Genomic DNA, 57,671 nt, shown 5'->3' on the forward strand with positions numbered 1-57,671 from the left:
CACCGACTCCACCACGTTGTTGAGCTCCCGGGCGGACTGCAGATCGTGGCCGAAGGGCTTTTCGATGACAACCCGTCGCCATTTGCCTTCGGAGGTCTCGGCGAGGCCGTGGCGGGACAGCTGCTGGCAAACCTGCTCGAAGGACTTTGGCGGCACTGACAGGTAGAAGGCATGGTTGCCGCGGGTCCCGCGCTCGGAGTCGAGGGCCTCGAGCGTGGCCTTCAGGTTGGCGAAGGCCTCGTCGCTGTCGAAGCCGCCCTCGACAAAACGGATGCCCTGGGCGAGCTGCTTCCACACATTCTCGTCAAAGTCGGTGCGGGCATGCGCCCGGACGGATTCCAGAACCTGGGCGGCGAAATCCTCATTGCTCCACGGCCGCCGGCCGAAGCCGACCAGCGAGAAACTGGGCGGCAGCAGACCGCGGTTGGCCAGGTCGTACACGGCCGGGATGAGTTTCTTCCGGGCCAGGTCTCCGGTGACACCGAAGATTACCAGCGATGACGGGCCCGCGATCCGGCTGAGCCGCCGGTCTCGGGGATCCCGCAGCGGGTTGCCGGATCCCTGTTTTTCCTCCGCCGCCATTTAGCTGATGCCGCCTTCGGCGCTCAGCTGACGGACGGCGTCTTCGAGTTCGCGGACGCCCTGTTCACGGTCGGTCAGGTGCAGGCGCAGCACCGGGCGGCCCTGGCCGGTAAGGACGGCGGCGTCTCCTGCGGCCTGGGCGCTGATCAGTTCCCCGAAGGTGAACGGCCGGTCCGGAATCGAAAGGTCTTCCCGCGGTGTTCCGGTGATCTGCAGGTAGACGCCCTGGGGCTGGCCGCCCTTGTGGAACTGCCCGGTGGAGTGCAGGAACCTCGGCCCCCAGCCAGAGGTCACCGGGCGGCCGGTGGCCGCAGCAAGTACGGGCCGGATGCCGGCGAGCTCAGCCTGGCCAAAGCGGTCCAGGTAGGCCTGGATGCTCAGGTAGCCGTCGGCGCCCAGCTGCGCTGTCAGCGCCTTGAGGGCCCCGGCGAGGGTGCCGGCACCGCCCAGCAGGCCGGCCGGTCCGCGGACCTCCACGGCGCCGTCGGTGAAGGCCGGGCCGGTGGGGGCCGGACGGTCGTCCAGCAGGCCGCGGGCCGCCTTCTTGGCGGCTTCGACGTCGGGCTGGTCGAAGGGGTTGATGCCCAGCAGTCGGCCGGCGACGGCCGTGGCCACCTCCCAGAGCATCATGGAGCCGCCAAGGGTGCCTGCCACGACCGCCTGGTCGCCCTCCGGGGCGGCGTCGGAGTCAACGGCCGTCAGGCGGACGGTCAGGACATCGGCGGCACCGGACGTGATTTCCGGGGCGCCGGGCTCCACGACGACCGGCAGCAGGCCGGTGCCGAGCTTGCCGGTGGACTCGGCAATGAGCTGCTCGGCCCAGTCTGGGAATCCGGCCAGTCCTGACCCCTCATCGACGATGACCACTTTGTTGCGCAGCGGATCGGTGCCGCCGAGGGCTGCACCGAGCTGCAGTCCGATGTTGCCGCCGTCGTTGTCACTAAGAATTTCGAGCGCGTCTTCCGCGTCGTCCAGGAGCGCCTCAATGTCGGCGCCGGCAAGGCCGGACGGGACCAGGCCGAAGGCAGTCAGCGCGGAATAACGGCCGCCGACGTTGGGATCGGCGTTGAAGACCGCACGGTATCCCGCCTCGCGTGCAGCACCGTCCAGCGGCGAGCCGGGGTCGGTGACCACCACGATGCGGGACTTGGCGTCGATCCCGGCGTCGGTGAAGGCCTGTTCAAAGGTGCGGCGCTGGGAGTCGGTTTCCACCGTGGAACCGGACTTGGAGGAGACCACAATGAGGGTATTCTCCAGCCCGGCTTCCAGGGCGGCCCGGACGGCATCCGGGTCGGTGGAGTCAAGCACAGTGAGATCAACTCCGGCAGTGCGGGTGATGACCTCCGGGGCGAGGGAAGAACCGCCCATGCCGGCGAGGACCACACGGGTCACACCCTCGGCGGCCAGTTCTTCCCGAAGCCCGCGGATCTGTCCGACGAGCGGCCGGGAGGCTTCCGCCGGGTTCAGCCATCCGAGCCGGATGGATGCCTCGGCTTCCGCGTCGGGACCCCACAGGGTGGGGTCCTGCGCCAGGAGACGGGCGGCGACCTCGTCACGAACCAGTGCAGGTACGTTGTTTTCGACGGCGGCCAGCGCCGCTCCGGCTGCTTCGAAGGACAGTGTGGTCATTTTTTCCTAGGCCTCTTTCGCGGTATCCAGTGCGGTCTGAACAGTCTCCAGGAGCTCTCCCCAGCTGACCACGAACTTGTCCAGGCCTTCGGTTTCGAGCTGCTCGACGACATCGTTGTAGGAAATGCCGAGCCCGTCCAACGCATCCAGGACGGCGCCGGACTCCGCGTACGTGCCGGTGACGGTATCGCCGGTGACTTCGCCGTGGTCCGCCGTGGCGTTCAGGGTCTTCTCCGGCATGGTGTTGACCGTGTGCGGTGCAACGAGGCCGGTGACGTACAGGGTGTCCGGCAGCGCCGGGTCCTTGACGCCGGTGGAGGCCCAGAGGGACGCTGCGCGTTTGCCCCGGCCGCGGCGAGGACGGACCAGCGCTCGGTGGCGAACTGTTCCTCGAACACCTGGTAGGCCAGGCGGGCGTTGGCCAGACCGGCCTTGCCCTTGAGTGCCTGCGCTTCGCCGGTGCCGATGCCGTCCAGGCGCTTATCGATTTCAGCGTCGACGCGGGAGACGAAGAACGAGGCCACGGAGTGGATCTTGGACAGGTCGTGGCCGTTTTCCTTAGCCTGTTCGATGCCCGCCATGTACGCGTTGATGACCTCGCGGTAGCGCTCCAGCGAGAAGATCAGCGTGACGTTGACGCTGATGCCCGCGGCCAGGGTCGCGGTGATGGCCGGCAGGCCTTCCCTGGTGGCCGGGATCTTGATCAGCACGTTGTAGCGGCCAACCTTGTCGAACAGCTCGCGGGCTTCCTTGATGGTGCCCTCGGTGTCGCGGGACAGGCGGGGGTCGACCTCGATGGACACGCGGCCGTCCACGCCGTGCGTGGCCTCGGCCACTGGGGCGAAGACGTCGCAGGCCTGGAGGACGTCGTCGGTGGTGATCTCGAAAACGGCTTTGTCCACGTCCGCGCCTGAGCGGGCAAGCTGCTGCACCTGCGCGGCGTAGGACTCGCCGTTGGCCAAAGCGGCGGCGAAGATGCTCGGGTTGGTGGTGACGCCAACGACGTTCTTGGTGTCAATGAGGTCCTTGAGGGAACCCGAGACGATGCGTTCGCGGGACAGGTCGTCCAGCCAAATGGATACGCCGGCTTCGGAAAGCTCAGCCGTAGGGGTGGAAGTCATGAGTTGTCTCCTTATTGCTGGAATTACTTCTGGTCGCCGGTTTCGGTGGAGTCTTCACCCGACGGAGCGGCAGTGGTGCCGGACGGCGGGGCGTCGGATCCGTTGACCGCGGCCAGGGAATCCCGGGCTGCTTCGGCAACGGCTTCGGCGGTGATGCCGAACTCGCGGTACAGGGTCTTGTAATCGGCGGAGGCGCCGAAGTGCTCCAGGGAAATGCTGCGGCCGGCGTCGCCGACCATCTCGCGCCAGCCCTGGGCGATTCCGGCCTCCACCGATACGCGGGCCAGGATGCCCTTGGGGAGGACGGCTTCGCGGTACTGCGGATCCTGCTTGTTGAACCACTCGACGCTGGGCATCGAGACGACGCGGGCGGCAATTCCCTCGGCGGCGAGGGCTTCGCGGGCCTCAACGGCCAGCTGCACTTCCGAGCCGGTGCCGATGAGGATGACGTCGGGGGTCACCACGGCACCGTCGCGGACGGCTTCAGCCAGGACGTACCCGCCGCGGGCAACGCTGTCGGCCGACGCGAAGGCCCCGGCCGTGGCGGCACCGTCACCGCGCTCATAGGTGGGAATGTTCTGGCGGGTCAGCACGATGCCCGCGGGGTTCTCCGTGTTTTCCAGGATCGTCTTCCAGGCGACGGACACTTCGTTTGCGTCACCGGGGCGGACGACGTCGAGCCCCGGGATGGCGCGCAGCGACGCGAGCTGTTCCACCGGCTGGTGGGTGGGTCCGTCCTCGCCGAGGCCGATGGAGTCGTGCGTCCAGACATAGATGGACGGAACGCCCATCAGGGCGCCGAGGCGCACGGCGGGACGCTGGTAGTCGCTGAAGATCAGGAACGTGCCGGAGAACGCACGGGTGCCGCTGTGCATGGTGATGCCGTTGACGATCGCCGCGGCAGCGTGTTCGCGGATGCCGAAGTGCAGCACCCGGCCGTACGGGTTGCCGGACCAGGCGTTGGTCTGCTTGCCGGCCGGAATGAAGGACGGGGAGCCCTCAATGGTCGTGTTGTTGGACTCGGCCAGGTCGGCGGAGCCGCCCCACAGCTCGGGAAGTACCGGGCCGATGGCGGAGAGGACCTTGCCGGACGCGGCGCGGGTGGACATGTCCTTGCCAGCGTCGAACTCGGGCAGGCTCTTTTCCCAACCCGCAGGCAGCGTGCCGGTGCTGATGCGCTCCAGGAGGGCGGCGCCGTCGGGGTTCGAAGCCTTCCAGGCCTCAAAGCGTTCGTTCCATTCGCGGTGTGCCCCGGAGCCGCGCGACACAACCTGGCGGGCATGCTCGAGAACGGCGGGGTCGACGTCGAAGGACTTCTCCGGGTCAAAGCCCAGGGCTTCCTTCAGCGCGGCAACTTCGTCCTTGCCCAGGGCCGAGCCGTGGATCTTGCCGGTGTTCTGCTTGTTCGGCGACGGCCAGCCGATGATGGTCCGCAGCGAGATGATGGACGGCTTGGTCGTTTCCGCCTTGGCGGCGAGCAGCGCGTTGTAGAGTTCGGCCACGTCTTCGACATACTCACCGGTCTTGGTCCAGTCCACCCGCTGGGTGTGCCAGCCGTACGCTTCGTAGCGCTTCAGCACGTCTTCGGTGAAGGAGATGTCGGTGTCGTCTTCGATGGAGATATGGTTCTCGTCGTAAATGACGACGAGGTTGCCGAGCTCCTGGTGGCCGGCCAGCGAGGAGGCTTCGGCGGTTACGCCCTCCTGCATGTCGCCGTCGGACGCGATGACCCAGGTGGTGTGGTCGAACGGGCTCTCACCCTGCGGGGCGTCGGCGTCGAGCAGGCCGCGGAGCCGGCGCTGGGCGAACGCGAAGCCCACGGAGGAGGCCAGGCCCTGGCCAAGGGGGCCGGTGGTGATTTCGACGCCGGCGGTGTGGCGGTACTCGGGGTGGCCGGGGGTCTTGGAGCCCCAGGTGCGCAGTGCCTCGAGGTCTCCGACCTCCAGGCCGTAGCCCGACAGGAAGAGCTGGATATACAGGGTCAGCGACGTGTGCCCGGGGGAGAGGATGAAACGGTCGCGGCCGGTCCACTGGGGATCCGACGGGTCGTGCCGCATCAGCTTCTGGAACAGCAGGTATGCCGCCGGTGCCAGGCTCATGGCTGTTCCCGGGTGGCCGTTGCCGACCTTCTCGACGGCGTCGGCGGCCAGCACGCGGGCAGTGTCCACGGCTTTCCGGTCCAGGTCTGTCCAGATCAGTTCTTGCTCTTCCATATGTGGCACGTTTACCGGGCCCCTCTCTACTACAGATGACCGGCGCGTCAAACGCCGGAGCGTCCTGAACACACTGGTTCCTTCCAGTGCATCCGGTTCCTTAATCACTCCAACAGCCGGAGCGGGAGAATCCATACCGGAGTACGGGATGTTTTCGGTCCTGCCTGGGGCTGCCCAGCGGCAATTTACCCGCCGCGGGAAAGGTCCGCTCCAACCTTATCCCGTGGGCGGGGCCAATGGGCGTATCGTTTCCTGACGGGACTGCCGTGCCGCGACGGCGTCAGGAGCGCGTCATATGTGCGTCATGAGGGCGCCGGCATGCGTCATACGGGAGGCCCGGCAGGCACCGCAATTCAGGGCTTCGTTTTCTACAGCCGATAGAGGCTATGATGATTGTGGACTTTTCGGCCCAGATTGGATGATGTGATCGCCCCGTGACAACCCAGCAAGCCCCCGCCGAACTTCCGGTGTATACCGGCAAGATGACGGCAGGCCGTAAGCTCCGGGCTTATGTGGCTCTCACCAAGCCGCGCGTCATCGAACTGTTGCTGGTGACAACCCTGCCAACCATGATCTTCGCCGAGCGCGGACTTCCGGGCCTGTGGCTCATTGTCGTCACCATGGTGGGCGGCGCCCTCGCAGCAGGCAGCGCCGGGGCGTTCAACTGCTACATCGACCGCGACATGGACAAACTGATGAAGCGGACCAAGAGCCGGCCGCTGGTGACCGGTGAGGTGTCTCCGCGGGAAGCCCTGGTGTTTGCCTGGGCCCTGGGCATCGTGTCAATTGCGCTGCTGTGGTTCGGGGCCAACCCGCTCACCGGTGTTCTCGGCCTCGGCGCGATCCTGCTGTACGTAGTCTTCTACACCCTGATCCTCAAGCGCCGCACCACCCAGAACATCGTGTGGGGCGGCATTGCCGGGTGCATGCCGGTGCTCATCGCATGGGCAGCCGTCACCAACAAGGTGGAATGGCCGGCGATCATCCTGTTCCTGATCATCTTCCTGTGGACGCCGCCGCACTACTGGCCGTTGTCCATGAAGTACGGCGAAGACTACCGCAATGCTTCGGTGCCGATGCTGGGAGCGGTTGCCGGTGCCAAGCTGGTTTCGGTCCAGGTTGTTCTGTACGCCTACGCGACAGTGGCCTGCTCCTCCTGCTGGTTCCTGTGGGCGGGGCCGGCTGGGTCTACACTGGCGCCGCCGTCCTGAGCGGCGCCTGGTTCCTTTCCGAAACCCACCGCCTGCACAGCCGGGCGCAGCACGAAAACGTCACCGACAAGACCGCCATGAAGGTCTTCCACGGTTCCATCAGCTACCTCACCATCCTGTTCCTGGCGCTGGCCATCGACCCGTTCGTGGGCGGGCCGCTGCTGTAACTACAGTTCTGGTTGAGGTGCTGAGTGTTGAGGTGCTGACCTGTTAAGGTACTGAGTTCCTGAGTGCTGAGGTGTTCAGGTGCTGAGCTGCTGACTGCGGAGAAGGGCCGGAGAAATCTCTGGCCCTTCTCCGCGTCCGGCGTCCGCGTATCTCCGGTTCCCTCCCCGCCGAGTGTCGGGATGATGCCCTTCCGCGGCGGTCATTCCGGCATGACCCCGACTCTCGAAGGGGGATTCAGGCGTGACCTCTACAATCGATTTCCGTGGGCAACGTTCCCGCCGGGCGGCGTCCTTATGGCCCGCGGCGGATCAGGACCCACTACGTCCGTCGGCTGTCGGGATGATGACGTTCCGCTGCGCCGAGTGTCGGGATGATGCCCTTCCGCCGCGCCGAGTGTCGGGATGATGCCCTTCCGCCGCGCCGAGTGTCGGGATGATGCCCTTCCGCCGCGCCGAGTGTCGGGATGATGCCCTTCCGCCGCGGTCATTCCGGCATGATCCCGACTCTCGATGGGGGGGTCGGGCATGACGTCTACACTCGATGCCAGGCTCGATCCAAGAATCGCCGGTCTCGCTGCCGCGCCGGTCTCGCGGCCTCGCTGGCCTCGCTGTCACGCCGCCCCACCGCCCGACGGCCCCGCCCACCCGCGACAGACGGACACAAAATGGGCCGGACCCCCGAAAGGATCCGGCCCGCGTTATGCAGAACGAAGGACTAGCGGCGTGCAGCCGTCCCGGACGCGGCAGCCTTCGGCCTTACCCGGCCGGCGGCAGCGGGACCGGCGGCCGGATCGGCACCGGGTACCCGGCGGGAGAAACCGGTGAACACCACGTGGGCGGCTGCAGCGGTCAGCAGCGAAGCGCCAAGCATGTGCAGTCCCACCAGGACGATCGGCAGGTGCAGGAAGTGCTGTACGTAGCCAATGGCTCCCTGCGCCAGGACAATGGCGGTCAGCAGCAGCAGCGATGAGCGCAGGCGGCCGTCCGTTGCGTGTCGGTACACCAGGTAGAGCGCCACGGCCAGGGCGAAGACCAGCAGGTAGACGGGGACCACGTGGACGCGCGTCATCAGATCCGGGTCAAGGCCGTTACGGGCGGCACCGTGATCGCCTGCGTGCGGACCGGAGCCGGTCACGATGACGCCGAGCACCACGGACAGGGCGGAAAGGACGCCGAGCGCACCCAGCAGCGGGCGCAGCGTGCGGGAGGCCAGCGGGCCGTTGGTGCCCGCCAGCTGGCCGGGGGTCAGCCAGGCCCGGTTGACCAGCACCGTCGCCAGCACAATGAGGATCATGGACAGGATGAAATGGCCGCCCACAATCCAGGGGTTCAGGCCGGTCCAGACGGTGATCCCGCCCAGCAGCGCCTGCGCGGGTATGCCGGCCAGCAGGACCACCGAGAGGCTGAACAGGTCGCGCCGCTCTGCGCGGGCCTTCCACACGCTGAAGACCATGCCGAAGGCAATCGCGGCCAGCACGAAGGTGAGCAGCCGGTTACCGAATTCGATGATCCCGTGGACGCCCATTTCCGGCGTTGTGGTCAGCGAATCAGGAGTGCACATGGGCCACTCGGGGCAGCCGAGGCCGGACGCCGTCAGCCGGACGGCACCTCCGGTGACGACGATGCCGATATTGGCGGCCAGCGACGCTATCGCCAGCCCGCGCACAGTCTTTCGTGCGGCCGGTGCGGCAGGTGCGGCCTGAGCGGCCGGGGACGCGGGAGCGGGGGAGGAAGGTGCCGGCTTGCCGGCGGATGTTGGGGACACTGAATCTAACTCCATTTGAACCATCGGACGGCAGCGAGGCCGCCCAGGACTGTCCACGCCAGCAGAATCAGCATGGCGGGGATATTGAAAGCTGCATCAATCAGTGCCGAGCGCATGGCTTCTCCCAGTGCGGCAGAGGGCAGGATCTCCACAAAAGGTTGCATGATGTCGGGCAGATTGCCGGCCGGGATGATGATGCCGCCCACCGCTGCCAACAGTATCCACAGCAGGTTGGTCACGGCCAGTGTCGCTTCCGGACGGGCGGTCCCTGCCACGAGAAGGCCCAGGGCAGTGAAGGCGGCCGCCCCGAGCAGCAGCGAGACCAGGGCCACCGGAATGCCGGTCCAGGCCGGCTGCCAGCCGAAGAACGCGGCAACAATGCTCACCACGGCCACCTGGATGGCGAGGACGGCGACGACGGCGATTCCCTTTCCTGCGATCAGCCCGGCCTTGCCCAGCGGGGTGGTGGACAGGAAGCGCAGGACGCCGTAGCGGCGGTCGAAGCCGGTTGCGATGCCCTGGCCGGTGAAGGCGGTGGACATGGCGCACAGGGCAAGGATGCCCGGGGTCGCCATGTTCACCCGGGAGGTGCCGTAGCCGTCCAGGATGGGTGTCACGCACAGGGCGACCAGCGCCATCAGCGGCAGGAACACGGCGAGGATCAGCTGTTCGCCGTTGCGCAGCATGGTGACCGCCTCGTAGCGGCCCTGATTCAGGATGCGGACGGGCAGGAGGCGGGTGCGCTCATCGGATTTCCCTTCCGGACAGGTCAAGGAAGACGTCCTCCAGGGACCGCGAGGCCATGTGGACCGCCGTGGGCAGCAGGTCCATCCGGGCCCACCAGGCGGCCAGCTCGGCAAGGTCGGCGGGGGTGATGGCGCCGCGCAGGGTGTAATGGCCGGACACGGGCTCGGCGGTGGCCAGGTGGGGAAGCCCGACGGCGGCCAGCTCGAGTCCCGGGACGGCGTCGAAGGTCAGCAGCCGCTGGTCGGCAAGCTCACCGGTCTGCCTGGTCAGTTCCGCGACCGTGCCCTGCGCCACCGTCTTGCCGGCGTCGATGATGTAGACGTAATCCGCGAGTTTCTGTGCGTCGTCCATGAGATGGGTGGTCAGGATGATGCCCAGGCCTTCGTTGCGCAGTTCCGCGATCAGGTCAAAGACGATCTGCCGGGACTGCGGATCCAGCCCGGCGCTCGGCTCGTCCAGGAACAGCACCTCCGGGCGCCCGATCAGCGCGGCCGCCATGGCCAGCCGCTGCTTCTGCCCGCCGGAGAGTCTGCGGATGTTGGAGTTCGCGAAGCTGCCGATGCCCAGCCGGGCCACCAGTTCCTCAACAGGGCGGGGATGCGCGTACATGGTGGCGATGTGATGCAGCAGGGGGACCGGGCGGGCGGACGGGGGAAGGCCGCCGTCCTGGAGCATCACTCCCACCCGGCTGCGCAGGTCGGCGCCGGCCCCGTAGGGATCCTGCCCCAGCAGCCGCACTTCGCCGCCGTTGATGGGCTGCAGTCCCTGCGCGCATTCCAGTGTCGTGGTCTTGCCGGCACCGTTGGCGCCGAGCAGGGCGGTCACCGAGCCGCGGTGCGCGGTGAAGTCCACGCCCGCCAGGACGCGGATCATTTTGCCGTCGAGACCGGTTACCGGACCGCAGTCCTTAATCAGGCCCTTTATGGTCAGGCAGGGTTCATCGTTAGGCACCGTCATATTCTACGTTAGGTAGTACAGATGGATGCACCCCGCCGGCCGGAGCCGAAATACCGCAGGGAGCGCGAACTGTCGGTGGGAAGCCTGTCCTTAGTGGCATGCGGGAACAGATTAGGTCATGCTTGTGTTGTGTATTCTATGAGCAACTCTGAGCCGGAGGCAGTGGCCAAGCCGGCAGCAGCCCGCGAAGCGGAGGAACGCACCCGGGACCGTGTCCTGGGCGCGGTGCTGGAGCATGGTCCGGTCAGCGCGGCGGAACTCGGTGAACGGCTGGGCTTTACCCCCGCGGCCGTCCGCCGGCACCTCGATGCGCTGTCCGGCCAGGGGCTGATCGAAATTAAGCGCGTCAGCAGTCCGTCCTCGGGTGCCGGACGCCCGGCGCGCCGCTATGTGCTGAGCGCGCAGGGTCAGGCGTACCTGGGGAACGACTACCTGGACATCGCCACCGAGGCGCTGCGCCAGCTCGGCGTGGCGGCCGGGCCGGAGGCCATCGAGAAGTTCGCCGCGGACCGCTTTGCGCGGATGGAGGAACGCTACCGTCCGGTGGTTGAAGCAGCCGGACCGGAGGTCTCCGACAAGGCGCAGGCGCTGGCGGCGGAACTGACGAAGGACGGATTCGTAGGATCCACCACCATGATCGGCACAGCCAAAAAGCCCAGCACGCTGCTGAGTGTGCAGCTGTGCCAGGGGCATTGTCCGATTCAGGGCCTCGCCAGTGCCTATACGGTCTTCTGCGACAAGGAAACCGAAGTTTTCGCCCGCCTGCTGGACGTCGATGTTCGTCGGTTGTCCACGCTTTCCCGCGGGGGGCACGTATGTACGACCCACATCCCCGTGGGTCGAACCGGGTCAGCGGCACACGTCCCCGTGCATGCCGCAGCCAACCAGTCCACATCCATTCATCAGCAAGAAAGGCCGTGATGACGGATCAAGTAACGCAGAAGTCAACGGCGCCCTCATCGGTGCCGGAGTCTGTGATTTCAGACATCCTGGAAAAAAACCCCGAACTTGAGGGCATTGGAACCTACGAGTACGGATGGGCAGACTCCGACGTCGCCGGCTCCAATGCGCGCCGCGGACTCAGCGAGGAAGTCGTCCGGGACATCTCGGCGAAGAAGAACGAACCCCAGTGGATGCTGGACCTTCGCCTGAAGGGCCTGAAGTACTTCGACCGCAAGCCGATGCCTACCTGGGGTGCAGACCTCTCCGGCATCGACTTCGACAACATCAAGTACTTTGTGCGCTCCACGGAGAAGCAGGCCAACACCTGGGAGGACCTGCCCGAGGACATCCGCAACACGTACGAGAAGCTCGGCATCCCCGAGGCTGAGCGCGGCCGCCTGGTTTCCGGCGTCGCCGCACAGTACGAGTCCGAGGTTGTTTACCACCAGCTCCGCGAGGACCTGGAACGCCAGGGCGTCATCTTCCTGGACACCGACACCGCGCTGAAGGAACACCCGGAAATTTTCCAGGAATACTTCGGCACCGTCATTCCGGTGGGTGACAACAAGTTCGGGTCACTGAACACCGCAGTGTGGTCCGGCGGCTCCTTCGTGTATGTCCCCAAGGGCGTCCACGTGGAGATCCCGCTGCAGGCCTACTTCCGCATCAACACGGAAAACATGGGCCAGTTCGAGCGCACGCTGATCATCGCGGACGAGGATTCCTACGTCCACTACATCGAAGGCTGCACCGCACCGATCTACACCTCGGACTCGCTGCACTCCGCCGTCGTCGAAATCATCGTGAAGAAGGGCGCCCGCGTCCGCTACACGACCATCCAGAACTGGTCCAACAACGTGTACAACCTGGTCACCAAGCGGGCCATTGCACACGAGGGCGCCACCATGGAGTGGATCGACGGCAACATCGGGTCCAAGGTCACCATGAAGTACCCGGCCGTCTACCTGGTGGGCGAGCACGCCAAGGGTGAAACCCTGTCCATCGCGTTCGCCGGCGAAGGCCAGCACCAGGACACCGGATCCAAGATGGTCCACATTGCCCCGAACACCAAGAGCTCCATTATCTCCAAGTCCGTGGCCCGCGGCGGCGGCCGTGCTGCCTACCGCGGCCTGGTCCAGGTCCGTGAAGGCGCCAAGCACTCGGCCAACACCGTGCGCTGCGACGCCCTGCTGGTGGACACCATCTCCCGCTCGGACACGTACCCGTACGTGGACATCCGCGAAGATGACGTCACCATGGGCCACGAAGCCACCGTTTCCCGCGTCAGCGAGGAGCAGCTGTTCTACCTCATGTCCCGCGGCCTTCCCGAGGACGAGGCAATGGCAATGATCGTGCGCGGCTTCATTGAGCCGATCGCGCGTGAGCTGCCGATGGAATACGCCCTTGAACTCAACCGCCTCATCGAACTCCAGATGGAAGGAGCCGTCGGTTAATGTCGAAGCTCAACGACGTCGTCGAAACCGTGACCGAGAAGGTCAGCAACGCAGTAGGGGAAGTCAAGGCCAGGATCGGCGCGCCCTCAGGGGACAGCCGGATCCGGATTGACGGATTCACCGAAGAGGGCGAGAACCTCTCGCCGCTGAATGAGTCCTCCGCGGTGCTCGGCGGCGACAGCAGCAAGTCCCACAGCCACGGGGCAGGTGCAGGCATTCCGGACAGCTCACGCGCCGGACGACTGACCTCATACCGCCGCGGCGACTTCGGCAAACTGACCGGACGTGAAGAAGACTGGCGGTTCACCCCGCTGAAGCGCCTTCGCGGCCTGCACACGGCTGAACTCACCGGCACCGCACCCGAGGTGGCCGTTGTGGCTCCCGACGGCGTGCTCGTGGAGAACGCGGCCCGCACCGATGCCCGGATTGGCTCCGCCGGCATCCCGGAGGACCTGGTTGCAGCCGCCGCCTGGGAAGCCTTCACCGAAGCCACCGCCGTCACCATTCCGGCCGAAACCGTTGTGGACGGCAGCGTCACCCTGACCATGACCGGTGCCGGCAAGGACCCGGCGGCCCAGCACATCGTCATTACCGCGGAGAAGTTCTCCAAGGCAGTGGTGGTCCTGGACCACAAGGGCTCGGCAACGCTGTCCCAGAACGTGGAGATCGTCGTCGGCGACGGCGCGGAACTCACCGTGGTTTCGGTCCAGGACTGGGACGACGACGCCGTGCACGCCTCGGCGCAGTACGCGAAGATCGGCCGCGACGCGAAGTTCAAGCATGTGGTCGTAAGCCTCGGCGGCGACCTGGTGCGTGTTACCCCGTCCTCCCGCTTCACCGCGGTGGGCGGCGACGTGGAAATGTTCGGCCTGTACTACGCCGATGCCGGCCAGCACCTGGAGCAGCGGCTGTTCGTGGACCACGCGGTTCCGAACTGCAAGTCCCGCGTCATGTACAAGGGTGCCCTGCAGGGCCGCGACGCCCACACCGTCTGGGTGGGCGACGTCCTGATCCGCAAGGAAGCAGAAGGCACCGACACATACGAGGTCAACCGCAACCTGCTGCTGACCGACGGCGGCCGCGCCGACTCCGTGCCCAACCTGGAAATCGAAACCGGACTGATCGAGGGTGCCGGCCACGCCAGCGCCACCGGCCGGTTCGACGACGAGCACCTGTTCTACCTGATGGCCCGCGGCATCCCCGAGGATGTCGCCCGCCGCCTGGTGGTCCGCGGGTTCCTCAACGAGATCATCCAGCAGATCAAGGTCCCGGCACTGGAAGAGCGGCTCACCGAAGCCGTCGAGCGCGAGCTCGCACAAGTCGAGAGCTAGCCGGGGTTTCCCGGGAGCCGCGCGGCTCCCGGGGGATCGTTCCCACACTTTTTGAAGCTTAAATACGCACCAGAGCGTGCAAAGGAGAAAGCGTAACTCGTATGTCTACTCTTGAGATCAAGGATCTTCACGTCAGCATTGAGACCGAACAGGGTGTCAAGAAGCAGATCCTGAAGGGCGTCAGCCTGACCATCAACACCGGTGAGACCCACGCCATCATGGGCCCCAACGGCTCCGGCAAGTCGACCCTGGCCTCCACGATCGCCGGCCACCCGCGCTACACCGTCGACAGCGGCTCCATCACGCTGGACGGCGCCGATGTCCTGGACATGAGCGTGGACGAGCGTGCCCGCGCCGGCCTGTTCCTGGCCATGCAGTACCCGGTGGAGGTTCCCGGCGTCACGATGACCAACTTCCTGCGCACCGCCAAGACCGCGCTGGACGGCGAAGCCCCTCGCTGCGCCACTGGACCAAGGACGTCAAGTCCGCCATGAGCCAGCTGCGCATCGACGCCGACTTCGCTTCGCGCAACGTCAACGAAGGCTTCTCCGGCGGCGAGAAGAAGCGCGTGGAGATCCTGCAGCTCGAACTCTTCCACCCGAAGTTCGCCATCCTCGATGAGACGGACTCCGGTCTCGACGTCGACGCGCTGAAGGTTGTTTCCGAAGGCGTGAACCGCGAGCACGCCAAGGGCGAAATGGGTACGCTGCTGATCACCCACTACACCCGCATCCTGCGCTACATTAAGCCGGACTTCGTTCACGTGTTCGTTGACGGCCGCATTGCCGAGCAGGGCGGCCCCGAGCTGGCCGACCGCCTGGAAGAAGAAGGCTACGACCGCTTCACGGGTGCCAACGCGACGGCCGCCGGCGCGCTGAACCAGGCGTAAGAACTTTCCGCAACAACTGCCAAGGAGCAGATGATGAGTGAGCCGAATCTGGCCCAGACCTCCCTTGAGGATGTCGAAGAGGCACTGAAGGACGTTATCGACCCCGAACTGGGTGTCAACGTTGTTGACCTTGGTCTGCTCTACGGACTGCGGTACGCCGAGGACGGCGCCCTGCTGATCGACATGACGCTGACCACCGCCGCCTGCCCGCTGACCGATGTGCTCGAGGAGCAGGTTGGCCAGGCGCTGGACGGCGTCGTGGATGACTGGCGCCTGAGCTGGGTCTGGATGCCGCCGTGGGGTCCGGAAAAGATCACCGACGACGGCCGCGACCAGATGCGCGCGCTGGGATTTAATATCTAACGCAGCAGGCTGACAAGGGCAGGGCCGCTTCCCCGGTTACGGGGAGCGGCCCTGCCCTTTTTGCCGAAAAGAAGGCCGCCGGAGGTGCACGCACAGTGCGGACCGCAGGGAAACGGCGCCGGGGCTTAGGGGTTAACCTGTCCAGGTCCAGGTCCAGGTCCGGGGCTGCCCGCGGCCTCACCGATCCCGCGCGCCGCCAGGGCGTCGCCGGTCTGCTGGGCGTAGGCCACGGCCCGGATCACGACCGGAACCGTCAGCGCCCGCGGATTCCGTTCCAGGCCGCGGGCCATCGCCGAGTGGCGCACCTCCTGCGCAGAGTCGAGCAGGAACGGAATGCTGCGCATCATCAGGGCCAGAGTCAGCCCAAACCGCTCGGGGTCGGCACCGAGGAACCGGAGCGGCCGGGCCAGGGCCACCAGTCCGTCCAGCAGCTCCTGCGGGGGTGTGGTCAGTATCAGCAGCCGGGCAGCGGCCACGCAGGCCACGATGTTCCCGACCACCAGGAGTGCGGCGGCCGGGCCGTTGGACCAGGCCTGAAACGCTCCCAGCAGCAGCAGGACCGGCCACATCACCTTCAGGGGCCGCCAGGATTCCTGAAGCAGCCGCGCCGCGGCATACATTCCAAGGATGAGGATCAGTGCTGTGCCCAGCAGCGGGAGCGAACGCAGAATAAGCAGCGTCAGGGACAGCACGACGACGGTGGCGGCCTTGACGCCCAGCGGTACCCGGTGGATGGGGGAACCACCTGGGCGGTAGGCGCCCAGCAGGTCCGCGGAACCCCTCATGACCGGTCCCTCATGACCGGCCTTTCACAGCCTGTGTGCCTGCCGGCGCCAGGGCCAGCGCCCGGTAAGCTGCCAGCGCGGCATCCGGTGCGCCGTCGAACACGATGCCCTCGTCCTCCACGACCAGGACCCGGCCGGCGTCCCCGGCGAAATCCAAGTCGTGCGTGGTGTAGATGATCTGCTGCGGGAGCTCCCGAAAGATGCTCCGCAGCCGTGCGGTGTTGCGCAGGTCCAGCAGGGTGCTGGGTTCATCGGCCACCAGGACGTCCGGCTGGACGGCCAGCACGGAGGCCAGCGCCATCAGCTGGCGCTCCCCGCCGGAAAGGTCGTAAATGCTGCGGTCGGCCAGGTGCAACAGGCCAAGGTCCGCCAGCCGCGCCTCCGCGGAGGCGCGGCGCTCCGGGCGGCTGCGGATGGTCGCGCGGAGGGAGAGCTCGACGTCGTCCCGGCCGGTGGGCATGACCAGCTGGGAAAGCGGATCGGTAAAGACGAAGCCCACGCGGCGCCGCACCCGGCTGCCGCGGGACACGGTGTCCAGCCCGTCCACGGTCACGGTTCCGGTATCCGGTGCCAGCAGTCCGTTGAGCAGCTTCAGGAGGGTGGATTTGCCCGACCCGTTGGCGCCGATCACCGCAATCCGCGCTTCATTGAGTTCCAGGGTTAACGGACGCAGGATCGGCTCAGCGGCGGCGGGGGACGACGGGCCGGGGAGCGGAGCACCGACACATCCTGCAGGCATATTCGGACCATCAGCGGCCCTTCGCGGCGAGGCGGGGGAACGCGGTGAAAACGCTGACACCCACCACGGCCGCCAGGAAGTTCTTCAGTACGTCACCGGGCCAGAACGCCATGTCGGCTGCCAGTGCCGCCGGAAAGTCCAGCTTCGCGTTGATCATGAGCCCCGTGATGCCCAGCGGATGCACGGTGATGAAACTCGCTCCCATGGCGGCGGCGAACAGCAGGGGCAGCCGGGCACGGCGGGTACGGCGCAGGACCAGCCGGGACAGCAGCCCCACTGCGAAGGCGGCCGGAACAAAGGCGAGGAGATACCCGGCGGACGGGCCGGCAAGGACCCCCAGGCCGCCGGTGAACCCGCTAAACACCGGGATGCCGGCCAGGCCGGCCAGCAGGAACAAGCCCACGGCCGCAGCGCCGCGGCCCGGGCCCAGGATGATCCCGGCCAGCATGACGGCGAGTGTCTGCAGCGTGATCGGAACGCCGGCACCCAGCGGAATGCCCGGCAGCAGTGAATACGCGGCAACCAGGGCGGCAAACACGGCAATCAGGGACAGATCCGCAGCCGTCCAGCGCCCTCGTGCGGTCCGCGGATGCCGGGGGAGAGCCCGGGGGCGGCGGGGAGAGTGTTCATCGGGTCTCATTTCGTAGAAGTTCCACAAGGAGTACGGCAGCCCCGTCCCGGCGGTCCAAGGATGCAAGCCGCGCCGCTGCTGCGCAATGCCGCGGGTATCCCTGTCGACACTAGCGCCGCCCGCCGGGAATTCCTTTGGAGGTTTTATACAAGACGGCGATGAACGGTAGACTTGAAAGGCTGCCATCGCAGTTCACGCACTATCCCCAACCCCTCGAAAGGTCCACTGAGTGATTTCCGTATCTAATCTCGAGCTCCGTGCCGGCGCACGTTTGCTCATGGAAGCGGTCTCATTCCGTGTTGACAAAGGCGACAAAATCGGACTGGTGGGACGCAACGGTGCGGGTAAGACCACTCTGACCAAGGTCCTGGCAGGAGGCGCTGCCGGCCGGCGGGCACGTCAAGCGCACCGGCGAAATCGGCTACCTTCCGCAGGACCCGCGGACTCCCGACATGGAGCAGCTGGGGCGCGACCGGATCCTCTCGGCCCGCGGACTGGATAAAGTCTCGGCCCAGCTCAAGAAATGCCAGGATGAGATGGCCAGCGACGACCCCAAGGTTTCGCAAAAGGCCATGAACCGGTATGACCGGCTGGAGGCGGAGTTCCTGTCCGCCGGCGGGTACGCGGCGGAATCCGAGGCGGCCGCCATCACCGCCAACCTGGCCCTGCCTGACCGGCTGCTGAACCAGCCCCTGAGCACCCTCTCCGGCGGTCAGCGCCGCCGCGTGGAGCTGGCCCGCATCCTCTATTCCGACGCCGAAACCATGCTCCTCGATGAGCCCACCAACCACCTCGACGCCGACTCGATAGCGTGGCTGCGGGAATTTTTGAAGAACCACTCCGGCGGCCTGATCGTGATCAGCCACGACACCGAACTGCTGGAGGCAACGGTCAACAAGGTCTTCTCACTGGACGCCAACCGCGCCACCATTGATATCTACAACATGGACTGGAAGCGCTATAAGGTCCAGCGCGAGACGGACGAGCGCGCACGGAAGCGTGAGCGCGCCAACACGGAAAAGAAGGCCGGAATCCTGCTGGCCCAGGCCAACAAGATGAAGGCCCGTGCCTCCGGCGCCTCGGCCGCACAGAGCATGCTCAAGCGCGTGGACCGCCTCATGGGCGGCCTCGACGCCGTCCGCGCCACGGACCGGGTGGCCGCTCTGCGGTTCCCGGATCCGGCGCCCTGCGGGAAGACGCCGCTGATGGCCGAGGGGCTTAGTAAGAGCTACGGCTCGCTGGAGATCTTTACTGACGTGGACCTGGCCATCGACCGCGGCTCCAAGGTGGTCATCCTGGGTCTGAACGGCGCCGGCAAGACCACGCTGCTGCGGATGCTGGCAGGAGTGGACACCCCCGACACCGGAAAGCTCATCCCGGGCCACGGATTGAAGGTGGGCTACTACGCCCAGGAGCACGAGACCCTGGATACGGAACGGACCGTGCTGGAAAACATGCGCTCCTCCGCGCCGGACATGGACGATGCCGAAGTGCGCAGCGTCCTTGGGTCCTTTATGTTCAGCGGCGACGACGTCGAGAAGAAGGCCGGGGTCCTTTCCGGCGGTGAGAAAACCCGGCTTGCCCTGGCCACCATCGTGGCGTCCTCGGCCAACGTCCTGCTGCTGGACGAGCCCACCAACAACCTGGACCCGGCTTCCCGCGCGGAAATCCTGGGCGCCCTGAGCAGCTACTCGGGTGCCGTGGTGATGGTGAGCCACGATGAGGGTGCCGTGGCGGCGCTGAATCCGGAGCGTGTGGTGCTGCTGCCCGACGGCGACGAGGACCACTGGAACGAGGACTACCTGGACTTGGTGACGCTGGCGTAGGACAGCAGCTCCAGATTTACAGCAAAGGCCCCATGCACTGCATGGGGCCTTTGCTTTTGCGCTGACGGGCCGGTTCCTGCCCGGGCGGGGAGTGCAGGCCGCATTCGGCTGCCTTTCACCAGAGGGGCATGTGCGGGTACGGGCTTTCCACTTGGCCGAAGGCAAGCGTTACTCTCTGCCCGGGTGGGCAGGGAGGTTCCAGGCACAGGGCCGGCTTCATATCCCTCATTGTGTGCAGCTTTCTCTTTCTATCCAGTTCTATACTGTTATATAAAAACTTCTGGATATAAGGCTACAATGGGTGCTATGCACAGTGCCTCAAACCCCTACTCACCCGGTGCCGGACGCCGGCCATTCGAACTGGCCGGCAGAACAGCCTTGATCAATGATTTTGACCTCCTGATTTCCCGGGCGGCCGCCGGGCGTACGGACCGGGGGATCGTGCTGCATGGACTGCACGGAGTGGGCAAAACCGTCCTGCTCACCGAATTCCGGCGCCGGGCGGAAGAGGCCGGTTTCCTCGTGGTGTCGCTGGAGGGCCGGGATGCGGAGGGCGGGCCGAAGGCGGTCCGGGCCAAGCTCGCCAGGGGACTGCTGCAGGCGGGCAGGAAGGCCAGCTCCCGCGCGAAGACGCCGGCCCTCGCCGCGGCGCTGGGCACCATCGCTTCCTTGCCGCCGGCCTGCAGGTGAGCGGGATCGATGTGGGGGTGGGAGCGCGGCACGGCCGCGGCGACTCGGGTGCCTTTGCCGTGGACCTGGAAGAAACGGTGGAGGACACGGCCGTTGCCCTGGGCGAACGTAAATCGGCGCTGATGCTGGTGGTGGACGAGCTGCAGAACCTGGATCCGGGGCTGTTGTCGGCGCTGCTGGCGGTCCAGCACCAGGCCGGGCAGCGGGACTGGCCCTTCTATGTGGTTGCCGCCGGGCTGCCGAACCTGCCGGCTGCCTTGAACGCATCCCAACGCTATGCCGAGGGGCTGTTCACCTATCGGAGCGTGGGCGCGCTGGACCGGGAGGACTCCGCTGCGGCGTTGACTGCCCCGGCCGCGGCGGCGGGGTCTCCTATGATCCCGAGGCGCTGGACCTGCTGCTCAATGCCGCCGGAGGCTACCCCTACTTCCTTCAGGAGTACGGATCCGCTGCCTGGGAATCCGCCCCGCGTCAGCACATCACCGCACAGGACGCCCGGGTCGCCGTCGAAATCGGCCGTGCACAGCTGGACCAGGGGTTCTTTCCCATGCGGTGGCGCCGCGCCACGAAGGCTGAACGGGAGTTCCTCCGGCTCATGGCGGTGGACGGTGCAGCGGGATCCGGGACCGCCACGCTGGCCGCCAGGGCAGGCAAGAAGATGACGTCCATGACCATGACCCGCGGGTCCCTGATCCGCAAGGGCATCATTTATGCCCCCTCGCTGGGACAGGTGTCCTTCACCGTTCCGGGCATGGCCGACTACGTGCGGCGGGTCACCGCCTAATCCGGCGCCGGAAGCCGTATGCCGATCTACTTCCGCCCGGCGTCGAACCGGACGTCTTCGGCGGCTTTTCCTGTATCCGGACGGGGTCGGGGCAGTGTTCTGCCGTTCCCGGGTGGTACGGGACCGGTGAAGCCAATGGCAGCAATGAGCCGGCTGCGCACTTTTGAACCCCGCATGCCGTCTCGGTAGGCTTGATATTCTGGTCCGGTCCGGACCGGTCCGGGCCCGCGTAGGCTATCAATCCAAGGACGGCACCGTTATTCCTGCCTCATCTTCCCTTTCTTTTCGCCGCTGCCTGGCCGCAGGCGCCCTGTCGCTGGGACTGGTCCTGTCAGGATGTGCAGGGCAGACCGGGGCCGCCGAGGGGACCGGCTCTCCGGACACTCCGGCCGTCTCGCTGGCCCAGGCCCGGGAAATAACGGGTGTCTTTGACGGAGGCGCGGGCGCGGCGGCGCTGGCTGCCAGCGCCGCGTTCTTTACCTCCAGCCCCGCAGCAGTGATCCTAGCCGCGCCACCGTCAGATCCCGCCGCCGCTTCCGCGGAACCCTCAGCCCCGGAGGCGGCGGCTTTCGGCCAGGCATCGGCGGCCGCCGCCGGGCTGGGCGTTCCCCTGCTGGTGGCCGAACCCGGGCTTGAGGATCAGATAAGCGCCGAACTGGACCGGCTGGGCACCGGTGCCGTGATCCTTTACGGCGATCCCAACGGCGGCTGGCCGGCGTCAGTGGGGAAGCGGACCCGGGTGCCCGGGCCGGAAGACGCCGAGAGTTTCCGTGACGCGCTGGGACTGGACGCGCTGCCCGCCGCAGCTGAACCGCTGGTAACCCAGATTGCGGCGATGAACCGCGGAACCGGCCTCGCCGTTCCCGGGCTGGACGTCCCCGCGCCGCAAGGCAGTGAACCTGCCACAGAGCCCGCCCCTGAGCCGGCCGGCTCCGAGCCAGCCGCCCAGCCGGCCAGCCCGGACAAAACCCCGGTGGGGCGCGATGCCGCGGAGGAGCTCCCGGAGTTCAGCGCCGCGGAGGAAGAGAGCGGCGCCGTCGTACTGGCGACGGAGGATCCGGCGTCGGCCGCGGCGGTGGCCACCGCACGTGCTGCCGGCGCGGAAGTCCGCATGGTCGACACCGCGGATCCCCGTGCCGACGCAGAGGTCATTGAGGTGCTGCGCAACCACCGGGAGGGCGGCATCTACGCAGCCGGGGACGCCTTCGGCGGCGAGGAGAATTTCACGGCGCAAAGCGACGTTGCCCTCAATGCGTCGGAATTGCCCGGCGGCGGCCAGACAGTTTTCCCTGGACGGCGGATGGTTGCGCTCTACGGGCACCCCAGCGGCGGGAGCCTCGGCGTGCTCGGCGAACAGGGCATGGCTGAAACCCTTCAGCGGGCCAAGGAGACAGCCGCCCAGTATCAGCCCCACAGCGAGGAGCCGGTGATCCCGGCCCTGGAAATCATTACGACCGTTGCCAGCTCCGAAGCCGGGGGCGACGGCGACTTCTCCGATGAAACAGCGGTGGCGGACCTGCTGCCCTGGATCGAGGCGGCCGAAGCCGCCGGGGTCTACGTGGTCCTGGATTTGCAGCCCGGATACAGCACTTTCCTGGAGCAGGCCATCCGTTACGAGGAGCTGCTTAAGTACCCCCATGTGGGGCTGGCCCTGGATGCGGAGTGGCGGCTGGCGCCCGGGCAGCGTCATTTGGAGCAGATCGGATCCGTGGACGCTGCCGAAGTCAACGAGACTGCGGCGTGGCTCGCGGGCCTGACCCGGGAGAACGTCCTGCCGCAGAAGCTCTTCATGCTGCACCAGTTCAGTCTCTCGATGATCCACAACCGGGACCAGCTGGACGTTAGCCATGGCGAACTCGCAGTAAGCCTGCATGCCGACGGGCACGGCACACCCGGTGAGAAGCTGGACACCTGGAACGTCCTGCGTGCAGGGCTGCAGCCCGAGATCTGGCCGGGCTGGAAGAACTTCTACGACGAAGACACTCCCATGCTGACTCCGGAGCAGACCTATGGACAGGTCGAGCCCAAGCCCTGGTTCATTTCCTACCAGTAACCTCGAAAGTTGGGATGCCGGGGGAGGGAAAACCGCCCCTGGCTAGAAGCCCTGGGCGTCCAGCAGGGCATCCTCTTCGTCTTCCTGGGTGCTGCCGCGCTGCCTGCGCGGACGGCGGCGGGGCGACGGAGCCGGATGTGCGGCGTAAGTTTCGTCGTCGTCGTCATCGTCGTAATCATCGTCGTCGTACCCTTCCTCCTCATCGCGCCGGTTCTGCGCCTCCTGCCATGCGGCATAGCCGAGGCCGACGAAGAGCATGACGCCAAAGGCAAACCACTGCAGGGCGTAGGAAAGGTGCAGGCCCTCATCCACTGACGGTTTGGGAGCTGCCTCGGGAACCACATCGGGCTGGGGGCTCTCGCTGGCCATCAGCCCGTAGGCCCCCTGTTCCAGCTCGTAGCCGACGTCATTCTGGTAGGCCGCCAGGTCGATGGAGGCCAGCTGGCCCTCGGGAGCCCCGCGCTGCAGGGTGGGCTCCGGCGGTTTGATGCGTGCGACGACGGTTACCTCACCGGACGGGGCAGCGGGCACGGTGTCCGGACGTCCGGCTTCATCGTTGCCGATGGGCAGCCACCCCCGGTTAATCACGACGGCAGTGCCATCGGCGAGCTTCAGCGGCACCACCACTTCGTAGCCCGCGCGCCCGCTCAGCGGCCGGTTCCGGACGATGCGCTGGTTGCCGGTGTCGTACTCGCCGGTCATTTCCACCGGAAGCCACTCCATGGCCGGATCGTAGTTCGTGAACAGATCCGCAGCGTCATCGAACGCCACGGGAGCCGCATCGTAGTTGTTGACCACGTTGCCGATGTCCTCGCGGATCGCATCCCGCCGGTCCATCTGCCACATTCCCAGCCCGGCGCAGGCGGCGGCCAGGACACACACCAGGACGAACCAGCCCAGCCAGCGGCTGGACAGCAGGAAACGGTACATTACGCGCTCCCGGCAGTGGTGTTCGGGGAAGCCGGCGCTTCGGCCAGCGGAAGCGTTTCCTTCCACAGGTCCCGCGTCTGCAGGTATTCTTCCAGCCAGCCGCGGTGGTCGCCGCATGCCAGCCACGTCTTACGGCGTTCCGGGGTGTGGATACGGGGGTTGTTCCACAGCAGCCGCCACGCGGCGGGCTGTCGGCACCCCTTGCGGGAGCACACGGGCGAATCTCCGGCCGGGCCTGGCGGTTCGGTTCCGGGGGAAAGGTTGGCGCCGGTGGTCCGGGCCAGCTGGTCAAGAAGGTTCATGCGGTTGGTGGTGCCTTATCTTCGTGGTGGCCGTCGCCGGGTTCAGTTCCGGCGACGGATTCGTCCTCAACCATTTCGCCCTGCAGCACCGTGGTTTCGGGGGTCTCCCTGTGCTCCTGCGGCTTCGGAGACTCCAGGGCCGGTGCTGGAAGCGCGTCAATCATGGATTCGGACGCCGTCATGTTGCGGGTGTCGGAACCGGCGTTGGCAATAACGACGGCAAAATAGGGGAGCACGACGGCGCCGGCAACGACCACCCAGAACAGCCAGCCGTGGACCACGAACAGCAGCCCCAGGCATACGATGCGGATGCCCATGGACACCGAGTACTTGACCATGCGCGCGTGCATCTCATCGGTGTGCGCCGTGCGGGCGTCGGTGATCCGGGGGACCTGAGCGCCGCGGCTGGATTCCTTGTTCATCACTCTCCCAAACAGATTTCCCCATTCTCTCACTGGATCCCGTGATGGAGAAGTTCGTTCCGGCCCGGTTAGGATCGAGTTCAGCCAACCCCCACTTCCAGCGAAGGAAATTTGTGCAGAACAACACCACCGCGCCGTCCACCGGCCGCAGCGTCCTAATTACCGGCGGCAACCGCGGCATCGGCCTCGCCATCGCCCGTGCGTTCCTTGCCAACGGGGACCAAGTAGCGATTACCTACCGCAGCGGGGACGTACCCGAGGGCATGCTCGGAGTTAAGGCCGACGTGACCGATATGGCCTCCGTTGACGCTGCTTTCACTGAAGTGGAGGCCGTCCACGGCCCCGTGGAGGTCCTGGTGGCCAATGCCGGCATCACCCGCGACACCCTGCTGCTGCGGATGAGCGAAGACGACTTCACCGACGTCGTGGACACCAACCTCACCGGCGCGTTCCGGGTCATCAAGCGTGCATCAAAGGGCATGATCAAGCTGCGCCGGGGCCGGGTTGTCCTCATCTCCTCCGTGGTGGGGCTGTACGGTTCACCGGGGCAGATCAACTATGCCGCCTCCAAGGCCGGCCTGGTTGGCATTGCGCGGTCCCTGACAAGGAACTCGGCTCGCGGAACATCACCGCCAACGTGGTGGCTCCGGGGTTCATCAGCACGGACATGACAAAGGCCCTGCCCGAAGACACGCAAAAGAACTACCTCTCTTCCATCCCGGCCAACCGCTTTGCCGAGCCGGAAGAAGTGGCCAACGTGGTGCGGTGGATTGCCGGCCCCGAAGCGTCGTACATTTCCGGCGCCGTCATCCCCGTGGACGGCGGACTGGGAATGGGCCACTAAACGCGCCCGGTTTCCCGCCGGAGCGGACAGTCCCGCCGCCAAGGTCTCCGGGGGATTCGTTGGAGGTTTCCACCACTTCGCGAAGCCCCCGGGACTGGCAGGATGGGAGGAGTTGCGCAAAACTTTGGACACTTTCTCCAAAACACCTCACAAAGGAGCACCCATGGGCCTGCTGGACGGCAAAGCCGCCATCGTTACCGGATCCTCACGCGGCATCGGAGCGGAAGTGGCCAAGCACCTGGCCGCTGAAGGCGCCGGTGTGGTGGTCAATTACCGGCAGAAGGCGCCGCGGGCCAACAAGGTGGTCACCGGCATCGAGAACGACGGCGGCCGGGCCGTCGCCGTCGGGGCGGACCTGACCTCTGCGGAGGGTCCCGCAGCGCTGGTGGCCGCTGCCACCGGGAACTTCGGCGGCCTGGATGTCCTGGTGCTGAACGCCTCGGGCGGAATGGAAACCGGCGTTGAGGAAGACTATGCGCTGAAGCTTAACCGCGACGCGCAGGTGAACATGCTCACGGCGGCGCTGGAGGTCATGCCGGCCGGGTCCCGCGTGGTCTTTGTGACCAGCCACCAGGCGCACTTCATCAACTCAGTGCCCACCATGCCCGAGTACGAGCCGGTGGCCCGCAGCAAGCGGGCAGGTGAGGACGCACTGCGTGAGCTGCTGCCGCAGCTTCAGGAGAAGGGCATCACCCTGGTGGTGGTCTCCGGCGACATGATCGAGGGAACCGTCACCGCCACCCTCCTGGACCGGGCCAACCCCGGCGCCATCGAAGCCCGCCGGGTGGAAGCCGGCCGGCTCTACTCCGTGGCCGAGTTCGGGGCTGAAGTGGCACGCATGGCCACCGCCGATGTGCCGTCCGGACACACGGAGTACGTGGGCGGGGCCGACTACCTCGGCGCCGGCCAGGTACCCGCGGAGGGTTAGTCCTACAGCTTCACGAAGTGCCGCACCACGTCCAGGTTGGGCAGGTTCAGCACGGCACCGGCGGCGGCCTGCACTGCCGGCTTGGCATTGAATGCCACGCCCAGGGCGGCCGCCGCCAGCATGTCCAGATCGTTGGCTCCGTCGCCCACCGCGATCGTGTGCCGCATGTCGATGCCCAGGCCGGCTGCCCACTCGCGCAGCGAACGGGCCTTGGCCGCGCGGTCCACCACCGGGCCCTCCACGGTGCCGGTTAGCACGCCGTCCGCGGTGCCGAGCAGGTTTGCCCTGGCATGGGTCAGCTGCAGGCTCTCGGCCAGCGGTGCCAGGACCTGGCTGAACCCGCCGGACACAACGGCCACGGCGTGGCCGTCAGCCTGGAACTCCTTGACCAGCACCTCGGCGCCTTCGGAGAGCTCAATGCGCGCGCCCACCTCTCCGATGACCGACACGGGCAGCCCGGCCAGCGCTTTCACGCGGTGGTGCAGGCTTTGCGTAAAGTCCAGTTCCCCGCGCATGGCCGCCTCGGTTACCGCGGCAACCTCGGCCTCGCGTCCGGCGTGGGCCGCGAGCAGCTCAATGACTTCCTGCTTGATCAGGGTGGAATCCACATCCATGACCAGCAGCTTCCGCCCCGGTTCCAGCAGGGAAGAAGGGACGACGGCGCTGGCAGCTCCTGCGCGTCCTCGCCCAGGGCGGACGCTGCCGCGGTGACGGCCAGGCGCAGTGCCTGGATCCCGCCGTCGTACTCCACCATCAGTTTGGTGACGGCGTATCCGTTGCCCGCGGCGTTCTCCAATGCCATGATCCGGCCGCCCGCCACGCGCACCGCCTGCTGGACGGCCGAAAGGTACGCATCGGTGAGGGCGCGTCCATAGCTGACGACACCGTAGTCGGGCGTGCCGCCGGACAGCGCCGCGGCAAGGTCCAGCATTTGCGTGCCGGGTTTCGTGCCGGCGCTGGCGTGGTTCTGGTCGGGCATTTGCGTATCCGTTTCTGCAGGCGGGGCTGGAACTGCGGGTGGTGTCTGGTGGGCTTGGGGCAGGTAGGGTGCCGGCACAGCGCGGCGCCGCGTTTAGCCATCGGCCCTTTCTTTAGCCTAATGTCTAGTGCTATGAGTGATGTTCTTGAATTTGCTGCCGTAAGTGTCGTTCGCGGCGGCAAGAGCCTGTTGGATGCCGTGGACTGGCAGGTCAAGGAGGGGGAGCGCTGGGTCATCATGGGACCCAACGGCGCGGGGAAGACCACTCTGCTCCAGATAGCCGGCGGGCGCATGCACCCAACCCGCGGCGTCGCCGGAATCCTGGAGGAAGTCCTCGGAGCCGTTGATGTGTTTGAACTGCGGCCGCGGATCGGCCTGGCCTCCGCCGCCCTGGCCAGCCAAATCCCGGGGCATGAAACCGTGCTCAACGTGGTCCTGACAGCCTCCTACGGCATGACGGGCCGCTGGCGGGAAAAGTACGAAAAACTCGACGAACGCCGGGCCTTCCGCCTGCTGCACGACTGGGGCATGTCCACCTTCATGAACCGCAGCTTTGCCTCCCTCAGTGAGGGCGAACGCAAGCGGGTGCAGATTGCCCGTGCCCTGATGACCGATCCGGAGCTGCTGCTCCTGGACGAACCGGCGGCCGGACTCGACCTGGCCGGCCGCGAAGACCTGGTGGCGCGGCTGGCCGGCTTGGCCCGGACGAGGAAGCTCCCGCCATGGTCCTGGTCACCCACCATCTGGAAGAAGTGCCCCCGGGCTTCACCCACGCGCTGCTGCTGCGCGACGGCGGCGTGGTTGCCTCCGGACCGATCGAGGATGTCTTTACCGAGGAAAACCTCAGCGCCGCCTTTGACCTGCCCCTGGATGTGCAGCACGACGGCGGACGCTGGTCCGCCACCGCGCGCCGCTGACCTGCCGCGCAGCACGCACCATCGCCTGTGGACATTTTTCATGACGCCATAGTCTTTGTCGCCGGACTCTGGGCGGGAACCATCAACGCCGTCGTCGGCTCCGGGACGCTGGTTACCTTCCCCGTCCTGGTGGCCCTGGGGTACGCGCCGGTGGCCGCCACGATTTCCAATGCCATGGGCCTGATCGCGGGAAATCTGGCCGGCTCCTGGGGGTACCGCAGGAACTGGCCGGGCTGAAGTCCACGCTGCTGAAACTGCTGCCGGCGTCGATTCTGGGCGGCATCACCGGTGCGGCACTGCTGCTCCACCTGCCGGAATCCGTATTCGGCACGGTGGCGCCGTACCTGGTGGTGGCGGCGCTGCTCTTTGTCGTCTTCCAACCCAAGCTGCAGTCATGGGTGCGGCGGCGGGCGGAGGCTGCAGCCGCTGCCCCGCCCGTCGCCGGCGGTTCGGGGGATTCAGCGGTCCTGCCGAAACCGCCGCGCCGGCATGGCGTGATCCTCGTCATCCTGATCTACTTGGCGGGGGTTTACGGAGGCTATTTCGTGGCCGCCCAGGGAATCCTGCTGGTGGGCATCCTCGGCGTTTTCCTGCAGGGCACCATCCAGAACGCGAACGCGATGAAGAACATCCTGGTGCTGGGCGTGAACATCGTGGCCGCTGTTTCCTACCTGATTTTCGCGTTTGACCGGATTGTGTGGCCTGTGGTGGCCCTCATTGCGGTGAGTTCCCTGATCGGTGGATTCCTGGGTGCCGCCGTCGGCCGGCGGCTGTCTCCGGTGGTGCTGCGCACCGTCATCGTGCTGCTGGGCCTGCTCGCCCTGTGGAATATGGTGTTCTGAGTGAGCCTTCACCATCTGAGCACCGCGGCTGATCCGCGCGTCGCCGATTACACCAACCTGACCGACACCGCGCTGCGCCGCCGCCGGGAACCCCAAGAGGGGCTGTACATAGCGGAGTCCTCGAAGGTCCTGCGCCGGGCGCTGGACGCCGGACACCGCCCGCGGTCCTTTTTCCTGGCCGAGAAGTGGATTCCCGACCTGCAGGACCTGCTGGACCGCTACCCCGACGTTCCCGCCTACGTGGGAACTGCGGATCTCCTGGAAGAAATCACCGGATTCCACCTGCACCGCGGCGCCCTGGCGGCGATGGAACGGCCACAGCCGCTCGAGCTTGCGCCCCTGCTCGCCACGGCGCGGCGGGTGGCCGTGCTTGAGGACATCGTGGACCACACCAACATTGGCGCCATTTTCCGCTCCGCAGCGGCACTGCAGGTGGACGCGGTTCTGGTCAGCCCGCGCTGCGCCGATCCTTTGTACCGCAGGGCTATCAGGGTGAGCATGGGGGCAGTCTTCCAGGTGCCCTGGGTGCGGCTGACCGACTGGCCCGGACAGCTGGAGGCCCTGCGCGGCGCCGGTTTTGTTACTGCCGCGCTGGCTTTGACCGCGGACTCGCTGGGCTTGGATGAGCTGAGCGCCCGCCGGGATGAACGCCTGGCCCTGGTGCTCGGAACGGAAGGCGACGGACTGGCTGCCGGCACCCTCGCTGCCGTGGACCTGACAGTGCGCATCCCGATGAGCGCCGGAGTGGACTCCCTGAACGTGGCGGCGGCAAGCGCCGTGGCCTTCTGGGAATGCCGCCCAGGGCCATTCCGGAGTTAATGGCCCGGTTTCCCTTACCCTCGGCGGGCTTTAGTGCAACACTTGCGGCGTCACTGATAATCCACCGCATTTCGTTCTGGGGTCGCCATGCGCAGAGGTCACGGCCGGGTACCGCTCTCCCGGCGTGTTCCGGGAGCCTGTTCTCCGTCCGGCGGGCCTGACCGAAGAGCCGGCATGCGTCTCTGCGCGGTGCTGGCGGCGGTGCTGCTCCTGCCGCTGGCGGCGTGCGGCCCGACGGCGGAGCAGCTCAGTGAGCGGCAGGCCGCCGCCGGCCCGTCCTCCGCTCCGACGGCACCCCGGCCCCGTCCCGCTCCGCCCGTTCCCGCGGCACCAGCCACTGCTGCCAGCACTGCCGCATCCGCTCCTGAGCCCATGAAGGTAGGGGTGAGCGGCAGCCAGGCAGGGATGCCGCAGGCGGTTCAGGATGCCTGCCAGTTCCTGCTGCGCCGGGATCCGGCCGCCCCGCCCCCTGACGAGGCCGCCTCCTGTGTCCGGGCCGCCATGACCGCCGGCGGAGGCGCCGTCCAAACCCTGGAAACGGCGTCGAGCTGGCTGCCGCAGGGCACCCACACCGTGGAATTCACCACCTCACCGGAGTTCTCCATGACACTGGAAAACCCGGACCTCAAGCTGGCCGTCACCGCCGGAGCCGGCGGTGGGAGCGTTGACACCGGGGGCGGCCGCATCGCCGCCGTCCCGGGCGGCACGCCCGAGGAAGCCTACGCGGCTGTCCTGGTCTCGGCTGCGGAACTGACGGCGAATCCGGAACGGGTGGGGGCGCTGCTCGCCGGATCGGTTTCGCTGGAGGTTGACCACACGGCCGTGCTCAACGGCGCCGTCCGCACCAAAATCAGCGGCCTTCGGCCCGGTGATGCCGATGCCGACGATATGATGCCCACGGGAGTGACGCTGTGGCTGGATGACTATTACCGCCCCGTCCGGTACGAACTCACCGGGCGCGCCCGGGGGATCACCTCCAGCATCACCGCGGTCAACAGCGGGTGGGGAGCCGGACGCTAGCGGCTCCCCGGCTTTAACCCGCACCTCCTCATGCGGTATGCTAAATTGCTGATCCCCGTGGAAGTGTTCAACCGCGCGCCATGGGGGCATTCCAAGCTTTCAACCACCAGTGCCTGGCAAAATCCAGGCACCAAAAGAAGGTAATACATTGAAGTCTGATATCCACCCCACATACGGCCCGGTTGTCTTCCGCGATCTCGCGTCCGACACCTCGTTCCTGACCAACTCCACGGCTACGTCCGCCAAGACGATTGAATGGGAGGACGGCAACACCTACCCGCTCATCGAGGTGGAAATCTCCTCCGCATCGCACCCGTTCTACACGGGCAAGCAGCGCATCATGGACTCCGCCGGCCGTGTTGAGCGCTTCAACGCACGCTTCAAGGGCTTCGGCGCCAAGAAGTAATCCGTTCGCAAAGAACAGCAGAGCTTCTAGACTAGGAAGGCCCGCCCGGATATCCGGGCGGGCCTTTTACTTGGAAAAAGGAAACCGAATGAACAGCAGCACTGAACAGGACCACAGCCGCCGTCACGGAGAGTTCAAGGTGGCCGGCGGCAAGCTGGTGGTGGTGGACCTGGACGTCCGCGACGGGAAGCTGGCCAACGTTTCCCTGAGCGGTGACTTCTTCCTGGAACCCGACGATGCCCTGCTGAACATCAACCAGGCCCTCGAGGGGCTGCCCGAGGACGCGGCAGGGGTGGACATTGCCGCCGCGGTCCGGGAAAACCTGCCCGCCGGAGCTGTGCTGTTCGGCTTCTCGCCCGAGGCCATCGCCACCACCGTGCGCCGGGCGCTGGCGAAGGCCACCGGCTGGAACGACCACCAGTGGGAAATCATCGGGCCCACGCCCCTCTCCACGCCCATGCACGTCGCCATGGACGAAGTCCTCGCGGAAGAGGTTGGGGCAGGCCGGCGCAATCCCACCCTGCGGTTCTGGGAATGGGAAACCCCGTCCGTGGTGATCGGCAGCTTCCAGTCCCTGCGCAACGAGGTCGATGCGCAGGGCGCGCAGAAGCACGGGGTGACGGTGGTGCGCCGGATCAGCGGCGGAGGAGCCATGTTCATGGAACACGGAAACGCCATTACGTACTCGATCTATGTGCCGCAGTCCCTCGTGGACGGGCTCAGCTTTGCCGAGTCGTATCCCTTCCTGGACGCCTGGGTGATGGAGTCGCTGGAAAAGCTCGGCATTAAGGCCTGGTACCAGCCGCTCAACGACATCGCCACCGACCAGGGGAAGATTGGCGGGGCTGCGCAGAAACGCTTCAGCAACGGCGGCATGCTGCACCACGTCACCATGTCCTACGACATTGATGCGGACAAAATGCTCGAGGTCCTGCGCATCGGCAAGGAAAAACTGTCCGACAAGGGCACCACCAGCGCCAAGAAACGCGTGGACCCGCTCCGGCGCCAGACCGGCCTGACCCGCGAAGAAATCATCACCACCATGATGGACACCTTCACCGCACGCTACGGTGCCGTGCCCGCCGGGATCAGCGGTGAGGAACTGGCCCGGGCCGAAGCCAAGGTCGCGGCGAAATTCGGCACCGCGGAATGGCTCAACCGCGTTCCGTAACACGCACCGGGCGGCGGAGGCGGATTGCTGAGCTTCGCCGCCGCTGCCGTCCGAGTAGACTGCCCAGCATGGAAAAGAAGTCTCTCACCGCCCTCGCGCGGACCCAGCTGCAAATTGCCGGCGGCGCGTCGAGCGGACGCAGCGCAACCACTGTCTACGGGGGCCACGAACACGTGCTCCGGCAGACAGTCATCGCGCTGAACGCCGGATTCGTCCTGGATGAACACGAAAACCCCGGCGAAGCGACCGTCCACGTGCTCAGGGGCCGGGTCCGGCTGCTCTCGGAGGGGGACTCCTGGGAGGGTTCCGCAGGCGATCTGCTCATCGTGCCGCAGGCCCGGCACTCGCTTGAGGCCGTGGAAGATTCCGCGGTGCTGCTGACTGTCGCCAAGCGCGACCGCTGGCCCTAGCCCGGGTTACCTGCCGGCCGCCTGCGCCCGGAGTGCCCGCAGCAACTGGTCCTGCTGCTCGATGATGATCCTGCGCAGGGCCGCCGGAGCCTCCGGGTTTGCCTCCAGCCAGTCCATGCTGGCCACCAGGACGGGATGGTCCGCGGGCACCATGTGTTCGGGCAGATCCTGGGCGCCGGGGAACAACCCGGCAACCACCCGGCCGGCAAGCTCGATGCTCCGCGAGTTCCAGACCAGGGTCAGTGACGCGAAATAGTCCGCGGAGAAGACGTCCAGCAGCTCATGGCTGCCGATGCTGAACCCCTCAATGGTTGCGGTGAGCAGCTGGTTGGACAGTTCATTCAGGTGCACGGCCTCCTGCCAGGCTGCCGCCTTGACGGCGGGGTCCGGGAAGGCCGCAGCCGCCGTGGTAAAGCCAACGCGCCCGGAAGCGGTGGAGTCCCGCTCAAGCTCGGCGTCCAACTCGGCCGGCGCGGCGTTGCCGGTGGCAGCCAGCGCCTGCCACAGCAGCCAGCGCAGGTCCGAGTCCACGGCAAGCCCGGGGACTGTCGCCGTGCCCTGCAGCAGGCCGCGCAGCAGCTCGGTGTGGGATGTGCTGCGCCGGCCCAGGGCAGCGGCATTGCGTGCCCAAATCAGCTGCCGGTCGCTGCCGGCCTCAGCCGCGTGGAGCTGTTCAACCACGAGTGAATACAGGACCTCGCGCAGGGTGCTGCGGCGCTCCGCGGGTGTATAACGCTCCACGGCAAAACGGGCATTGTCCAGCAGGACCCCCAGCACGCCGGCACCGGTTTCAGCCGGCGCGGCATGGACGATGAGCCGGACATAGTCGGAGGCGCTGATCGCGCCGTCCCGGACACCGTTCCACAGCGCCGAGAAACAGACAGCCCGGGCCAGCGGATCGGGGATCCGGCCCAGGTTTTGCATCAGGACCTGCAGGGACTCATTGTCGAAACGGATCTTGGCGTAGGTCAGATCCTCGTCGTTGAGCAGCAGCAGGGCCGGGCGCGGCAAGCCGGTCAGCTCGGGCACCGCGGTGCGCGGGCCGTCGACGTCGATTTCCACGCTGCCGGTGCGGACCAGGGCACCGCTGCTGTCCGGGTTGTACAGACCGATGCGCAGGCGGTGCGGCCGCGGCACCTGTTCTCCGCTGACCGGATCGGGCGCGTTCTGGACGATCGTCACCGCGGTGATGACGCCACCGTCGTCCGTGTCCACCTCCGGTGTGAGCGTGGGGACACCGGCCGTCTGCAGCCACAGCCGCGCCCACAGGCCCATGTCCCGGCCCGAGGCGGCGCTCAGGGCGCGCAGCAGATCCGCAAGGGTGGTGTTGCCGTAGGCGTGCTCGCGGAAGTACCCGCGCGCTGCTTCGATGAAAGCGTCGAAACCCACGTAGGCCACCAGCTGTTTGAGCACCGACGCGCCCTTGGCGTAGGTGATGCCGTCGAAGTTCTGCTTCGCGGCCTCCAAGTCGGTAATGTCCGCGACGATCGGGTGCGTGGTCGGCAGCTGGTCCTGGACATAGGCCCACGCCTTGCGCCGGTTGGCGAAGGACACCCAGGAGTTGGTGAAGCCGGTGGCGTTGTCCACCGCCAGGGCTCCCATGTAGTCAGCGAAGGATTCCTTCAGCCACAGGTCATCCCACCACGCCATGGTGACGAGGTCACCGAACCACATGTGCGCCATCTCGTGCAGGATCGTGTTGGCCCGGGCCTCGTACTGCGCCTCGGTGGCCTTGGACCGGAACACGTAAGCCTCGGTGAAGGTCACCAGGCCGGGGTTCTCCATGGCGCCGAGGTTGTACTCCGGCACAAAGGCGGAGTCGTATTTGCCGAAGGGGTAGGGGAAGGCGAACAGCTCGTGGAAGTACGCCAGTCCCTGCTTGGTGGTCTCGAAGATGTTCTGCGGGTCGAAATGCGCGGCCAGCGAGGACCGGCAGTAGGCGCCCAGGGGGATGTCCAGGACCGTGCCGTCCGGCAGCACAGTGGACCAGGAGTCCTCGGCCTTGAAGTACGGGCCGGCCAGCACCGAGGTGATGTAGGTGGAAATGCGCTGCGTGGGGGCGAAGTCCCAGCGGCTGATGCCGCCGCCGAGGTCCGTGCGGTTGGTTTCCGCCCCGTTGGAGGCAACTTCCCAGTCCGACGGCGCGCTGACACGGAAGGTGAAGGAGGCCTTGAGGTCGGGCTGCTCGAAGTTGGCGAACACCCGCCGGGCATCCGCGGGCTCGTACTGCGTGTAGAGGTAGGTGCGCGAATCGGCGGGATCGGTGAACCGGTGCATGCCCTCGCCGCTGCGGCTGTACAGGGCGGTGCCGTCCACTGTGACCACGTTGACCAAATCCAGGCCCGGAAGATGGATGCGGGAGCCGTCGACTGCGGTGTCCAGCGGCAGCTCCCTGCCGTTCAGGACCACTGAGGTCACGCCGCCGTGGATGAAGTCCAGGAACGTTTCCGCGCCGGCCTCGCGGCAGCTGAAGCTGATGGTGCTGCGGGAACGGAACCCCGCCGCGCCGGGATCCTCGGCGGTGCCCAGGTCGAGTTCGACGTCGTAGGCGTCTACGGAGATGAGGGCTGAGCGGGCGGCGGCTTCTTCACGGCGCAGGTTCTGGTTCGACACTCCCTCATTCAACCATCTTCCGCAGGATCCCGGCCCCGGACCCGTCGGGCGCGGCCTTACCGGGTGAGCAGGACCGCGAGCGCCAGTCCCAGGGCACCGATGAGGAACCAGGAGACCAGCGCTGCTGCCAGGGCGCGGGCACCGGAGACAAACAGCATCCGGAAGCGCACTCCCGCGCCGAGGGCAAACAGTGCGGCCGTGAAAAGGACTTCCTGCACCGCGGCGGCGGCCGTGAGCACGCTGTCGGGCAGTACCCCGGTGGTGCGGACGGCGATCAGCGCCAGGAACCCGAGCACGAACAGGGGAACCAGCGGCGGGAGTTTCCCCGGAGCGTCCTGTCCGCGGGCAGTCCTGCGCGCCAACAGTCCGGCGCCGGCAGCCAGGGGGGCCAGGAGCACCACCCGCGCCAGCTTGACGACGACGGCGGCAGCGAGCGCCGCTGTACCGGCGGTCTGCGCCGTGGCGACCACCTGCCCCACGTCGTGGACAGACGCCCCGGCCCAGATCCCGAAGGTTTCGGCCGGCAGGTCCAGGAGCGAAGCCAGCAGCGGCAACGCCCCGATGGCCAGTGTTCCGCAGAGCGTGACCAGCGCGATCGGCACCACGGTGTCCTCGTGGCGCACCCTCCGTGCCGCCGCCATCGCCCCCACGGCGGACACACCGCAGATCGAAAAACCCGACGCGATCAGCAGCGGTTCCTCACCCGGCAGGCGGAAGGCCCGGCACACCCAATACGTCCCGGCAAAGGCCACCGCCACAAGCACCACGATCAGGAGCAGGGCAGGCCCGCCCAGTCCGGCGATGTCGACCAGTGAGACCTTCAGTCCCAGCAGGACGATCCCGGCACGCATCAGGGTTCTGGCGGCCGTTGACAGGCCCGGCTTTAGCGGTCCCGCCACCGCCCGGGATATCCAGGGGAGGTTCCCGGCCAGCAGGCCGAGGACCACCGCTGCGGTGAGCATCGGCAGCCCGGGCAGAAAGCGGTGCAAGAGGTACGCGGGAAGGACGGCCGCAGCGGCGGCGAGCAGGCCGGGCAGCAGCGGCGTGCTCCGTTGGCGCAGAGGGGTGCTGTTCACGGTTCCACCCTGCCCCACACCGGGGGTCCCGCCAAACGGGGGGCGGGCCAAGCGTCCAACATTTTTGCCGGTCCGGAACTGTCCATGGTCATTTCGGTGCTTCCGGCTCCGGGATCCGTACGCGGGGGAGTCCACAGGGAGTGCGCTTGTTACAGTGAGGAACACCCCCTATTCCTGAGGCAGTCCGCATGCAAGTCGATGACCGGCAACCGATCCCCGAACATCCCTGGACGGAAACTCCTGAGCAGACGGCAGCAGAACTGGGAGTAGCCCCGGACACCGGGCTAACTGCGGACCAGGTCCGGCAGCGGTTGAGCAGCTATGGGCCCAATGAGCTTGCGGCCGGCCGGAAAGTGCCGGCCTGGCGAAAAATTGTGGGACTGCTGGCGGACCGGTTGATCCTGGTGCTGATTGCAGCTGCAGTGGTCAGCGCGGTGGTATCCCGCGAGTGGGAGACTCCGGTGGTCATCCTTGCGGTCATTACCCTGAACACGGTCCTCAACTACGTTCAGGAACAGCGGGCGGAAAACAGCTTGGAGGCACTGCGCAGCAGCTCGGTCTCCGTGGCCACTGTGCGCCGCGGAGGCCGAAACGAGGACGTGCCGCGGCCCGAGCTGGTCCCGGGGGACATCGTGCTCCTCGAAGCGGGGGACACTGTGCCCGCGGACGGGCGGCTGATTGAGGCCGTGCGGCTGCAGGTGGCTGAAGCGGCCCTGACCGGGGAATCCCAGCCGGTGAACAAGAACACCGCGGTCCTGGCCGACCCCGGACTTCCGGTGGCCGACCGCACCAACATGCTCTACATGGACACCGACGTCAGCCGCGGCCGCGCGGTGCTCCTGGTGACGGGCACCGGGATGCAGACGCAGATCGGCCGGATCGCTCATCTGCTGGGCTCCACCTTCGAGGAAAAAACCACGCTGCAGCGCAGCATCGACCAGCTGGCGAAGCTGCTGACCTATGTGGCGCTGGTGGTCGTGGCCGTAGTTTTCGTGCTGGGCCTGCTGCGCGGCGACAGCTGGGAGGATCTGTTCCTCACCGCCGTGTCGCTGGCGGTGGCCACCATTCCCGAGGGGCTGACGGCGGTGGTCGCCTTCACCCTGGCAATGGGTGCGTCCCGGCTTGCCGCACGCGGGGCCATTATCAAGCAGCTCTCCGCCGTCGAGACCCTGGGCAGCACCTCGCAGATCTGCACCGACAAGACCGGCACCCTCACCCTGAACGAAATGACGGTCCGGGCTATGTACACCGCGTCCGGCCGCAGCTTTCGCGTGACCGGTTCCGGGTACACCACGGAGGGCGCGGTGCTCAGCGCCGACGGGCGGCCGGCCCCGGCGCTCTCGGTGGCGTACCTCGGCTTTGCCCTGTGCAATGACGCCTCGGTGCGCGGCGGCGTACTCACCGGTGACCCCACCGAGGGGGCGCTGGTGGTGCTGGCGGAGAAGGGCGGGATCGACGCCGAAGGGGCGCGGGCGTCGTATCCGCGCGTTGCGGAGGTGCCCTTCGACTCCGATTACAAGTTCATGGCCACCTTCAACCGCCCCCGGCCGATGAGGATGCAGTTCAGCGCCCGGTGCCCGGCGCCGAACTGTTCTGCTACGTCAAGGGGGCCCCGGGGGTGCTGCTGGAACGGTCCCGTTATATCGCCACCGCCCAGGGACGGCGGTCGCTGACCCCGAGGACCACCGGCGCATCAGCGCGGAGGTCACCGCCCTGGCGGAGCGCGGCCTGCGCACCATGGCCGTAGCAGGGCGGGCGGTGGACGGGCCGCTGCCCGGGGACCCGGATGAACTCCGCGGAAGTGTGGAGGACCTGACCCTGTACGCGGTGGTGGGCATCATGGATCCGCCCCGCAGCGAGGCCGCCGAGGCCATTGCCCGGGCCCACGGGGCGGGGATCAGTGTTCACATGATCACCGGAGACCATCTGGTCACCGCTTCCGCCATTGCCCGCGATTTGGGGATCGGCGGCGAAGCCGTTTCCGGAGACACGCTGGACAGCCTCGACGATGAGCAGCTGAGCCGGCGCGCCCCCGGCTACGGAGTGCTGGCCCGCGTGTCTCCGGAGCACAAGATCCGCATGGTGCGGGCGCTGCAGGCCGACGGCGCCGTGGTCGCCATGACGGGTGACGGGGTTAACGACGCCCCGGCGCTGAAGCGGGCCAACATCGGCATCGCCATGGGCATCACCGGCACCGATGTGTCCAAGGGCGCAGCGAAGATGATCCTCACCGATGACAACTTCGCCACCATCGTCACCGCGGTCCAGGAGGGGCGCGGCATTTACGCCAACATCCTCAAGTTCGTGAGTTTTCAGCTCACCACGGCGTGGGGATTCGTGCTGATCTTCCTGGCCGCCGCGGCTTTCTCGCTGGCCGGGGGAGCGCCCTTCACCGCACTGCAGATCCTGTGGGTGAACATCATCATGGACGGACCGCCCGCCCTGGCCCTGGGCGTTGATCCCGCCGACCCGGACCTGATGAAACAGCCGCCGAGGCCGGCGCGGGAACCCTGCTGACCGGCAGGCGGATCCTGCGGATCCTGGCCATGGGCATTGTGATGGCTGCGGGAACCTGCGCCGTGCTCTATCTGGCTCCGCAGATGTATCCGGAAAGCGCGGGCGACCCCCGGTTCGCCACCACCCTGGCTTTCACCACCTTCGTGTTCTACCAGGCGTTCAACCTGCTCAACGTCCGTTCGGCGACCGGCAGCGTGTTCTCGCTGCAGACCTTCACCAACCGGGCGATCTGGGTGTCGCTGGCCGCCGTCGTCGTACTGCAGGTCCTCGTGGTGCAGCTGGGCGTGCTGCAGGGACTTTTTGACACCACGGATCTCACCTCGGGCCAGTGGTTCCTGGCGCTCGGCGTGGGGTCCACGGTGCTGTGGGTTTCGGAGATCCGAAAGCTGTCTCCCGTTTCCGGGAACGGAACGGGGCGTCCGGTGCAGCCGCGGCGCAGGTGCCGGCCTACCAGGGGGAGGGCTTGTAGTCCTTGAGGAAGACGCCGTACTGGTCCTCGCCGGCTTCGCCCATGACGATCGGGTCGTAGACGCGGGCCGCTCCGTCGACCAGGTCCAGCGGAGCGTGGAAACCCTCCTCGGCCAGGCGCACCTTGGTGGGATGGGGCCGCTCGTCGGTGATCCAGCCGGTGTCCACGGCGGTCATCAGGATCCCGTCGGTCTCCAGCATTTCCCCGGCACTGGTGCGGGTGAGCATGTTCAGGGACGCTTTGGCCATGTTCGTGTGCGGATGTCCGGGCCCCTTGTAGCGGCGGGAGAACTGCCCCTCCATGGCGGACACGTTCACGATGTACTTGCGGCGGGCTTCGGAAGCCGCCATGGCCGGGCGCAGCCGGTTGACCAACAGGAACGGCGCCGTGACGTTGCACAGCTGAACCTCGAGCATTTCCAGCGGTTCCACCTGGTCCACCACCTGGGTCCAGCTGTTAACGGCGGCCGTGTCCGGAACCAGGCCGCCGGCGTCGATGGCCGTTCCGGCACCCAGTTTCTCCAGTGAGGAGGACCCGGCGGTCAGCGCCAGGGAGGTGACTGCGTCCCCCGCCAGCACCGGATGTTCGGCGATGGAGCCGGCCAGGGCGGTGGGGTGCGCGTTGTGCGTGTGTCCGAACGTCACCAGCTCGGGCATGGGACCGGCCGGCAGCGCCTCGAGTTCGGCGTCGACCAGCGGCTGGTAGGCGTTGGAGCTGCGCCGCACCGTCTGCGCGGCGTTGTTGATCAGGATATCCAGCGGTCCGGCGGCGGCCACGGACTCGGTGAGCGAAATGACCTGGGCCGGGTCACGCAGGTCGATCCCGACCACGCGCAGCCGGTGCAGCCAGTCCGCGGAGTCTTCCATGGCGGCGAAGCGCCGTGCGGCGTCCTTCGGAAAGCGGGTGGTGATGGTGGTGTGCGCGCCGTCGCGCAGCAGCCGCAGGGCGATGTACATGCCAATTTTGGCGCGGCCGCCGGTCAGCAGCGCACGCTTGCCGGTCAGATCGGTCCGGGCGTCACGCTTGGTGTGGCTGAAAGCCGCGCATTCGGGACAGAGCTGGTGGTAGAACGCGTCCACCACGGCGTAGGGCTGCTTGCAGATATAGCAGTTGCGCGGCTTCAGCAGCGTGCCGGCGGAGGGTCCGTGGGCCGAGGACTTCAACTGGGCGCCGCGGGTTTCGTCATCAATGCGGTCGGAGGCCCCGGTGGCCGTGCGGGCGACGACCGCGCGGTCGGCCTCCGCGGCGGCGTCGCGCTTTTCATTCTTCCGGTGCTTCTTCACGGACTTGAACATTTTGGCGGTCGCGCGGCGGACGGCAATGTAATCCGGATGTTCCTCATCCAGTACGTGGATGGTGGACAAAACCCGCAGGCAGGCCTGCAGGTCCTCGGGGCTCAACTCGGGGGTGCTCATGAAAGTCGTTTCTGCTGTGTTTCCCGCCGGCGAAAAACACGGCGGAGGCAAATTTGGTGCCTTCCGACCTTGCAACGAAACGCCGCGGCGCCCGGTATCCCGGGCGCCGCGGCGGAGGAAGATCACAGCGGAGGTTTGCGGGGTCCGCTACACGGGGGCAGCCGCTGCCTCGGGTTCCGGCAGGGTGACCTTCTGTCCCTTGCTGAGCACCGTCAGCCCCGAGGCCGTCACGGTGAATCCGCGGGCCAGATCAAGGTCCCGGTCCACGCCGATGGTGGCGCCCGGCGGGATCTGGACATTCTTGTCGATGATTGCCCGCCGGATGACCGCCCCGGCACCCACATGGATGCCGTCCAGCAGCACGGAATCGGAGACCACCGCGCCTGAGTCCACGTAAACATCCGGTGCCAGCACCGAGCCGGTGACGGTACCGCCCGAAATGACGACGCCGTTCGAAACGATCGAGTCAAGCGCCGTGCCGGGCTGGTCGGCGGCGCTGCGGACGAACTTTGCGGGCGGAGAGATGCTCTGGCGCGTGTAGATGGGCCACTGCAGGTTGTACAGGTTGAACGCCGGCAGCGGGGAAATGAGGTCCATGTTGGCGTCGTAATACGAGTCCAGGGTGCCGACGTCGCGCCAGTACTGGTGGTCGCTGCCGGTGGCCCCGGGGATCACGTTGTGCGAGAAGTCGTAGACGGCTGCGTCATTGCGGTCCACGAAGTAGGGGATGATGTCCCCTCCCATGTCGTGCTTGGTGATCAGCCGCTCGGCGTCGACCTTCAGGGCCTCCACCAGGGCGTCGGTGTTGAACACATAGTTGCCCATGGACGCCAGGAACATGTCCGGGTCATCGGGCAGCCCGGGCGTGGTGGCGGGCTTTTCAACAAAGGCGCCGATGCGGCCGGGATTTTCCGGGTCTGTTTCAATGACGCCGAACTGGTCCGCCAGGTGCAGCGGCTGGCGGACCGCGGCAACCGACACGGAAGCGCCGGACGCGATGTGGGCCTCCACCATCTGCGAAAAGTCCATCCGGTACACGTGGTCGGCGCCAATGACCACCACGATGTCGGGGCGGGCGTCGTCGATCAGATTCATGGACTGGTAGATCGCATTGGCGCTGCCCAGGAACCAGCTCTTGCCCACCCGCTGCTGGGCGGGAACGGACGCGACGTAGTTCTGCAGCTGCGTGGACATGCGCCACGTTTCGGAGATGTGCCGGTCGAGGCTGTGGGACTTGTACTGCGTCAGGACCACTATCTGCAGGTATCCCGAATTCACCAGGTTGGATAAGGCAAAGTCGATGAGCCGGTAACGTCCGGCAAATGGAACGGCAGGTTTTGCACGGTCCGCTGTCAGCGGCATGAGGCGTTTGCCTTCTCCGCCTGCAAGGACAACGGCCAGGACCTTCTTTGGCGCCATTTTGTGTTTCCCCTGTTTCCGCTTCTTGTCTAACGATGCTTGCTGAGCGCTCATTTCTACGGCGGAGCAAGCCGCACAGTAATAAGTCTACTGTTCTTCACACTAGATCACCGAAGCGCCCGTGCACTACGTTGGTTTAGTGCGAGTAGATATTGTGTCAAAGGAATTCCCGCCGGAAATTTACGGCGGAGCAGGCGTTCATGTAGCCGAACTGAGCCGGGTGCTGGCCTCGGAGGTGGACCTGCGCGTCCACTGTTTCGGCGCCCCCGGCCGGCGGATTACCACGGCGCTTTGGTCAGTACCTACGCGGTGCCCGCGGAACTGGACGACGCCAATCCGGCAGTCCAGACGCTCGGCACCGATCTGGAGATCCTCCGCGGCCTGGACGGCGCCGACCTTGTGCATTCGCACACCTGGTATGCCAACATGGCCGGCCACCTCGGTTCGCTGCTGTACGGGATTCCCCACGTGCTCAGTGCGCACAGCCTGGAGCCGCTGCGGCCGTGGAAAGCCGAGCAGCTCGGCGGCGGCTACGCCCTGTCATCGTGGGTGGAAAAAACGGCGTACGACGCCGCGGCCGCCATCATCGCGGTGTCCGAAGGCATGCGGCAGGACATTCTGCGCAGTTACCCCGAAGTCGATCCGGCCAAGGTCCGGGTGGTGCACAACGGCATCGACGTGGACCTGTGGCAACCCGACAATGACCCCGGGGGAATCAGCGCCCTGGGGATCGACCCGCAGCGGCCCAGCGTCGTCTTCGTCGGCCGCAACACGCGGCAGAAGGGAGTGCCGTATCTGCTGCGGGCGGCGGCGCTGCTGCCTCCGGAGGTGCAGCTCGTGCTGTGCCTCGGTGCCGCGGACACGCCCGAGCTTGCGGCCGAGACCGCCGTCCTGATCGGGGAGCTCCGGGAAAAGCGCAGCGGCGTCGTCGTGATCGAAAGGATGCTGCCCCGGGCGGAACTGATCAAGGTGCTCAGCTCCGCCACGGTCTTTGCCTGCCCGTCCATTTATGAACCGCTGGGCATTGTGAACCTCGAGGCGATGGCGTGCGGAACCGCCGTCGTCGCGTCCGCCACCGGAGGTATTCCCGAGGTGGTGGACTCCGGCGTGACCGGTCTGCTGGTGCCGCTGGAGCAGCTCTCGGACGGTACCGGGACACCACTGGACCCCGGGGCCTTCGTCCGCGACTTCGCCGCAGCGCTGACCGAAGTGGTCTCCGATCCGGACCGTGCCGCCCGGATGGGCCGGGCCGGCCGGACGCGCGCCACGGAGCAGTTCTCCTGGTCATCCATCGCGGCCGCCACGCTCGAGGTGTACCGCTCGGTGCTGCCGGCGGAGTAGGCCGCGGGGCATCCAGGGCCTCGTTCCGGGCGTTTCGCGGCGTCGAGTGTCGGGCTCATGCCGGTTCCCAGCGTCGAGTGTCGGGCTCATGCCGTTTCCCGGTGGGCAGAGTCATATGGTCAGTGCAACGCTCTGAAAATACAGGAGCGATGCGATGCCCAGCGGTTACCCCTTCAGCCAAGATTTCAAGGACCGGTTTTACGACCTGATCTGTTCCGGCGTCTCCCTGACCAGAGCGTGCGAGCTCATGGGCGTGTCAGCGATGGGAGCAAGGAACTGGTGGCGTGATGCTGGTGCAATGAAACTAGTTCAAAGACCCGGTGGTGGCGGACTGGCAAGACCTGGCCCGTCGAATAGACCCGGCGGCCCGGGACGCCGGCTAAACCTGGACGAACGGATCGAGATCATGTGCGGACTGCGGGCCGGTAAAAGCCAAGCCGAGATCGGGCGCATGATTGGCCGGGACAAATCCGTGATCTGCCGGGAAATCAGACGCAACCTCAACGCCAACGGGATCTACCACGCAGGGATGGCGCACTCTCGCGCCCATATCCGCGCCGACCGGCCCAAACCGTTCAAACTCATAGACAACCCGGGACTCTGCACCCAGATCACGCAATGGATGGATCAGGGCTGGAGCCCAAAACTCATTTCGTTGGTCCTGGCCAAGGACTTCCCCGATGATAAGAGCATGCAGGTCAGCCACGAAACGATCTACCAGTGCCTTTACGTTCAAACCCGGGGCCAGCTCCGCAAGGACCTTTACCGCACCCTGAGCCTAAAGCGGGCCCGCCGCAAACCGTTGACCACCGATCACACCACCGGGCGCGGCAAGCTCTTCTCTGACGCGTTCACGATCAGCCAGCGCCCGGCCGAGGCCGAAGACCGGGCAGTGCCGGGGCATTGGGAAGGGGACCTGATCGTCGGAACCGGCTCCCGCTCAGCGATCGGCACGCTGGTGGAACGCTCGACCAGATTCACGATCCTGCTGCACCTTCCCGAACGGCATACCTCCGAAGCGGTCGCGGAGGCCATGATCGCGGCGATGAAGCACCTGCCGGCGGACCTGCTGCGCACGGTGACCTGGGACCGGGGCTCGGAAATGGTCAAGCACAGGCAGATCACTGCAGAGCTCGGGGCGCCGGTCTATTTCTGTGATCCGCATTCGCCTTGGCAACGCGGAACGAACGAGAACACGAACCGATTACTGCGGCACTGGTTCGAGAAGGGTACGGATTTGAGCGTGTATACCAAAGCCGATCTGCGCAAGGTCCAGGACTCCTTGAACCGGCGGCCCCGCCCGACCCTCGGGCTGGCGACACCGGCTCAGAAACTTGCTGAGCTGCTGCAACCTGCAGCAGCCTAAACCCGCGTTGCACTAACCGGTTGACTTAGCCGTGGAAATTCGTGCATCGTCCCGACACTCGGCGGGGGTAAGCGTCACCGTTCCTACACTCGAACAGCCGGCTCCGGCGTGCGAACCGTGTGAGCGACGGGACAGGACCGCCCGAACCGCCGGACGTTCCGGGGCCCGAAAGGCAGCTGCCCCTGGGCCCCCGGCGCACCGTTACCAGGTATCCGCTACTTCTTGGCCCTGGCCGCCTGCTTCTTCCGCTGGATCAGGACCTTCTCATCCACCGGCGCTGCTCCGCTGGCGCGCATCATGCGCTGGTATTCCATGGCCTCGTCCTGGCGGGTCTTTTCGGCACCGGAGGCGACGGACGCCCGCAGATGCTCGGGGCCGTAGCCAAAGGCATCCACCAGATCCAGCGCGTGCGGCCGGATCTTGGCGAGCAGCCGGTTGATGTACGGCCCCAGGGTGCGTGCCCGCTGCGAAGACAGCCGGCCGTGCATCAGGTACCAGGCGAGGTTCTTTTCAATCAGGCACAGGCCGAACAGGTCGCGCAGCCAGGTCATGACCTGTCGGGTGCCCTCGTCTTCGATGCCGTCCAGGGCGCGGGTGAAGGCTTCCCACTGCAGCAGTTCGGCGTGCGCCCGGGCTGCCTCGATCAGGTCATGCTGGTTCTCGTTGAACACGGCGGCGCCCTTGTCCTTGGGCAGCTTGCGGGCCTCGCGCAGGGCACCGGCCACCTCGGCAACCATGGTTCCGACCCGGTCCGTCAGCAGGTCCCGCTGGGTCCTGGGGTCACGGAGGGCAATGGCCGACTTCTTTTCGGAACCGGTGTCCGCAAAGGCCTGGACGATCTGCCGCAGGCCGGTGCGGTGCATGGTCCGGTCGGTGGCCTGCCCGACGGCGTAGCGGGCCAGCACGCCGAAGTCGGCCCCCACGAACTCCTTCGCATAGTCTGCGAGCAGCCGCTTGGCCACCAGCTGCAGCAGGACGGTGTTGTCACCTTCGAACGTGACGTAGATGTCCAGGTCGGCCCGCAGCGCGGTCAGCCGGTTCTCGGCCAGGAAGCCCGCCCCGCCGGTCGCCTCACGGGCTTCCTGCAGGGTGTCCAGGGCATGCCAGGTGGAGAGCGATTTCAGTCCGGCGGCGAGGGTTTCCAGGTCCTGGCGGTCTTCGTCGGTGTCGTGCGCGCCGGAGAAAACGTCGTCGAATTTCTGCAGCAGTTCCTCGTGCGCGAAGGCCGCCGCGTAGGTGGTGGCGAGCCGCGGCAGGAGCCGCCGCTGGTGCTGCTGGTAGTCCATCAGGACTTCTTCGGTGATGTCCGACGCACCGTTGAACTGCCGGCGCTCAGTGCCGTACTGGATGGCGGTCTTCAGGGCGAGTTTGCTGGCTGCCACGGCTGCGCCGTCCAGGGACACCCGGCCCTGCACCAGGGTGCCGATCATGGTGAAGAAGCGCCGGCCGGGGCTTTCGATCGGCGAGGTGTACGTGCCGTCGGCTGCCACGTCGCCGTAGCGGTTGAGCAGGTTGGTGCGGGGAACGCGCACGTTGGAGAAATGCAGTCGGCCGTTGTCGATGCCGTTCAGGCCGCCCTTGATGCCGTCATCCTCGCCGCCGATGCCGGGCAGGAAACCGTTCTCATCGCGCAGGTCGACGTAGAAGGCGTGCACGCCGTGGTCCACGCCCCGGGTGATCAGGTGGGCGAAGACGACGGCGGCCTTCCCGTGGACGGCGGCGTTGCCGATGTAGTCCTTCCAAGCGGCGCGGAAGGGGGTGTTGAGGATGAACTCTTCGGTGCCGGCGTCGTATTCGGCGGTGGTGGCGATGCTGGCCACGTCGGAGCCGTGGCCTGTTTCGGTCATGGCGAAGCAGCCGGGGATTTCCAGGCTCATGATGCCGGGAAGCCACTTCTCGTGGTGTTCGCGCGTGCCCAGGTGCATGACGGCGCCGCCGAAGAGGCCCCACTGGACGCCGGCCTTAATCTGCAGCGAGGGGTCCGCAGTGACCAGTTCCTGGAAGCCCGCGACGTTGCCGCCGTGGCTGTCCTGGCCGCCCACGTACGCGGGGAAGGCGCGGTGCACGGCTTTGCTGTCCACGAGGATCTTCAGCTGCTTCATGACCCGTTCGCGGTGCTCGGTGTGCGTGAGTCCGGCCGGGGTGTGCAGGGCTTCGTTGCCGGCGAGCGCACGGGCCTGAAGGCGGATATCCGCCCACTTGCCCAGCAGCGCGCGGTCGAGCGCGTCAACGTTGACGACGGCGCTGTCATCGTCGCGGACGGAGGTGGCGGCGGGGATCTGGCGTTCCGGTTTGGAGGCTACTTGCGTCATTGCGTGTCCTTCTGGTTGTGGCTGTGGGGAGCGGTGGGTCTAGTGAAGTGGAGGAAAACAGAGGGCCGGGGGAGCGCCGGGGGGATCATTCCGGCCCCGGCCCGTGGCCGATGCCGTCAAAGAGCCATGAGGTGAGCTGCTGCGTCATTTCGGCCTCGGAGGGTTTGTCCGGTCCGGGGGCCGCGGCAAGCCACCCTCGCCGGCGGCTCGGACCATGCCCAGTGCGGCCGTAGGCCAGTAGCCGGCGGCAACCCCCAGCTTCGCGGCCGGGGATCCGCTGTCCAGGTAGGTCCGCACGGCGCGTTCCATCATTCCCGTAATGGCGTCGAAAAATGATGTGAGGCTTTCCGCGAAGCGCGGCTCGGTGCCGGCCGCCGCCTCGCCGGCGGTGACAAAGGCATAGACGTTGGGAGAGGTCTGTGCCATTTGGAGGTAGGCGGACACCATGGCCTGCAGGCCGGCCCGGGGGGACCCTGCGGTGCGGCCCGCCGCGAGGATCTTGTCCTGCATCTGTGCGAGCACAATGTCGCCCATTGCCTGCTGCAGCCCGGCCTTGTCTCCAAAGTACCGGTAGTACACGGACTTCGAGGTGCCGGATGCTGCGGCAATTTCCTCCATCGAGGCCCCGGCCCCCAGGGTGTGGACGGCCCGGCGTGCGGCCTTGATCAGTTCCACGCGGCGCTCGGTGCGGTGGGCCTCCCAGCGCAGAGACCGGCCGTCCGATGATGCTTCGGCCGAAGCGGGGGGAGGCACCGGCATCGACGCGGCGGAGTCTTGAAGAGCTGTGTTCACGATACTCAGCGTATCAGGTACGCTGGGTTGCAGTAACTCCCCTCACATTCTGCAGAACCTCCAAGGAGAACAGAACCATGGCTGCACAGTCACAGGCCGAACCCGCGGCGAGCGGCGGACCCACCCCTGCTCCCGCCGTCCGCAAGGCCGTCGTCATTGGCGGCAACCGCATCCCCTTTGCCCGCTCCGGCGGCAAGTACACGTACAGCTCCAACCAGGACATGCTCACCGCGGCACTCGACGGACTGGTTGCCCGCTTCGGCCTGCAGGGGGAGCGCATCGGCGAAGTAGCCGGCGGCGCCGTCCTGAAGCACTCCCGGGACTTCAACCTCACGCGGGAGGCCGTGCTGGGCTCGGCCCTGTCGCCGGAAACCCCCGCATATGACGTCCAGCAGGCCTGCGCCACCGGCTTGGAAACAGTCGTCAGCCTGGCGAACAAGATCAAGCTCGGCCAGCTCGAATCCGCCGTCGCCGGCGGAGTGGATTCCGCCTCCGACGCCCCCATCGCCGTCAGCGAAGGCCTGCGCCGCGCATTGCTTGACCTGTCCCGGGCCAAGACGGCAAAGCAGAAGCTGGCCGCCGTCGCGAAGATCCGCCCGAAGGACCTGTCGCCAAACGCGCCGTCCACCGGGGAGCCGCGCACCGGACTGTCCATGGGGGAGCACCAGGCCCTGACCACCGCCCAGTGGAAAATTACCCGTGAAGCGCAGGATGAACTGGCCCTGGCCAGCCACCGGAACATGGCAGCGGCCTACGACCGCGGCTTCTTCGACGATTTGGTAACCCCCTACCGCGGGCTGTCCCGCGACGCCAACCTGCGTCCTGACACCACCATGGAGAAGCTCGGCAAGCTGAAGCCCGCATTTGGGCGCAGCCTCGGCGATGAAGCCACCATGACGGCCGGCAACTCCACGCCGCTGACCGACGGCGCGTCCGTGGTGCTGCTGGGCTCGGAAGACTATGCCCGCGAACACGACCTGCCGATGCTCGCCAACATCGTGGACGCCGAAGCCGGCGCCGTCGACTTCGTCCACGGCAAGGACGGGCTGCTCATGGCCCCGGCCTTTGCCGTGCCGCGGCTGCTGGCCCGCAACGGCCTGACGCTGGATGACTTTGATTTCTTCGAAATCCACGAAGCCTTCGCGGGCACCGTCCTTAGTACGCTGGCCGCCTGGGAGGACGATGAATTCTGCCGGACCCGGCTGGGGCTGGAAGGCCCGCTCGGGACCGTGGACCGCTCCAAGCTCAACGTCAATGGTTCCTCGCTTGCCGCGGGCCACCCGTTTGCCGCCACCGGCGGACGGATCGTCGCCTCCCTCGCGAAGATGCTGCACGAGAAGGGATCGGGCCGCGGCCTGATTTCCATCTGCGCGGCCGGCGGCCAGGGCCTCGTTGCGGTCCTCGAGGCGCGCTAATCATGAACGACGCCTACCTGAACCTCGTCAACACCGGCATCACCAAGGAAATCGCGAAAAAGCTCGGCCTGCCCCGTCCCTCCATCCTGCGGCGCTTCGATCCCGCCAAGCCCCTGGTTCCCGGACCTGTGCTGGTCCTGGGCAAGGGCGAAGCGGCGGACGCACTGTCCCAGCTGCTGCTGGGCTGGGACCAGGACGTCCGCCGGCATGCCACGCCCAAGGAGAAGCTGGGTGCCATCCTGGTCGTCCTGGACACGGCCGCGGCTCCCGGGGACCTCGGCGAAGCTACACTGGCCGCGGGCGCTGCCCTGCGGGACCTCGCTCCGGGCGGCCGCGTCGTGACGGTGTCCCGTCCCGCTGCCGAAGCGCAGGAACCCGAAGCAGCGGCGGCACGGCAGGGCGTGGACGGGCTGCTCCGCTCGATCGCCCATGAGCTGCGCGGCGGTGCCACAGCCAACGGCATTGTCCTGGCCAACGGAGTGCAGGCCACGGCTCCCGGCGCGGCGGCGGCGCTGCGGTTCCTCCTTTCAGGAAAGAGCGCGTACGTGAGCGGCCAGTTCATCACCGTGGGTTCCGACGCCGGCACCCTGCCGGCGAACTGGAACACGCCGCTGGCGGGCAAGGTGGCCGTGGTGACCGGCGCTGCCCGGGGAATCGGAGCTGCCATTGCCCGCATCCTGCACCGCGACGGCGCCACCGTAATCGTCGTCGACGTACCGGCCGCCGGTGAGCAGCTGGCCCGGGTCGCCAACGAAATCTCCGGCACCGCCCTGCAGGTGGACATCACCCGCGGGGACGCCGCCGACCGCATCCTCGCCCATGCCGCCGAACGCTACGGACACCTGGACATCGTCATCCACAACGCCGGCATCACCCGCGACAAGCTGCTGGCCAACATGGATGAATCCCGCTGGCAGTCTGTTATCGCCGTGAACATCGCCTCCCAGCTCACGATGAACCGGACGCTGCTCGCCTCGGACACTTTCAGCCCTGAAGGCCGCATTGTTTCGCTGGCCTCGACCAGCGGCATCGCCGGCAACCGCGGGCAGACCAACTACGCTGCCTCCAAGGGTGGGGTGATCGGCATGGTCCGGGCCACGGCGCCGCTGCTGGCTCCGCGCGGAGGCTCCATCAACGCCGTCGCGCCGGGGTTCATCGAAACCGACATGACCGCGGCTATTCCGGCGCTGACCCGGCAGGTGGCCCGCCGCCTGAGCAGCCTGCAGCAGGGCGGCCTGCCCGTCGACGTCGCGGAGACCATCTCGTTCCTGGCCTCCGACGCCGCCGCCGGGGTGAACGGTCAGGTGGTCCGGGTCTGCGGACAGAACATGGTGGGGGCATGACCGATACCCAGCTGAATGAAATCCCCGCACTTGGAAAGCTCTACGTCGGGGCCCTCGGCTCGGCCGCGAAAGCACGGCTTTCCGCCGCGCAGGCGCCACAGACGCTTCCGGCAGCCCGGCACCGGGTAACCGGGGCCAGGGTGGAACTGGAGCGGCTGGCCGACTTCCAGCGGCTCGTGCAGCACAGCGCCTCCGACTACCTGCCCTCCGGCTTCGTGCACACGTTCGCCTTTCCGGTGGCCATGAGCCTCATGTCCCGGGATGACTTTCCACTGCCGCTGCTGGGAATGGTGCATCTTCGCAACAGCGTGGAGCATTTTCGGCCGATCCATTACGCCGAACCGCTGGACGTTACGGCCTGGGCGGAGAACCTGGCCGGGCACCGCGCCGGCACCCAGGTGGAGTTGATCGCCGAGGTCAGCGCCGGCGGCGCCGTTGTCTGGCGCGGGCGCTCCACGTACCTGGCGAAGGGCGTCTTCCTGCCCCGCTTTGACCGTTCCGACGCGCGCGGGCCCCGCCCGGATTTCGTGCCTCCGCCGCCGACGGCGCTGTGGCGGCTGGGGGCGGACGCCGGCCGTAACTACGCCGTGGTGTCCGGGGACTTCAATCCCATCCACCTCAGCCGCCTGTCGGCGAAGGCGCTGGGCATGAAGCGGTCGCTGGCGCACGGCATGTACCTGGCTTCCCGGGTGGTGGCCGACATCGTGCAGAACCGGCAGGAACCGTATGAATGGTCCATCGACTTCGACTCTCCGGTGTTCCTGCCGGCGGCCGTGTCGCTGTCCATTTCCGATACGGAGGGCGATGACGGGTACTCCGGTTCCACGTTCGTGGGCTGGAACCAGCGCTCCCGGCGCCGGCACTTCGCGGGAGCGGTGAAGGCGTTGCCGGCCTAACCCACTGCGGCTGTTAGGGTGCCCACATGATGAAACTGGACAAGCTGCTCACCACTGCCCGGGAACTGGATGCCGGTGATCCGCTGGGGCACTTCCGGAATCGTTTCCTGGAGGCCGACGGGGTGGTTTCCTACCTGGACGGGAACTCGCTCGGCCGTCCCCTGCGGGCGACGGCCGAGCACCTGCAGGGCTTTGTGCGAGGGCAGTGGGGCGGCAGGCTCATCCGCGGCTGGGATGAGCAGTGGCTTGAGCTGCCGGAACGGCTCGGTGACGAGTTGGGGGCGGTGGCCCTCGGGGCCGCCGCCGGCCAGTGCATCGTGGCCGACTCCACCACCGTCCTGCTGTACAAGCTGGGCCGGGCCGCGGTTGCTGCCCGGCCGGGGCGCAGCGAGATTGTGCTCGACGCGGACAACTTCCCCACGGACCGCTACGTCATGGAAGGCATCGCGCAGGAGTGCGGACTGACCCTGCGCTGGGTTGCGGCGGACTACGACGGCGGGGTCACGCCCGAAGCGGTGGCAGCGGCCGTGGGCCCGCAGACGGCCCTGGCCGTCTTCAGCCACGTGGCCTACCGCTCCGGTTTCCTTGCCGACGCTGCCGCCGTCACGGCCGTGGTGCACGACGCCGGGGGGCTGGTGCTGTGGGACCTGTGCCATTCCGCCGGCGTAGTTCCGGCGGAGCTTGACGCGTGGGGCGTGGACTACGCCGTGGGCTGCAGCTACAAGTACCTCAACGGCGGTCCGGGCGCGCCGGCCTGGGCTTACGTGGCCCACCGCCACCAGGAGGACTTTGCACAGCCGATCCAGGGCTGGCTGGGCAGTTCCGATCCCTTTGGCATGGCGCAGGGCTATGTTCCGGCGCCGGGAATCCGCCGCCTGGTGTCCGGGACGCCCCCGGTGCTCGGGATGCTGCCCATCCAGGACATGGTTTCACTGCTGGCCGAGGCGGGCCTGGATGCGGTGCGGGCGAAATCGGTGGCGCTTACCGAATACGCCCTGACGGCCGTGGAGGCGCTGCTGGTGCCGCGCGGCGTCGTCGTGGCCTCTCCGCGCCCGGCGGAGCGGCGCGGCAGCCACATCACCATCGACCATCCGTCCTTCAAGCCGTGACTGCGGAACTCTGGAAGCAGGGGGTGATCCCTGACTACCGGAACCCGTCGGGCATCCGGCTGGGGCTGTCGCCGCTGTCAACCTCTTTCGAAGAAACGTTCACCGGGGTGGCCGCCATACTGGCGGAACTGCAGCGCTGACTGCCGCCCAATTCCCCATCCGGCCCGCGCGAATTGACAATCGGCATGAGCCGGGAGCAATAATGTTAGCGCTCACATCAAAATGTGATGCAGTTCTCACTATCGATCCCGCTGAGTTCGCTGCCGCACGGCAAAGCGCAGGACCCGGCAGTTTATCCGCTAGACAACGATGTCCATCGAAAGGCTCCTTCGTGAAAATCCGTAAACTCCTTCTCAGCGTGACTGCCGGTATCCTGGCCGTCTCCGTTGCAGGCTGCGGCTCCGGCTCCGGCCGCGGCGGCGCCGATTCCGATAGCGCAGGGTCCGGCGACAATGCCGGTGCGCTGGTGGGTATCGCGATGCCCACCAAGACCTCCGAACGCTGGATCAAGGACGGCGACGCCATCAAGGCCGAACTCGATGGCCTCGGGTACGAGACCACCCTGGAATATGCCGACGACGACATTCCCACCCAGGTCCAGCAGGTCTCCAACATGATCACCAAGGGCGCCAAGGTCCTGGTCATTGCCGCCATCGACGGCACCGCCCTCAGCGACCAGCTGGACAACGCGGCGGACGCCGGCATCAAGGTGATCGCCTATGACCGCCTGATCACGGGCAATGAGAACGTGGACTACTACACCACCTTCGACAATTACACCGTGGGCGTGCAGCAGGCCACCTCCCTGCTCACCGGGCTGGGTATCCTCGACGCCGAGGGCCAGGACACCGGGGCCACGGAACCGAAGAACATCGAGCTCTTCGCCGGCAGCCCCGATGACAACAACGCCAACTTCTTCTATGACGGTGCCATGGATACCCTGCAGCCGTACATCGACAAGGGCACCCTCGTGGTCCAGAGCGGCCAGACCGGCTTCACCCAGATTGCGACCCTGCGCTGGGATCCGGCCACCGCCCAGAAGCGCATGCAAAACCTGATCGCCAGCACGTACTCGGGCGGCGAAAAGGTCGACGGCGTCCTCTCCCCGTACGACGGCATTTCCCTGGGCATCATTTCCGCCCTCACCGGCTCCGGCTACTCGGCCGATGCCCTGCCCGTCATCACCGGCCAGGACGCCGAGGCGGCCTCCGTGAAGTCCATCATGGACAACCAGCAGTACTCCACGATCTTCAAGGACACCCGGGCCCTGGGCGAACAGGCTGTGGCCATGGTCGATGCCGTGCTGAAGGACGAAGACCCCGAGGTCAACGACACCGAGACGTACGACAACCAGGTCAAGATCGTACCGACCTACCTGCTGGACCCGATGGTGGTCACCAAGGACAACTACGAGGAAATCCTCGTCGACAGCGGTTACTACGAGGCCTCCGACCTCAAGTAACTCCCTACCACCGCGGGGTCCCGGCGGCAGCCCGAACACGGCCGCCGCCGGGACCGCCGGCAAGGACATGAACGTGAACGCGAATATTCTTTCCATGCGGGGAATCACCAAGTCCTTCCCCGGGGTCAAAGCGCTCCAGGACGTCTCCCTGGAAGTCCGGCAGGGGACCGTGCACGCCATCTGCGGAGAAAACGGCGCCGGGAAATCCACCCTGATGAAGGTCCTCTCCGGGGTCTACCCGGCCGGCACCTATGAGGGCGGGATCTATCTGGAGGGCGAGCTCCAGGAATACAAGGACATCAAGGATTCTGAAGCCGCGGGTGTGGTGATCATCCACCAGGAGCTGGCACTGAGCCCGTTCCTCTCCATTGCGGAGAACATCTACCTGGGCAACGAACAGTCCCGGGGCGGTTTCATCGACTGGCACCGGACCAACCTCGAAGCCGCGAAGCTCCTGGAACGGGTGGGCCTGGCGGAGAACCCGGCCACGAAAATCCAGGACATCGGCGTGGGCAAGCAGCAGCTGGTGGAAATCGCCAAGGCCCTGTCCAAGCGGGTCAAACTGCTGATCCTGGACGAGCCCACGGCTGCACTGAACGATGAAGACTCCGAGCACCTGCTCGGGCTGATCAAGGACCTGCGCGCCGACGGCATCACCTGCATCATCATCAGCCACAAGCTGAACGAGATTAAGGCGATCGCCGACGCCGTCACCATCATCCGCGATGGCCGCACCATCGAGACACTGGACATGCAGGCTGACGAGATTTCCGAGGAGCGCATCATCCGCGGAATGGTGGGCCGCGACCTGGACAGCCGGTACCCGGACCACACGCCGGTCATCGGCGAAGAGGTCCTGCGCATCGAAGACTGGACCGTGCACCACCCGCTGGACCGTTACCGCAAGGTGGTTTCCGGCGCGAACCTGCACGTTCGTGCCGGTGAGATCGTGGGCATCGCCGGTTTGATGGGCGCCGGCCGTACGGAATTGGCCATGAGCGTGTTCGGCCGCAGCTACGGCCACAACATCAGCGGCCGCCTGTATAAGAACGGCCGCGAAATCACAATGAAGAACGTCGGCCAGGCTATTGCACACGGCCTGGCCTATGCGACGGAGGACCGCAAGCGGTACGGGCTGAACCTTATCGAGGACATCAGGCGCAACATCTCCGTCTCGAGCCTGAACAGGCTCTCCGCCCGCGGCTGGGTGGACCCGTACCGGGAACACCTGACAGCGGAAAAATACCGGACCAGCATGAACATCAAGGCACCCTCGGTCCTGGCCCTGACCGGAAAGCTCTCCGGCGGAAACCAGCAAAAGGTGGTGCTGTCCAAATGGATCCACACCAATCCCGACGTGCTGATCCTCGACGAGCCCACCCGCGGCATCGACATCGGCGCCAAGTACGAGATCTACACCATCATCAATGAACTGGCGGACCAGGGTAAGGCGGTCATCGTGATCTCCTCCGAGCTGCCGGAGCTGCTGGGAATCTGCGACCGTATCTACACCCTGGCTGAGGGCCGTATCACCGCCGACGTCCCGCGGGAAAAAGCCAGCGCCGAATACCTCATGCAGTACATGACCCGCGATGCCAGGACTCCTGCCGCCGCGACAGACAAGGAACGCCAATGAGCACTCTCACCGACAAGGGGCCGTCCGCCGGCGCCCCCGCACCGAAGGAACGTCCGGCAGGGATTGTCGGCACCGCCCTGAACTACCTGACCGGGCAGCTGCGCCAGGTGGGGCTGTTCATCGCGCTGATTGCCATCATCATCTTCTTCCAGATCGCCACCAACGGGATCACGCTGGCTCCGATCAACGTCTCGAACCTGATCATCCAGAACAGCTACATCCTGATCCTCGCCGTCGGCATGGTCCTGGTGATCATTGCCGGGCACATTGACCTGTCAGTCGGGTCGGTTGTGGCCTTTACCGGCGCTGCCGCAGGCGTGATGATCACCCAGTGGGGACTTCCCTGGTGGATGGCCGCCGTGCTGTGCCTGGTCCTCGGCGCCGCCGTCGGAGCCTGGCAGGGGTTCTGGATCGCGTACTTCGGGATCCCGGCCTTCATCGTGACGCTGGCGGGAATGCTGACCTTCCGCGGGCTGACCCAGATTGTCCTGCAGAACCAGCAGATTTCCCCGTTCCCGGACCAGTTCCGTGACCTGGGCAGCGGGTTCCTGCCCGATCTGGGCGGAGGGACCAGTTTCCTGGAGCCGCTGACCGTGATCATGGGTGTGCTGGCCGCCGCCGCCCTGGTGGCCTCGGGCATCCGCCAGCGGATGGTCCGGCGCCGCCACCAGCTGGTCGACGAGCCGATGCTCTGGTTTGCCGCCAAGCTCGTCTTCACCGCCGGCCTGCTCCTGTTCATCACCTACCTGCTGGCCAGTTACCGCGGCATGCCCATCGTCCTGGTCATCCTGGGACTGCTGACGGTCGGTTACTCCGCCGTCATGAACCGCAGCGTCTGGGGACGCCATATCTACGCCATGGGCGGGAACCTGCACGCCGCGGATCTCTCCGGCATCAATACCAAGCGCACCACCTTCACCGTTTTCATCAACATGGGTGTCCTGGCCGCACTGGCCGGTTTGGTCTTTACCGCGCAGCTGAACCTGGCCAGCCCCAAGGCCGGTGAAGGCTTTGAACTTGACGCCATCGCCGCCGTCTTCATCGGCGGAGCCGCAGTGACCGGCGGCATCGGCCGGGTCACCGGAGCCATCATTGGCGGGCTGATCATCGGCATCCTGAACAACGGCATGTCCATCATGGGTGTGGGTACCGAATACCAGCAGCTGATCAAGGGACTGGTGCTCCTGGCAGCCGTGGCCTTCGACGTATTCAACAAGCGCCGCGGATCCACCTCCATTACCTAGCCCGGCACCGGCGCGGCGCCCGCTGGAACGCGAATCCTTCCGGCACCGGCGCATCGTGAAAGAAAGTGGCCGGCACCCGGAAACGGGTGCCGGCCACTTGTGCGTCCGCGAATCCGCGGCCGCGGGCGCCAAGCGCACGAATCAGGCGCTAAGCGCTAGCTGTTGGCCTTGACCGCCAGGACCGGGCAGTCCGCCTGGAGCAGCACGCGCTGCGCCGTGCTGCCCAGCAGCATCTTGCCGACCGGGGTGCGGCGCCGCAGCCCCAGGACAATCAGCTCGACGCCGGGGCCGCCGGCAGCCTTGAGCAGCTCTTCGGCGGGATCGTAGTCACCGACCGGGTGGACCAGTGTGTAGGACGTTCCAGCCGTGCGGAGCTC

At 66.6% G+C, this 57,671-nt stretch carries 43 protein-coding genes and 11 pseudogenes (2 of these 54 running past the window's edge); 32 read left to right on the top strand and 22 right to left on the bottom strand.

What is annotated here, in order from left to right; genetic code table 11:
• The 4 genes and pseudogenes from zwf to tkt form a co-directional block, all read right to left on the bottom strand.
• Positions 1–582: pseudogene (gene zwf / locus OL239_RS09575) on the bottom strand (glucose-6-phosphate dehydrogenase); it reaches 961 nt to the left of the window's first position.
• Entirely contained in the window at positions 583–2,211 is a 1,629-nt protein-coding gene (locus tag OL239_RS09580) for a glucose-6-phosphate isomerase (RefSeq protein WP_268911616.1), read from the bottom strand.
• Between the two features lie 6 nt (positions 2,212–2,217).
• A pseudogene (tal, locus tag OL239_RS09585) lies at positions 2,218–3,332 on the bottom strand (transaldolase).
• Between the two features lie 23 nt (positions 3,333–3,355).
• Positions 3,356–5,545, bottom strand: a complete 2,190-nt coding sequence (gene tkt, locus OL239_RS09590) for a transketolase (protein WP_268911617.1) — start codon at positions 5,543–5,545, stop codon at positions 3,356–3,358.
• Positions 5,546–6,027: 482 nt separating this feature from the next.
• On the opposite strand from tkt, the pseudogene OL239_RS09595 reads away from it, so the two are divergent.
• Positions 6,028–6,923, top strand: a pseudogene (locus OL239_RS09595) (heme o synthase).
• A 715-nt stretch (positions 6,924–7,638) separates the two neighbouring features.
• Here the strand turns inward: OL239_RS09595 and OL239_RS09600 are convergent.
• The 3 genes from OL239_RS09600 to OL239_RS09610 are packed head-to-tail and all read right to left on the bottom strand — an operon-like array spanning position 7,639 to position 10,386.
• Entirely contained in the window at positions 7,639–8,688 is a 1,050-nt protein-coding gene (locus tag OL239_RS09600; RefSeq protein WP_268908764.1) for a COX15/CtaA family protein, read from the bottom strand.
• Positions 8,689–8,693: 5 nt separating this feature from the next.
• Positions 8,694–9,461 (bottom strand): ABC transporter permease, encoded by a 768-nt coding sequence (locus OL239_RS09605; protein ID WP_268908765.1) that lies wholly within the window; start codon positions 9,459–9,461, stop codon positions 8,694–8,696.
• On the bottom strand, positions 9,433–10,386 hold the full coding sequence (locus tag OL239_RS09610; RefSeq protein WP_442864127.1) for an ABC transporter ATP-binding protein: 954 nt from the start codon (positions 10,384–10,386) through the stop codon (positions 9,433–9,435). The genes OL239_RS09605 and OL239_RS09610 overlap by 29 nt, the downstream gene beginning before the upstream one ends.
• A 144-nt stretch (positions 10,387–10,530) precedes the next feature.
• On the opposite strand from OL239_RS09610, the gene OL239_RS09615 reads away from it, so the two are divergent.
• The 5 genes and pseudogenes from OL239_RS09615 to OL239_RS09635 all read left to right on the top strand — a co-directional run bounded on the left by OL239_RS09615 (position 10,531) and on the right by OL239_RS09635 (position 15,371).
• Positions 10,531–11,313, top strand: coding sequence for a helix-turn-helix transcriptional regulator (locus OL239_RS09615; protein WP_268908767.1), 783 nt, complete (start codon positions 10,531–10,533; stop codon positions 11,311–11,313).
• Entirely contained in the window at positions 11,313–12,788 is a 1,476-nt protein-coding gene (sufB, locus tag OL239_RS09620; protein ID WP_268908768.1) for a Fe-S cluster assembly protein SufB, read from the top strand. Before OL239_RS09615 ends, sufB begins: the two co-directional genes overlap by 1 nt.
• Entirely contained in the window at positions 12,788–14,119 is a 1,332-nt protein-coding gene (gene sufD, locus OL239_RS09625) for a Fe-S cluster assembly protein SufD (RefSeq protein WP_268908769.1), read from the top strand. Before sufB ends, sufD begins: the two co-directional genes overlap by 1 nt.
• Positions 14,120–14,220: 101 nt before the next feature.
• Positions 14,221–15,008: pseudogene (gene sufC / locus OL239_RS09630) on the top strand (Fe-S cluster assembly ATPase SufC).
• Between the two features lie 33 nt (positions 15,009–15,041).
• Entirely contained in the window at positions 15,042–15,371 is a 330-nt protein-coding gene (locus OL239_RS09635; RefSeq protein WP_152218145.1) for a metal-sulfur cluster assembly factor, read from the top strand.
• A 125-nt stretch (positions 15,372–15,496) separates the two neighbouring features.
• On the opposite strand, the gene OL239_RS09640 is transcribed toward OL239_RS09635, so the two are convergent.
• From OL239_RS09640 to OL239_RS09650, 3 genes are read right to left on the bottom strand one after another with little or no spacing between them, the layout of a single operon-like run.
• Positions 15,497–16,156 (bottom strand): energy-coupling factor transporter transmembrane component T family protein, encoded by a 660-nt coding sequence (locus tag OL239_RS09640; protein ID WP_268908770.1) that lies wholly within the window; start codon positions 16,154–16,156, stop codon positions 15,497–15,499.
• Positions 16,157–16,166: 10 nt separating this feature from the next.
• A complete protein-coding gene (locus OL239_RS09645) occupies positions 16,167–16,895 on the bottom strand; it encodes an energy-coupling factor ABC transporter ATP-binding protein (protein ID WP_268908771.1) in 729 nt (242 codons plus the stop codon).
• A 10-nt stretch (positions 16,896–16,905) separates the two neighbouring features.
• Positions 16,906–17,535, bottom strand: a complete 630-nt coding sequence (locus OL239_RS09650) for a biotin transporter BioY (protein WP_268908772.1) — start codon at positions 17,533–17,535, stop codon at positions 16,906–16,908.
• 220 nt (positions 17,536–17,755) lie between these two features.
• Between OL239_RS09650 and OL239_RS09655 the strand changes: the two are divergent.
• The 5 genes and pseudogenes from OL239_RS09655 to OL239_RS09675 all read left to right on the top strand — a co-directional run bounded on the left by OL239_RS09655 (position 17,756) and on the right by OL239_RS09675 (position 22,879).
• Positions 17,756–19,352 (top strand): annotated as a pseudogene (locus OL239_RS09655) (ABC-F family ATP-binding cassette domain-containing protein).
• A 306-nt stretch (positions 19,353–19,658) separates the two neighbouring features.
• Positions 19,659–20,042: an ATP-binding protein gene (locus OL239_RS09660; protein ID WP_268908773.1), complete on the top strand. Its 384-nt coding sequence runs from the start codon at positions 19,659–19,661 to the stop codon at positions 20,040–20,042.
• The gene (locus OL239_RS09665) at positions 20,039–20,704 is read left to right on the top strand and encodes a hypothetical protein (RefSeq protein ID WP_268908774.1); all 666 of its coding nucleotides are present in this window, start codon (positions 20,039–20,041) and stop codon (positions 20,702–20,704) included. The genes OL239_RS09660 and OL239_RS09665 overlap by 4 nt, the downstream gene beginning before the upstream one ends.
• Positions 20,701–20,826, top strand: coding sequence for a hypothetical protein (locus tag OL239_RS09670; RefSeq protein ID WP_268908775.1), 126 nt, complete (start codon positions 20,701–20,703; stop codon positions 20,824–20,826). The genes OL239_RS09665 and OL239_RS09670 overlap by 4 nt, the downstream gene beginning before the upstream one ends.
• 163 nt (positions 20,827–20,989) lie before the next feature.
• Entirely contained in the window at positions 20,990–22,879 is a 1,890-nt protein-coding gene (locus OL239_RS09675) for a hypothetical protein (protein ID WP_268908776.1), read from the top strand.
• Between the two features lie 42 nt (positions 22,880–22,921).
• Here the strand turns inward: OL239_RS09675 and OL239_RS09680 are convergent, their stop codons facing one another.
• From OL239_RS09680 to OL239_RS09690, 3 genes are read right to left on the bottom strand one after another with little or no spacing between them, the layout of a single operon-like run.
• Entirely contained in the window at positions 22,922–23,809 is an 888-nt protein-coding gene (locus OL239_RS09680; RefSeq protein ID WP_268908777.1) for an SURF1 family cytochrome oxidase biogenesis protein, read from the bottom strand.
• Positions 23,809–24,111, bottom strand: coding sequence for a hypothetical protein (locus OL239_RS09685; protein ID WP_268908778.1), 303 nt, complete (start codon positions 24,109–24,111; stop codon positions 23,809–23,811). Before OL239_RS09685 ends, OL239_RS09680 begins: the two co-directional genes overlap by 1 nt.
• Positions 24,108–24,533 (bottom strand): DUF3099 domain-containing protein, encoded by a 426-nt coding sequence (locus tag OL239_RS09690; protein ID WP_268908779.1) that lies wholly within the window; start codon positions 24,531–24,533, stop codon positions 24,108–24,110. The genes OL239_RS09685 and OL239_RS09690 overlap by 4 nt, the downstream gene beginning before the upstream one ends.
• 113 nt (positions 24,534–24,646) lie before the next feature.
• Here OL239_RS09690 and OL239_RS09695 point away from each other — a divergent pair.
• Together OL239_RS09695 and OL239_RS09700 are read left to right on the top strand one after the other, a co-directional pair.
• A pseudogene (locus tag OL239_RS09695) lies at positions 24,647–25,377 on the top strand (beta-ketoacyl-ACP reductase).
• A gap of 163 nt (positions 25,378–25,540) precedes the next feature.
• Positions 25,541–26,305 carry an SDR family oxidoreductase gene (locus OL239_RS09700; RefSeq protein WP_268908780.1) on the top strand — a complete coding sequence of 255 codons (765 nt, stop codon included), beginning with the start codon at positions 25,541–25,543 and terminating at the stop codon, positions 26,303–26,305.
• Between the two features lie 2 nt (positions 26,306–26,307).
• Here OL239_RS09700 and serB read toward each other — a convergent pair whose 3' ends face one another.
• Positions 26,308–26,919, bottom strand: a complete 612-nt coding sequence (gene serB, locus OL239_RS09705) for a phosphoserine phosphatase SerB (RefSeq protein WP_329609172.1) — start codon at positions 26,917–26,919, stop codon at positions 26,308–26,310.
• Positions 26,898–27,284: a hypothetical protein gene (locus OL239_RS19470; protein ID WP_329609174.1), complete on the bottom strand. Its 387-nt coding sequence runs from the start codon at positions 27,282–27,284 to the stop codon at positions 26,898–26,900. The genes serB and OL239_RS19470 overlap by 22 nt, the downstream gene beginning before the upstream one ends.
• Before the next feature lie 132 nt (positions 27,285–27,416).
• Between OL239_RS19470 and OL239_RS09710 the strand changes: the two are divergent.
• From OL239_RS09710 to OL239_RS09740, 8 genes and pseudogenes are all read left to right on the top strand, one after another.
• A pseudogene (locus tag OL239_RS09710) lies at positions 27,417–28,201 on the top strand (ABC transporter ATP-binding protein).
• 27 nt (positions 28,202–28,228) lie between these two features.
• Positions 28,229–28,438: a TSUP family transporter gene (locus OL239_RS20135; protein WP_442864128.1), complete on the top strand. Its 210-nt coding sequence runs from the start codon at positions 28,229–28,231 to the stop codon at positions 28,436–28,438.
• Between the two features lie 62 nt (positions 28,439–28,500).
• Positions 28,501–29,043 carry a TSUP family transporter gene (locus tag OL239_RS09715; protein ID WP_442864293.1) on the top strand — a complete coding sequence of 181 codons (543 nt, stop codon included), beginning with the start codon at positions 28,501–28,503 and terminating at the stop codon, positions 29,041–29,043.
• Positions 29,044–29,862 (top strand): TrmH family RNA methyltransferase, encoded by an 819-nt coding sequence (locus tag OL239_RS09720; RefSeq protein ID WP_268908781.1) that lies wholly within the window; start codon positions 29,044–29,046, stop codon positions 29,860–29,862.
• Between the two features lie 174 nt (positions 29,863–30,036).
• Positions 30,037–30,882, top strand: a complete 846-nt coding sequence (locus OL239_RS09725) for a hypothetical protein (RefSeq protein ID WP_268908782.1) — start codon at positions 30,037–30,039, stop codon at positions 30,880–30,882.
• 148 nt (positions 30,883–31,030) lie between these two features.
• A complete protein-coding gene (locus OL239_RS09730) occupies positions 31,031–31,288 on the top strand; it encodes a type B 50S ribosomal protein L31 (RefSeq protein ID WP_268908783.1) in 258 nt (85 codons plus the stop codon).
• Between the two features lie 88 nt (positions 31,289–31,376).
• Entirely contained in the window at positions 31,377–32,459 is a 1,083-nt protein-coding gene (locus tag OL239_RS09735) for a lipoyl protein ligase domain-containing protein (protein WP_268908784.1), read from the top strand.
• A gap of 68 nt (positions 32,460–32,527) precedes the next feature.
• The gene (locus OL239_RS09740) at positions 32,528–32,869 is read left to right on the top strand and encodes a cupin domain-containing protein (RefSeq protein WP_268908785.1); all 342 of its coding nucleotides are present in this window, start codon (positions 32,528–32,530) and stop codon (positions 32,867–32,869) included.
• Positions 32,870–32,875: 6 nt separating this feature from the next.
• Here the strand turns inward: OL239_RS09740 and pepN are convergent, their stop codons facing one another.
• The gene (gene pepN, locus OL239_RS09745) at positions 32,876–35,482 is read right to left on the bottom strand and encodes an aminopeptidase N (RefSeq protein ID WP_268908786.1); all 2,607 of its coding nucleotides are present in this window, start codon (positions 35,480–35,482) and stop codon (positions 32,876–32,878) included.
• Between the two features lie 56 nt (positions 35,483–35,538).
• Positions 35,539–36,558: a YeiH family protein gene (locus OL239_RS09750; protein WP_268908787.1), complete on the bottom strand. Its 1,020-nt coding sequence runs from the start codon at positions 36,556–36,558 to the stop codon at positions 35,539–35,541.
• A gap of 188 nt (positions 36,559–36,746) precedes the next feature.
• On the opposite strand from OL239_RS09750, the gene OL239_RS09755 reads away from it, so the two are divergent.
• A complete protein-coding gene (locus tag OL239_RS09755; protein ID WP_268908788.1) occupies positions 36,747–38,231 on the top strand; it encodes a cation-translocating P-type ATPase in 1,485 nt (494 codons plus the stop codon).
• A gap of 166 nt (positions 38,232–38,397) precedes the next feature.
• Positions 38,398–39,551, top strand: a pseudogene (locus OL239_RS19475) (HAD-IC family P-type ATPase).
• On the opposite strand, the gene OL239_RS09770 reads toward OL239_RS19475, so the two are convergent.
• Positions 39,523–40,959, bottom strand: a complete 1,437-nt coding sequence (locus OL239_RS09770; RefSeq protein ID WP_268908789.1) for an SDR family oxidoreductase — start codon at positions 40,957–40,959, stop codon at positions 39,523–39,525. The pseudogene OL239_RS19475 and the gene OL239_RS09770 overlap by 29 nt on opposite strands.
• A 162-nt stretch (positions 40,960–41,121) precedes the next feature.
• A pseudogene (gene glgC, locus OL239_RS09775) lies at positions 41,122–42,432 on the bottom strand (glucose-1-phosphate adenylyltransferase); the annotation flags it as partial.
• A gap of 85 nt (positions 42,433–42,517) precedes the next feature.
• On the opposite strand from glgC, the pseudogene glgA reads away from it, so the two are divergent.
• A pseudogene (gene glgA / locus OL239_RS09780) lies at positions 42,518–43,719 on the top strand (glycogen synthase).
• A 154-nt stretch (positions 43,720–43,873) separates the two neighbouring features.
• On the top strand, positions 43,874–45,085 hold the full coding sequence (locus OL239_RS09785) for an IS30 family transposase (protein ID WP_268908791.1): 1,212 nt from the start codon (positions 43,874–43,876) through the stop codon (positions 45,083–45,085).
• Positions 45,086–45,300: 215 nt separating this feature from the next.
• Here OL239_RS09785 and OL239_RS09790 read toward each other — a convergent pair whose 3' ends face one another.
• Complete coding sequence (locus OL239_RS09790) at positions 45,301–47,397, bottom strand: acyl-CoA dehydrogenase family protein (protein WP_268908792.1); 2,097 nt, start codon at positions 47,395–47,397, stop codon at positions 45,301–45,303.
• A gap of 144 nt (positions 47,398–47,541) precedes the next feature.
• The gene (locus OL239_RS09795) at positions 47,542–48,156 is read right to left on the bottom strand and encodes a TetR/AcrR family transcriptional regulator (RefSeq protein WP_329609177.1); all 615 of its coding nucleotides are present in this window, start codon (positions 48,154–48,156) and stop codon (positions 47,542–47,544) included.
• A gap of 110 nt (positions 48,157–48,266) precedes the next feature.
• Here OL239_RS09795 and OL239_RS09800 point away from each other — a divergent pair, with 110 nt between their 5' ends.
• The 7 genes and pseudogenes from OL239_RS09800 (at position 48,267) to mmsB (ending at position 57,294) form a co-directional block, all read left to right on the top strand.
• Positions 48,267–49,604 (top strand): acetyl-CoA C-acetyltransferase, encoded by a 1,338-nt coding sequence (locus OL239_RS09800; protein WP_268908793.1) that lies wholly within the window; start codon positions 48,267–48,269, stop codon positions 49,602–49,604.
• 2 nt (positions 49,605–49,606) lie between these two features.
• Complete coding sequence (locus tag OL239_RS09805; RefSeq protein WP_268908794.1) at positions 49,607–50,947, top strand: 3-oxoacyl-ACP reductase; 1,341 nt, start codon at positions 49,607–49,609, stop codon at positions 50,945–50,947.
• On the top strand, positions 50,944–51,843 hold the full coding sequence (locus tag OL239_RS09810) for a MaoC/PaaZ C-terminal domain-containing protein (RefSeq protein ID WP_268908795.1): 900 nt from the start codon (positions 50,944–50,946) through the stop codon (positions 51,841–51,843). The genes OL239_RS09805 and OL239_RS09810 overlap by 4 nt, the downstream gene beginning before the upstream one ends.
• Before the next feature lie 26 nt (positions 51,844–51,869).
• Positions 51,870–53,092 (top strand): annotated as a pseudogene (locus tag OL239_RS09815) (kynureninase).
• A gap of 191 nt (positions 53,093–53,283) precedes the next feature.
• The gene (chvE, locus tag OL239_RS09820; RefSeq protein ID WP_268908796.1) at positions 53,284–54,414 is read left to right on the top strand and encodes a multiple monosaccharide ABC transporter substrate-binding protein; all 1,131 of its coding nucleotides are present in this window, start codon (positions 53,284–53,286) and stop codon (positions 54,412–54,414) included.
• Positions 54,415–54,481: 67 nt separating this feature from the next.
• Positions 54,482–56,050, top strand: a complete 1,569-nt coding sequence (mmsA, locus tag OL239_RS09825; protein ID WP_442864129.1) for a multiple monosaccharide ABC transporter ATP-binding protein — start codon at positions 54,482–54,484, stop codon at positions 56,048–56,050.
• Entirely contained in the window at positions 56,047–57,294 is a 1,248-nt protein-coding gene (gene mmsB / locus OL239_RS09830; protein ID WP_268908798.1) for a multiple monosaccharide ABC transporter permease, read from the top strand. The genes mmsA and mmsB overlap by 4 nt, the downstream gene beginning before the upstream one ends.
• Before the next feature lie 155 nt (positions 57,295–57,449).
• On the opposite strand, the gene OL239_RS09835 is transcribed toward mmsB, so the two are convergent.
• On the bottom strand, positions 57,450–57,671 hold the 3' portion of the coding sequence (locus OL239_RS09835) for a universal stress protein (RefSeq protein WP_268908799.1). 183 nt of this gene lie beyond the right edge of the window; 222 of the gene's 405 nt are visible here — the last part of the coding sequence; the start codon falls outside the window, past its right edge; the stop codon is at positions 57,450–57,452.

It is taken from the genome of Arthrobacter sp. ATA002 (genome assembly GCF_026898095.1).
Classification (GTDB): domain Bacteria; phylum Actinomycetota; class Actinomycetes; order Actinomycetales; family Micrococcaceae; genus Arthrobacter_B.

Bases quoted from the DNA above. Each gene is read 5' to 3' on its own strand.
- OL239_RS09685 (WP_268908778.1), bottom strand. From the start codon at position 24,111: ATGAACCTTCTTGACCAGCTGGCCCGGACCACCGGCGCCAACCTTTCC.
- OL239_RS09670 (WP_268908775.1), top strand. From the start codon at position 20,701: ATGACGTCCATGACCATGACCCGCGGGTCCCTGATCCGCAAGGGCATC.
- OL239_RS09805 (WP_268908794.1), top strand. From the start codon at position 49,607: ATGAACGACGCCTACCTGAACCTCGTCAACACCGGCATCACCAAGGAA.
- mmsA (WP_442864129.1), top strand. From the start codon at position 54,482: ATGAACGTGAACGCGAATATTCTTTCCATGCGGGGAATCACCAAGTCC.
- OL239_RS09770 (WP_268908789.1), bottom strand. From the start codon at position 40,959: ATGAGCACCCCCGAGTTGAGCCCCGAGGACCTGCAGGCCTGCCTGCGG.
- OL239_RS09615 (WP_268908767.1), top strand. From the start codon at position 10,531: ATGAGCAACTCTGAGCCGGAGGCAGTGGCCAAGCCGGCAGCAGCCCGC.
- OL239_RS09785 (WP_268908791.1), top strand. From the start codon at position 43,874: ATGCCCAGCGGTTACCCCTTCAGCCAAGATTTCAAGGACCGGTTTTAC.
- OL239_RS09650 (WP_268908772.1), bottom strand. From the start codon at position 17,535: ATGAGACCCGATGAACACTCTCCCCGCCGCCCCCGGGCTCTCCCCCGG.
- OL239_RS09790 (WP_268908792.1), bottom strand. From the start codon at position 47,397: ATGACGCAAGTAGCCTCCAAACCGGAACGCCAGATCCCCGCCGCCACC.
- OL239_RS09700 (WP_268908780.1), top strand. From the start codon at position 25,541: ATGGGCCTGCTGGACGGCAAAGCCGCCATCGTTACCGGATCCTCACGC.
- OL239_RS09735 (WP_268908784.1), top strand. From the start codon at position 31,377: ATGAACAGCAGCACTGAACAGGACCACAGCCGCCGTCACGGAGAGTTC.
- OL239_RS09725 (WP_268908782.1), top strand. From the start codon at position 30,037: ATGCGTCTCTGCGCGGTGCTGGCGGCGGTGCTGCTCCTGCCGCTGGCG.
- OL239_RS09795 (WP_329609177.1), bottom strand. From the start codon at position 48,156: ATGCCGGTGCCTCCCCCCGCTTCGGCCGAAGCATCATCGGACGGCCGG.
- tkt (WP_268911617.1), bottom strand. From the start codon at position 5,545: ATGGAAGAGCAAGAACTGATCTGGACAGACCTGGACCGGAAAGCCGTG.
- OL239_RS09580 (WP_268911616.1), bottom strand. From the start codon at position 2,211: ATGACCACACTGTCCTTCGAAGCAGCCGGAGCGGCGCTGGCCGCCGTC.
- OL239_RS09690 (WP_268908779.1), bottom strand. From the start codon at position 24,533: ATGAACAAGGAATCCAGCCGCGGCGCTCAGGTCCCCCGGATCACCGAC.
- OL239_RS09800 (WP_268908793.1), top strand. From the start codon at position 48,267: ATGGCTGCACAGTCACAGGCCGAACCCGCGGCGAGCGGCGGACCCACC.
- OL239_RS09635 (WP_152218145.1), top strand. From the start codon at position 15,042: ATGAGTGAGCCGAATCTGGCCCAGACCTCCCTTGAGGATGTCGAAGAG.
- OL239_RS09645 (WP_268908771.1), bottom strand. From the start codon at position 16,895: ATGCCTGCAGGATGTGTCGGTGCTCCGCTCCCCGGCCCGTCGTCCCCC.
- OL239_RS09740 (WP_268908785.1), top strand. From the start codon at position 32,528: ATGGAAAAGAAGTCTCTCACCGCCCTCGCGCGGACCCAGCTGCAAATT.
- OL239_RS09755 (WP_268908788.1), top strand. From the start codon at position 36,747: ATGCAAGTCGATGACCGGCAACCGATCCCCGAACATCCCTGGACGGAA.
- mmsB (WP_268908798.1), top strand. From the start codon at position 56,047: ATGAGCACTCTCACCGACAAGGGGCCGTCCGCCGGCGCCCCCGCACCG.
- OL239_RS09680 (WP_268908777.1), bottom strand. From the start codon at position 23,809: ATGTACCGTTTCCTGCTGTCCAGCCGCTGGCTGGGCTGGTTCGTCCTG.
- OL239_RS09660 (WP_268908773.1), top strand. From the start codon at position 19,659: ATGCACAGTGCCTCAAACCCCTACTCACCCGGTGCCGGACGCCGGCCA.
- OL239_RS09810 (WP_268908795.1), top strand. From the start codon at position 50,944: ATGACCGATACCCAGCTGAATGAAATCCCCGCACTTGGAAAGCTCTAC.
- OL239_RS19470 (WP_329609174.1), bottom strand. From the start codon at position 27,284: ATGCCCGACCAGAACCACGCCAGCGCCGGCACGAAACCCGGCACGCAA.
- OL239_RS09640 (WP_268908770.1), bottom strand. From the start codon at position 16,156: ATGAGGGGTTCCGCGGACCTGCTGGGCGCCTACCGCCCAGGTGGTTCC.
- serB (WP_329609172.1), bottom strand. From the start codon at position 26,919: ATGGATGTGGATTCCACCCTGATCAAGCAGGAAGTCATTGAGCTGCTC.
- sufD (WP_268908769.1), top strand. From the start codon at position 12,788: ATGTCGAAGCTCAACGACGTCGTCGAAACCGTGACCGAGAAGGTCAGC.
- sufB (WP_268908768.1), top strand. From the start codon at position 11,313: ATGACGGATCAAGTAACGCAGAAGTCAACGGCGCCCTCATCGGTGCCG.